At 34.1% G+C, this 57671-nt stretch carries 52 protein-coding genes and 1 pseudogene (1 of these 53 running past the window's edge); 22 read left to right on the forward strand and 31 right to left on the reverse strand.

The window, feature by feature from the left end; genetic code table 11:
• The 5 genes and pseudogenes from HM982_RS00005 to HM982_RS00025 all read left to right on the forward strand — a co-directional run.
• A pseudogene (locus HM982_RS00005) lies at positions 1-1241 on the forward strand (hypothetical protein); the annotation flags it as partial.
• Between the two features lie 236 nt (positions 1242-1477).
• A complete protein-coding gene (locus tag HM982_RS00010; protein WP_179351079.1) occupies positions 1478-3943 on the forward strand; it encodes a DUF7507 domain-containing protein in 2466 nt (821 codons plus the stop codon).
• Complete coding sequence (locus tag HM982_RS00015; protein WP_246296545.1) at positions 3943-5190, forward strand: gliding motility-associated C-terminal domain-containing protein; 1248 nt, start codon at positions 3943-3945, stop codon at positions 5188-5190. The genes HM982_RS00010 and HM982_RS00015 overlap by 1 nt, the downstream gene beginning before the upstream one ends.
• A gap of 1 nt (position 5191) precedes the next feature.
• Complete coding sequence (locus HM982_RS00020; RefSeq protein ID WP_179351080.1) at positions 5192-6136, forward strand: PorP/SprF family type IX secretion system membrane protein; 945 nt, start codon at positions 5192-5194, stop codon at positions 6134-6136.
• A gap of 17 nt (positions 6137-6153) precedes the next feature.
• Entirely contained in the window at positions 6154-8097 is a 1944-nt protein-coding gene (locus HM982_RS00025; protein ID WP_179351081.1) for an OmpA family protein, read from the forward strand.
• A 572-nt stretch (positions 8098-8669) separates the two neighbouring features.
• Here the strand turns inward: HM982_RS00025 and HM982_RS00030 are convergent.
• Positions 8670-9875, reverse strand: a complete 1206-nt coding sequence (locus HM982_RS00030) for a helix-turn-helix domain-containing protein (RefSeq protein ID WP_179351082.1) — start codon at positions 9873-9875, stop codon at positions 8670-8672.
• Positions 9876-10638: 763 nt separating this feature from the next.
• On the opposite strand from HM982_RS00030, the gene HM982_RS00035 reads away from it, so the two are divergent.
• From HM982_RS00035 to HM982_RS00055, 5 genes are all read left to right on the forward strand, one after another.
• Entirely contained in the window at positions 10639-11613 is a 975-nt protein-coding gene (locus tag HM982_RS00035; protein ID WP_179351083.1) for a FecR family protein, read from the forward strand.
• The gene (locus HM982_RS00040; protein WP_179351084.1) at positions 11603-12184 is read left to right on the forward strand and encodes an RNA polymerase sigma factor; all 582 of its coding nucleotides are present in this window, start codon (positions 11603-11605) and stop codon (positions 12182-12184) included. Before HM982_RS00035 ends, HM982_RS00040 begins: the two co-directional genes overlap by 11 nt.
• 90 nt (positions 12185-12274) lie before the next feature.
• Positions 12275-15436, forward strand: a complete 3162-nt coding sequence (locus HM982_RS00045; RefSeq protein WP_179351085.1) for a SusC/RagA family TonB-linked outer membrane protein — start codon at positions 12275-12277, stop codon at positions 15434-15436.
• An 11-nt stretch (positions 15437-15447) separates the two neighbouring features.
• Positions 15448-16857: a RagB/SusD family nutrient uptake outer membrane protein gene (locus HM982_RS00050; protein WP_179351086.1), complete on the forward strand. Its 1410-nt coding sequence runs from the start codon at positions 15448-15450 to the stop codon at positions 16855-16857.
• An 11-nt stretch (positions 16858-16868) separates the two neighbouring features.
• The gene (locus HM982_RS00055; RefSeq protein ID WP_179351087.1) at positions 16869-18209 is read left to right on the forward strand and encodes an alkaline phosphatase family protein; all 1341 of its coding nucleotides are present in this window, start codon (positions 16869-16871) and stop codon (positions 18207-18209) included.
• An 83-nt stretch (positions 18210-18292) separates the two neighbouring features.
• Here the strand turns inward: HM982_RS00055 and HM982_RS00060 are convergent, their stop codons facing one another.
• A complete protein-coding gene (locus tag HM982_RS00060) occupies positions 18293-19246 on the reverse strand; it encodes an NAD-dependent epimerase/dehydratase family protein (protein ID WP_179351088.1) in 954 nt (317 codons plus the stop codon).
• Between the two features lie 130 nt (positions 19247-19376).
• Here HM982_RS00060 and HM982_RS00065 point away from each other — a divergent pair, with 130 nt between their 5' ends.
• Positions 19377-19901 (forward strand): hypothetical protein, encoded by a 525-nt coding sequence (locus HM982_RS00065; protein ID WP_179351089.1) that lies wholly within the window; start codon positions 19377-19379, stop codon positions 19899-19901.
• Between the two features lie 95 nt (positions 19902-19996).
• On the opposite strand, the gene HM982_RS00070 is transcribed toward HM982_RS00065, so the two are convergent.
• Together HM982_RS00070 and HM982_RS00075 are read right to left on the reverse strand one after the other, a co-directional pair.
• On the reverse strand, positions 19997-20722 hold the full coding sequence (locus tag HM982_RS00070; protein ID WP_179351090.1) for a hypothetical protein: 726 nt from the start codon (positions 20720-20722) through the stop codon (positions 19997-19999).
• Positions 20723-20925: 203 nt separating this feature from the next.
• Entirely contained in the window at positions 20926-21738 is an 813-nt protein-coding gene (locus HM982_RS00075) for a Rossmann-fold NAD(P)-binding domain-containing protein (RefSeq protein WP_218849740.1), read from the reverse strand.
• Between the two features lie 113 nt (positions 21739-21851).
• Between HM982_RS00075 and HM982_RS00080 the strand changes: the two genes are divergently transcribed.
• Entirely contained in the window at positions 21852-22340 is a 489-nt protein-coding gene (locus HM982_RS00080) for a CBS domain-containing protein (RefSeq protein ID WP_179351091.1), read from the forward strand.
• 61 nt (positions 22341-22401) lie between these two features.
• Here HM982_RS00080 and HM982_RS00085 read toward each other — a convergent pair whose 3' ends face one another.
• The 7 genes from HM982_RS00085 to HM982_RS00115 all read right to left on the reverse strand — a co-directional run bounded on the left by HM982_RS00085 (position 22402) and on the right by HM982_RS00115 (position 26864).
• A complete protein-coding gene (locus HM982_RS00085) occupies positions 22402-22752 on the reverse strand; it encodes a hypothetical protein (protein ID WP_179351092.1) in 351 nt (116 codons plus the stop codon).
• A 38-nt stretch (positions 22753-22790) separates the two neighbouring features.
• Positions 22791-23435, reverse strand: a complete 645-nt coding sequence (locus HM982_RS00090) for a spermidine synthase (RefSeq protein WP_179351093.1) — start codon at positions 23433-23435, stop codon at positions 22791-22793.
• Positions 23436-23976: 541 nt separating this feature from the next.
• Positions 23977-24360, reverse strand: coding sequence for a cupredoxin domain-containing protein (locus HM982_RS00095; RefSeq protein ID WP_179351094.1), 384 nt, complete (start codon positions 24358-24360; stop codon positions 23977-23979).
• A gap of 31 nt (positions 24361-24391) precedes the next feature.
• Entirely contained in the window at positions 24392-24940 is a 549-nt protein-coding gene (locus HM982_RS00100; RefSeq protein WP_179351095.1) for a carboxymuconolactone decarboxylase family protein, read from the reverse strand.
• Between the two features lie 125 nt (positions 24941-25065).
• Positions 25066-25224 carry a hypothetical protein gene (locus HM982_RS00105; protein WP_179351096.1) on the reverse strand — a complete coding sequence of 53 codons (159 nt, stop codon included), beginning with the start codon at positions 25222-25224 and terminating at the stop codon, positions 25066-25068.
• Positions 25225-25314: 90 nt separating this feature from the next.
• On the reverse strand, positions 25315-26157 hold the full coding sequence (locus tag HM982_RS00110; protein ID WP_179351097.1) for a helix-turn-helix domain-containing protein: 843 nt from the start codon (positions 26155-26157) through the stop codon (positions 25315-25317).
• A gap of 305 nt (positions 26158-26462) precedes the next feature.
• A complete protein-coding gene (locus tag HM982_RS00115; protein ID WP_179351098.1) occupies positions 26463-26864 on the reverse strand; it encodes a hypothetical protein in 402 nt (133 codons plus the stop codon).
• A 281-nt stretch (positions 26865-27145) separates the two neighbouring features.
• Between HM982_RS00115 and HM982_RS00120 the strand changes: the two genes are divergently transcribed.
• Positions 27146-27481, forward strand: coding sequence for a single-stranded DNA-binding protein (locus HM982_RS00120; RefSeq protein ID WP_179351099.1), 336 nt, complete (start codon positions 27146-27148; stop codon positions 27479-27481).
• A gap of 97 nt (positions 27482-27578) precedes the next feature.
• Here HM982_RS00120 and HM982_RS00125 read toward each other — a convergent pair whose 3' ends face one another.
• From HM982_RS00125 to metG, 9 genes are all read right to left on the reverse strand, one after another.
• A complete protein-coding gene (locus HM982_RS00125; RefSeq protein ID WP_246296546.1) occupies positions 27579-28133 on the reverse strand; it encodes a hypothetical protein in 555 nt (184 codons plus the stop codon).
• A gap of 208 nt (positions 28134-28341) precedes the next feature.
• Positions 28342-28518 carry a hypothetical protein gene (locus tag HM982_RS00130; RefSeq protein ID WP_179351101.1) on the reverse strand — a complete coding sequence of 59 codons (177 nt, stop codon included), beginning with the start codon at positions 28516-28518 and terminating at the stop codon, positions 28342-28344.
• Between the two features lie 85 nt (positions 28519-28603).
• A complete protein-coding gene (locus HM982_RS00135; RefSeq protein WP_179351102.1) occupies positions 28604-29119 on the reverse strand; it encodes a ferritin in 516 nt (171 codons plus the stop codon).
• 72 nt (positions 29120-29191) lie between these two features.
• On the reverse strand, positions 29192-30094 hold the full coding sequence (locus HM982_RS00140; RefSeq protein WP_179351103.1) for a histone deacetylase family protein: 903 nt from the start codon (positions 30092-30094) through the stop codon (positions 29192-29194).
• A 53-nt stretch (positions 30095-30147) separates the two neighbouring features.
• A complete protein-coding gene (locus HM982_RS00145; protein ID WP_179352335.1) occupies positions 30148-32265 on the reverse strand; it encodes a Tex family protein in 2118 nt (705 codons plus the stop codon).
• Positions 32266-32352: 87 nt separating this feature from the next.
• Entirely contained in the window at positions 32353-33063 is a 711-nt protein-coding gene (locus HM982_RS00150; protein WP_179351104.1) for an OmpA family protein, read from the reverse strand.
• 4 nt (positions 33064-33067) lie between these two features.
• Positions 33068-33538, reverse strand: coding sequence for a lipocalin family protein (locus HM982_RS00155; protein ID WP_179351105.1), 471 nt, complete (start codon positions 33536-33538; stop codon positions 33068-33070).
• Between the two features lie 98 nt (positions 33539-33636).
• The gene (locus HM982_RS00160) at positions 33637-35070 is read right to left on the reverse strand and encodes a hypothetical protein (RefSeq protein WP_179351106.1); all 1434 of its coding nucleotides are present in this window, start codon (positions 35068-35070) and stop codon (positions 33637-33639) included.
• Position 35071: 1 nt separating this feature from the next.
• On the reverse strand, positions 35072-37156 hold the full coding sequence (gene metG, locus HM982_RS00165; RefSeq protein ID WP_179351107.1) for a methionine--tRNA ligase: 2085 nt from the start codon (positions 37154-37156) through the stop codon (positions 35072-35074).
• Between the two features lie 148 nt (positions 37157-37304).
• Here metG and HM982_RS00170 point away from each other — a divergent pair, with 148 nt between their 5' ends.
• Positions 37305-37910 carry a hypothetical protein gene (locus HM982_RS00170; RefSeq protein ID WP_179351108.1) on the forward strand — a complete coding sequence of 202 codons (606 nt, stop codon included), beginning with the start codon at positions 37305-37307 and terminating at the stop codon, positions 37908-37910.
• Between the two features lie 166 nt (positions 37911-38076).
• Positions 38077-39090, forward strand: a complete 1014-nt coding sequence (locus tag HM982_RS00175) for a S66 peptidase family protein (RefSeq protein WP_179351109.1) — start codon at positions 38077-38079, stop codon at positions 39088-39090.
• Here HM982_RS00175 and HM982_RS00180 read toward each other — a convergent pair.
• Both HM982_RS00180 and HM982_RS00185 read right to left on the reverse strand, forming a co-directional pair.
• A complete protein-coding gene (locus tag HM982_RS00180) occupies positions 39082-39435 on the reverse strand; it encodes a hypothetical protein (protein WP_179351110.1) in 354 nt (117 codons plus the stop codon). The genes HM982_RS00175 and HM982_RS00180 overlap by 9 nt on opposite strands.
• Positions 39432-39734, reverse strand: coding sequence for a hypothetical protein (locus tag HM982_RS00185; RefSeq protein WP_179351111.1), 303 nt, complete (start codon positions 39732-39734; stop codon positions 39432-39434). Before HM982_RS00185 ends, HM982_RS00180 begins: the two co-directional genes overlap by 4 nt.
• Positions 39735-39933: 199 nt before the next feature.
• Between HM982_RS00185 and HM982_RS00190 the strand changes: the two genes are divergently transcribed.
• Positions 39934-40293 carry a YraN family protein gene (locus HM982_RS00190; protein WP_179351112.1) on the forward strand — a complete coding sequence of 120 codons (360 nt, stop codon included), beginning with the start codon at positions 39934-39936 and terminating at the stop codon, positions 40291-40293.
• A 143-nt stretch (positions 40294-40436) separates the two neighbouring features.
• On the opposite strand, the gene nadD is transcribed toward HM982_RS00190, so the two are convergent.
• From nadD to HM982_RS00210, 4 genes are all read right to left on the reverse strand, one after another.
• Positions 40437-41015 carry a nicotinate (nicotinamide) nucleotide adenylyltransferase gene (gene nadD / locus HM982_RS00195; protein WP_179351113.1) on the reverse strand — a complete coding sequence of 193 codons (579 nt, stop codon included), beginning with the start codon at positions 41013-41015 and terminating at the stop codon, positions 40437-40439.
• 71 nt (positions 41016-41086) lie between these two features.
• Positions 41087-42049: a D-2-hydroxyacid dehydrogenase gene (locus HM982_RS00200; RefSeq protein ID WP_179351114.1), complete on the reverse strand. Its 963-nt coding sequence runs from the start codon at positions 42047-42049 to the stop codon at positions 41087-41089.
• 160 nt (positions 42050-42209) lie between these two features.
• Entirely contained in the window at positions 42210-42800 is a 591-nt protein-coding gene (gene gmk, locus HM982_RS00205) for a guanylate kinase (protein ID WP_179351115.1), read from the reverse strand.
• A gap of 51 nt (positions 42801-42851) precedes the next feature.
• Positions 42852-43709 carry a YicC/YloC family endoribonuclease gene (locus tag HM982_RS00210; protein WP_179351116.1) on the reverse strand — a complete coding sequence of 286 codons (858 nt, stop codon included), beginning with the start codon at positions 43707-43709 and terminating at the stop codon, positions 42852-42854.
• A 134-nt stretch (positions 43710-43843) separates the two neighbouring features.
• Between HM982_RS00210 and HM982_RS00215 the strand changes: the two genes are divergently transcribed.
• Positions 43844-44323 (forward strand): acyl-CoA thioesterase, encoded by a 480-nt coding sequence (locus tag HM982_RS00215; protein WP_179351117.1) that lies wholly within the window; start codon positions 43844-43846, stop codon positions 44321-44323.
• An 83-nt stretch (positions 44324-44406) separates the two neighbouring features.
• Here the strand turns inward: HM982_RS00215 and HM982_RS00220 are convergent, their stop codons facing one another.
• The 3 genes from HM982_RS00220 to HM982_RS00230 form a co-directional block, all read right to left on the reverse strand.
• Positions 44407-45540, reverse strand: a complete 1134-nt coding sequence (locus tag HM982_RS00220; protein ID WP_179351118.1) for a peptidogalycan biosysnthesis protein — start codon at positions 45538-45540, stop codon at positions 44407-44409.
• 39 nt (positions 45541-45579) lie between these two features.
• Positions 45580-45936, reverse strand: a complete 357-nt coding sequence (locus HM982_RS00225) for an arsenate reductase family protein (protein ID WP_179351119.1) — start codon at positions 45934-45936, stop codon at positions 45580-45582.
• Between the two features lie 109 nt (positions 45937-46045).
• On the reverse strand, positions 46046-46765 hold the full coding sequence (locus HM982_RS00230; protein WP_179351120.1) for a DUF3298 and DUF4163 domain-containing protein: 720 nt from the start codon (positions 46763-46765) through the stop codon (positions 46046-46048).
• Positions 46766-46917: 152 nt separating this feature from the next.
• Here HM982_RS00230 and HM982_RS00235 point away from each other — a divergent pair, with 152 nt between their 5' ends.
• Positions 46918-48057 (forward strand): cystathionine gamma-synthase, encoded by a 1140-nt coding sequence (locus HM982_RS00235; RefSeq protein WP_179351121.1) that lies wholly within the window; start codon positions 46918-46920, stop codon positions 48055-48057.
• Between the two features lie 86 nt (positions 48058-48143).
• Here HM982_RS00235 and HM982_RS00240 read toward each other — a convergent pair whose 3' ends face one another.
• Positions 48144-48926: a THC0290_0291 family protein gene (locus tag HM982_RS00240; RefSeq protein ID WP_179351122.1), complete on the reverse strand. Its 783-nt coding sequence runs from the start codon at positions 48924-48926 to the stop codon at positions 48144-48146.
• A gap of 292 nt (positions 48927-49218) precedes the next feature.
• On the opposite strand from HM982_RS00240, the gene gdhA reads away from it, so the two are divergent.
• From gdhA to HM982_RS00260, 4 genes are all read left to right on the forward strand, one after another.
• Positions 49219-50562 carry an NADP-specific glutamate dehydrogenase gene (gdhA, locus tag HM982_RS00245; RefSeq protein ID WP_179351123.1) on the forward strand — a complete coding sequence of 448 codons (1344 nt, stop codon included), beginning with the start codon at positions 49219-49221 and terminating at the stop codon, positions 50560-50562.
• A gap of 123 nt (positions 50563-50685) precedes the next feature.
• Entirely contained in the window at positions 50686-53073 is a 2388-nt protein-coding gene (gene porZ / locus HM982_RS00250; protein WP_179351124.1) for a type IX secretion system anionic LPS delivery protein PorZ, read from the forward strand.
• Between the two features lie 3 nt (positions 53074-53076).
• On the forward strand, positions 53077-53796 hold the full coding sequence (gene recO, locus HM982_RS00255; RefSeq protein WP_179351125.1) for a DNA repair protein RecO: 720 nt from the start codon (positions 53077-53079) through the stop codon (positions 53794-53796).
• 15 nt (positions 53797-53811) lie between these two features.
• Positions 53812-56247: a TonB-dependent receptor gene (locus HM982_RS00260; RefSeq protein WP_179351126.1), complete on the forward strand. Its 2436-nt coding sequence runs from the start codon at positions 53812-53814 to the stop codon at positions 56245-56247.
• 450 nt (positions 56248-56697) lie between these two features.
• Here HM982_RS00260 and HM982_RS00265 read toward each other — a convergent pair whose 3' ends face one another.
• Positions 56698-57671, reverse strand: the 3' portion of a protein-coding gene (locus tag HM982_RS00265) for a choice-of-anchor D domain-containing protein (RefSeq protein ID WP_179351127.1). 4621 nt of this gene lie beyond the right edge of the window; only the last 974 of its 5595 coding nucleotides appear in the window; its start codon lies off the right edge, out of view — the gene reads right to left on this strand; the stop codon is at positions 56698-56700.

A 57671-nucleotide genomic window follows, 5' to 3' on the forward strand; every position in this document is an offset into this window, starting at 1 on the left:
ATGGTGTTGATGGAGATGACGGAACAGACGGTTTAACCCCAGAAATCGGAGCCAATGGCAACTGGTTTATTGGAACATCAGATACAGGAGTTGCAGCTGAAGGACAGAATGGAGATTCAGCATATGACGAATGGCTTGCAGCTGGAAACACAGGCTCAGCGCAAGACTTTTTAGATTCGTTAATAGGTGCTTCTGGTTCAGATGGTGTTGATGGAGATGACGGAACAGACGGTTTAACCCCAGAAATCGGAGCCAATGGCAACTGGTTTATTGGAACAACAGATACAGGAGTTGCAGCTGAAGGTCAGAATGGAGATTCAGCATATGACGAATGGCTTACAGCTGGAAACACAGGCTCAGCGCAAGACTTTCTAGATTCATTAGTAGGTGCTTCCGGTTTAGATGGTGTTGATGGAGATGACGGAACAGATGGTGCTTCTGTTTATGAAACTTGGTTAGCAGCAGGAAACACAGGAACTGAGCTAGAGTTCTTAAATTCATTAATAGGGGAAGATGGACAAGATGGTGTTGTAGATCCTAAAGACTTAACAGCTGGAGACATTTCTATTACTGTAACAGATGGAACAGGAGCGACAATAGTAGATACTAACATTATAGTTGCAGAAGGTGGAATTACAACAGATAAGTTAGCTGATGATGCTGTTACGGGATTAAAAATAGATGACGCTGTTGCAGGCACAGGTTTGGTGAAAAATGCAACAACAAATGCTTTTGATGTTCAGGCTAATAATGGATTGAATGTAGATACTACTGCAGATGTTGTTCAATTAGGTGGTGCTTTAATAAAACCAACAACGATTACAACAGATGCTACTCAAACTTTAGCTATTGAAGGTTTACAGACAGGTACTGTTGATAATGCTTTAGTAGCAGTAGAGGCTGATGGTACTTTAAGGCAAATTAAAGCAGCAATGCCAAAGTTTTTCTATATGCCAGCTGTAATTTTTGATACTTCAGTAAACGGAACTTTTACAAGAAACTTACATATTGAATATCAGGCACAGTTTACAGGAACAGCCAATCCAACATTGGTAAGTAGTGCGGGTGCGGTTAATGCTATTCCAACATTGCCAGCAAATGAATTAGAATATCATATTACATATTATGACACAACGGTATTTTCAAATTTATCTATTAATGCTAATGGTGTTTTAACATACGATATTATAGGTAATGCAACAGAAGCATCTTATATGACTATTGTATTTGTTGTAAAGTAAAAAGCAAATTCTCTTACTTGCAATTTGCGTAAGTTTTAACATGTAAGAATTTTTGTTTCATAAAGAAAAGATTTAAAAGTTTGTCCTTATAAGATAAGGAATACTAATAATCACAGAAAAACAGATTGAGAAATCAATATCGTCAAAGATTAACATTTGTCATTCTGGGTGTGTCTTACTTGTATTAAAACATAAGTGATGACTAATGGTTATTAAAAAGATAAGACTATAATTATATGAATAAGTTATTACACTTTATTTGTAATGCCTGTAAGCTACTTACAGAAAGAAAAAGTAAAAATCAAAATTTTGGCGTTGTTAAAATTTTATTGATCTCTACATTTACATTCTATGGTATTAAAGTAAATGCGCAATGTGTTACACCACCAACTTCAGGAAATTACACCTTTGTTTCCAATACAAGAACCTGCTTCGATACGAATGCTACATTGAGTGATATTACTATTCAAGATGATGCTGAAATTTATATAGAGCCAGGCGTTACGGTAATAATTCAGAATAATGTGAATTCTTCAGGGGATATAACGATAGATTTAGAAGGTACTTTACAGTTTAATCAATCACCTCAAATTTCAGCAAATATTAATGTAACTATCGCTTCAACAGGAGAACTAAAAGCAGGTTCAAATGGTACAAATGATTTTACGTTTCAAGGGAATGGTATTAATACACTAGTGAATTATGGGGTCGTTTCTGCAGGTGTTTTAAATTTTAATGGTTCAAGCGGAGATTATACTGTAGATAACTATGGTGAAATGGAAATTGCTGCTAATGTTAATATATCAGGAACATGTTCTTTTAGAAATAATGGAATATTAACTTTAGGTAATAGTTATAATTGTAATAGTACTACTGTTTTTATTAACTGTGGGGTTATGACTTCAGGGAATGGTTTTAATTTAAATGGGGGTAAAGTTTATAATTCTTCTCAATTTATTGTTTCAGGAGGGAATATTAGCTTTGGAAATAATACAGCATATTTTGAAAACACAGGACATGTAGATATCCAAAGTGGTCAACTACTTTTGGCTGGAAATGGAAGTGAATTTTATAATGAAGGATTTACTGAGATTTCTAATAATATTCAAAACGATGGTACTATAAGTGGGCCCGATGATACTTCAGGTAAATTAGGTTATATGACTTGGTCAGGTAAAGCAGCTATGAATAGTGGTACAATTGGTCCAAATTTAAACTTAACAAATACAAGTGGAGCATCTACTCAAGCAGGAATGTTTAATAATCAGAGTCTTACTTTTTTATCATCCTTGTCTTATGATTGTGAGTCTTCTGGTGATTGTGTAGCACCAAAGGTGGAAGAAGGTGAAATGTGTTGGAATCCAGATGGAAGTATTAGCTTAGTAATCGTTGCCACAGACGATGATTATAGTGCAATACCTTTTGCTCCTGGAGACTCTATTACAACGTCTGTAACATCCAATGATACTTTAGATGATGAGACTGTTGTATTAGGAGCGGATTCTGGTGAAGTGGCAATTACAAATATAACAGGCGATACAGATCAACTGACTTTGGATCCCCTTACAGGATTGGTTTCAATTAGTACTGTTGCAACTCCTGGAACTTATACATTGACTTATGCACTATGTGAAAATGAAATTTCGCCTGAAAATTGCGATGCTGCAGTAGTGACCGTGCTCGTAGAAAACGAAACTCCAACTCTAATCTGTACAGAGACTGTAACAGGCGAAGCCTTTGAATGGAATTATAGCGGTTCTAGTGAAAGCCAAATTTCACAAACGATGACCCAACCTGGTGTTAATGGTGGCTTTGAGTTTGATATCTATAGATTAGATAATTCCTTTAGTATGGAAATTAATGGTGTAAAACTTGCCGACTATGAAATAGAATTTCAATCTAGTGGTACATCAGGAATAAATATAGAATTTGAAGATGGTGACAATTATGAAACAGACACGCAACGTATATGGGAAATGATTGGTACTACCGAAAACCCTTTAATTAGAGTTCAAATTAGTGTTACTGGAGAGGTGAGCATGTACGGTAGTAAAACTTCTGGAGGCCAACTATTCCCTTTACAATTTAAGCAAGATGTTAGTCCTATTAACTCGTTTAACCTAATTGCATGGAATACAACATCGAGCAATACTGTTATCGTAACACAGAATGTCCAAGGGCCTACATTGATGGATGGTTTTGGAAGTGGACTAAATATAGTACCATGTGAGTCTTATACTTTAGAAAAAGAAGGCGAATTTAATGACGAGAATAATGATAGTATCGCTCAACCTGGAGAGACTATTACTTACACAATTACCGTAAAAAATAAAGAAGATATTGATATTTATGACCTTGTTGTAGAAGACCCATTATTGGGCGGTGCATTAACAGTGCCACAGGCTGGAGACACTAATAATGATGGTGTTTTAAATATCTATGAAACGTGGACCTATACGGTTTCCTACACCATTACTCAGACTGATATAAACAATAAAGGCGTGTATAATTTAGCTTCAGTTGCTGGGACAAATGAATTGGATGAAGACTTAGATCAGGTATACTCAATAGATCCAAATCCATTAGATCCTAGTGATCCTAATTACGATCCTACAAGACCCAATCACACATTTGTACCGCTTAAGAAACGGAGTCTTTTGATTACGAATCCTAATATTTATCAAAGAGTTAAAAGCAACTAATGATGAAAAATTTATATATATATATTAATGTATGTGTGCTTCTTGCTTTTAGTGCTTTAAAAGCTCAAACGGTTAATGAAGGTGTGCTATATGTTAGTGAAGATACCCAGTTTTCAACCGTAGAGCGTTTTGATAATTTTACTACAGGATCATTTTATAATGATGGTGATGTTTTTATTTACAGCCATTTTAATAATGATGGGACTTTAGATTTCTATCAAAACACAGGACTTACCCGATTTATAGGCGCTTCAAACCAAACAATTAGTGGATTAGAAACAAGCTACTTCAATGACGTGTATTTTAATAACACGAGTACTATAGCTCCTTTTCAATTATCAGGACATATTCATATTAATGGTGAATCCGATTTTTATGAAGGAATTGTAGATAACGACAATTTTGGTGGAGAAATTACTTTTTACAACAATGCGACACATATTAATACATCTGATTACAGTCATGTGGATGGTCCTGTAAATAAATTGGGTAATCAAGAATTTACCTATCCTATTGGAGATGGTGGTTATTATCGTTTTGCAGGTATTTCAGCATCAGGAAATGTATCTGCACTCTTTGAAGGCAAATTTTATTTTGAGAATTCGGACGACTTATATTCACACGACTTAAGAGCAGGTGTTATTGAAGAAATTGATGATCAAGAATATTGGACGATTGAAAAACGTAGTGATAATACCGATAACGGATTAATTATACTGTCTTGGCGCGATGTTACTACACCATTAGCTATGATAGAAGCTGCGCAACAAGATGCCTTAACCATTGTGCGTTGGGATGAACCTACAAATATGTGGGTCGATGAAGGCGGAACTATTGACCTCGATAACCAAACCGTTACCACAGCTGTAAATAGTTATGGTGTTTTTACTTTTGGACGAGTCAACTCAGATCTTATTTTACCATGCGACATTGTAGTTTACAACTCTGTAACACCAAATGCCGATGGAAAAAATGATTACTTCCGCATTGATCAATCCAATAATGAATGTGCAAGAAATTTAAAAGTTTTGGTATTTAATCGTTGGGGTGTTAAGGTATTTGAAACCCATAATTATGGTGTAAATGGAAACGTTTTTGACGGCTACTCCTCAGGCCGATTAACATTAAATAGTTCTGAAAGATTGCCTTTTGGTACCTATTACTACATTCTTGAATATGAATATGGTATTGAAACAGATAGTAACCACTATAAAAAAGCAGGCTTTTTATACTTAAGTGCTAACTAATATGAAACGAACTCTAATGACTTTTATAAAATCAAATTTATGTGCACTTATACTGCTGATGAGCCTATTTTTTATGCTGCCATCTGCACAGGCACAGCAAGATTCGCAGTACACGCAATATATGTATAATACAATTTCTGTAAATCCTGCGTATGCCGGATCTCGAGAATCTTTAAGTGTACTTGGAGTTTATAGAAACCAATGGGTAGGTTTAGATGGTGCACCAGAAACACTTAACTTTTCGGCACATTCGCCAATAGGGGTAAAGGGTATTGGTTTAGGTCTTGGTTTAACAAGTGATAAATTAGGCCCTTCTGAAGAAAGTGTTATTACAGCAGACTTTTCATATACAATTCAATTTTCAGAAGAGATAAAGCTAGCTTTTGGTGTTAAAGGAGGAATGTCGCTTTGGAACTTAGACCCCAACAAATTAACTATATACGATCCTAATGACTATAATCTAAGGTTGCAAAACCAAAGTTCACCAGTCATCGGTGCTGGGCTGTATTTATATAATGAAAAATGGTATGCAGGTATTTCTTCACCTAATTTTTTAGAAACGGAATATTATGACGAAGTTCAGGTGTCTACAGCCATGGAAAAAATGCACATGTACTTTATAGGTGGTTATGTGTTTACGATTAACCCTAGTTTAAAATTAAAACCTGCAGTACTAGCAAAAGCTGTAAAAGGAGCTCCTTTGGCTATAGATCTATCTGCCAATGCCTTGTTATATGACAAAGCAACATTTGGTTTGGCCTATCGTCTTGATGCGGCTGTAAGCGCTATGGCTGGCTTTCAAGTTTCAGATAATATCATGGTTGGTTATGCATACGATTACGATACTACAGAATTAGGAAGTTATAACAATGGATCTCACGAAATATTTTTACGATTTGAATTAGGTACAAGATTTAGAGGAAAAGTAAATCCAAGATTCTTTTAATTCTTAAAAAACAAGAAATGAAAAATAGTTTACACATATATACTTTCTTTATAATATTGGGTTTATCTCAAATGACATCAGTATATGCACAAGAAAGAAAAGTAGAGGAGGCTGGCGAAAATTACGAGCAGTTCGATTATGTTAATGCACAAAAAATATATTTAGCGGTTGCAGAAAAAGGGTATGAGTCTGAAGAGCTATTTACAAAATTAGCGAACAGTTATTATTTTAATGCACAATATAACGACGCTGTAAAATGGTATGAAAGCTTATTTAACTTCATAGCAGAACCAGAAAATCTTAATGTGTATCTTCGGTATTCGCAATCCTTAAAAGCAACAGGTAACACAGCTAAAGCAGCAGAATATTATGATGTGTTTTTGTTGAAAAGTGATTTAGGGAATCAACAAATAAAAGCACAAGATTATCTTGAAATCATTCAACAAAATTCTGGGAGATATGAATTAGAAGTCCTTGAAAACATTTATGATGAAAAGCAAATTTCTTTTGGTCATCTAAAAATAGGGGATACCTTATATTATGCCTCTACCAATAGCAGCAAAACATTTTTAAATAGTAGAAGTGCTTGGGATGGCTTGAGTTTTTTATCACTTTACACCGTTGAAGTAGATTCTTTAAACCAAACGACAAGTAAACCCAAAAAACTTACAGGCAAGCTAAAAAGCAAATTCCATGAGTCGTCGCCTGTATTTTCAGCGGATCATAATACCATGTACTTTACGAGAAGTAATATCACCTATGATGACAAAAATGAGAATCAGCGCTTAAAAATTTATAAAGCTGAACGAAAAAATAACAAATGGCAGAAAGCCGAAGAATTATCAATTAATAGCGATTATTTTTCTAGTGCGCACCCGACTTTAAATTCAGATAATACCAAGCTTTATTTTTCATCAGATCGACCAGGAGGTTATGGAGAATCCGATATTTATGTTTCTGATATTGATAGTTACGGTAATTTAAGTGTGCCTACTAATTTGGGACCAACAATTAATACTAGTGGAAAAGAAACCTTTCCTTTTATAACAACCGATAATGCCTTATATTTTTCTTCAGACGGTCATTTAGGAATGGGCGGATTGGATGTGTTTTACATAGAAATTCTTGAAAACGGCTATAGTAATCTATTAAATATCGGAGCCCCTGTTAATTCGTATGCAGATGATTTTGCTTTTGGTATAGATTCAAAATCACATCGTGGATTTATTAGTTCTAATCGTTCTGGTGATAAGGAAGGTGAGTTTATTTACGATAATATCTATTCTTTTAAAGAAATATCTCCCATTGTAGACGTCTATTTTGCAGAAATACAAGGCTTTGTTACTGATATGCAAACAGGAGAACCTCTTGAAGGTGCTCAAGTCGTTTTATCTGATGTTGATGGTAATATTTACAAAGAAGTCTTAACGGATGAAAAAGGTTTTTATACTGTAGAAACTAATAAGTTTGATTTTTATTTGGTAAAGGTGAGCAAACCAGAATATGACACTGATGAAAGGCTGTCTAAATCTGGTTTAGAATTACAAGCTATTAATTTTCAATTACAACAAAATGAGAAGCCCCTTGCACCAGGAACTGATTTGGCAAAGGTGCTGAATATTCCGATTATTTATTTCGACTTTGATAAATCTAATATCCGTAAAGATGCCCAAGTAGAACTCGAAAAGGTTTTTGCGGTACTCAATTTATATCCAGATTTAAAAATAGACATAAGATCTCACACCGATAGTCGTGGGAATGATGCTTACAATGAAGCGCTTTCTCAACGTAGAGCAACTTCTACTTTAAATTATTTGGTTGCCAAAGGTATTGATGCTTCAAGATTGTCTGCTCAAGGTATGGGAGAAACCCAACATGTTAATAACTGTAGTAATGGTGTACCTTGTTCTAAAGGTGAACACCAAAAAAACAGACGCTCAGAATTTATAGTTAAAGATTAAAAACGAGTGTCACCCTAGATTAATAGCTGAAAAACCAGAGATTTTACTCTGGTTTTTTTTGTTTTTTAATAAATGAAAATTAACACTCATCATTTTAATATTGGGGCATAAAATGGGGTTATTGTAAATACATCAAAACCGCAATAGGAATAGCTCCAAGTTACCGTGTATAAGACCGTATTGTACTTTCCTTTGTCTTGTTAAGTTTACCGTCCCAAGTGTATACTGCTTTGTTATAATCGCCTTAGCTTTCTTTAATATACGATGGTGCGTCTATAAGTATTGCAGAGCGTAAAAATGTAATGGCAAAGACGAGTTTCATGATTTTATTTAAAAGAAATTTAAACATGTGTCTTTTAAAGATAAGTGATATTATTTTGTCTTAACAACAGTGTTATTGCCCCGACATTGACACGAGCTTACTACGAGCTTACTACGGGGTTGACATGGGGTTGACACGGGGTTACTACGGGTGAACCCCTAATTTGTGGTGGTTTAAATCTAATCTAAAACAACTATTTTTATAAGTTTGGCGTATGCAAAAACGATTAAGCGTTAAGCATGTTGGAAACTTAAAGATCGGTACGCTTTCCTATTTTTAAGGTCTCATAAATAATTTTAAGGTGATACTTTACGGTGTTTTCTGAAATAAATAGAACGGCGCCAATTTCTTTGTTGGTTTTGCCTTGTTTTACCAAGGCTATAATCTCGTTTTGCCGATCGGTTAAGTCGTAGTTGCTGAGATTTATTTTGTTTTGTCCAGATTCATTTAACTCTTGGGTTACTTTTTCTAAATCGTTTCGAATGTTGTTAATTTCTAATTCAGCAAGTTTTCGTTTGCGTTTTGCGACTCTAAAAAAATACAATAGTAAGGACAAAATAATAACAAGTGTTGAGATAAGTAACCCATAAATTTTTCGAATTTTATTTTGATTTTCAATTTCGCGATTACTACGTTGTTCAAGTAATTTTTTTTCTAATAATTGAAGCCTCCCGCTTTTATTGTTGCCGTTAAATTTAGTTGCTAATTTTCCCACTTTACGTGTGGCTTCTAATGCTTTTTCATAATTACCTATTTCGGAATAATAAAATGAAATGTCATCGTACATCGCAATGATATAAATATCTACTTTATACTTTTCGGCGTAATACAAACCTTTATCAAAGCTTTCTAGAACCTTATCGTGGAGACCTTGTTTTTTGTATAGGCTTATTTTTTTTCTATATACTAAAGGGAGGTGTTTTGGAGCGCTTTTTTCTAAGAGTGTTAATGCTTTGTTTAAATACTGGTCACCTGCTTTGTAATTTTCTTGGCGAATATCCATGTAAGCTAAAGCCGCGTAGTAGAAGCCTTGTGATTCTGCATCTAGCAAGTTTAGGTCGTCTTCAGAAATTGTAGGCATCATTTCAATAACCTTATCAAATTCAAGTAAATCGAAATGTATAAACAAGCGTTCTACCTTATATTGAACCTCGACCTTTTCTTTTTCGTTGGTTAATAAACCAACATTTCGAGCTAGTTCTAAATTTTCTAAGGCTTGGGTATAGTTAAATAGACCTTTGTAGATATTATATTTTTCTAAATAAGCTTCGTAGATGTCTTTGTTTGAAGACGATGGACTATAGATAATATGCTCACATTTAAGAATTCTTTGGTCTTCTATCGATAATTCTTCTTTAACGGAATGAGATTGATTTTTCTGAAATTGATTTTGACAGTTTCCGCTATGTATAGGGAATAAAATAAACGAAAATATTAATATAATATAACGTATCAATTGGGTTTATTATTGGGGGATGAGCTACAAAGATATAACCTAAAAATAAAATCTCGTCATCTTAAACCTACAAAATAGATAAGATACTTGCGTCCTTATTAGGTCAATTAAGTCATTTGAATATTAAAATTTTGAGTCAACAATTTTTACAACTAAAAATCATTCTCTTTATAAAATATAGAAGCTTATAAATAAGTGTCATCTAAACAGCGTTTTAGGTTTGTACTACCTAGTGGGTAGTGACTGGTTTTTGTCTAAACTACCCTTTTACTACCTCTATAATTTTAGGAAACTTTACGAATGTTATTGACTTTTGATCCCGCCAAAAAAAATAGTATTACGGCTACCAAATTTAAGGATTGAGGTAATTTAAGCCGCTTTTTTGTTAACCCATTTATTAATTAGCAAATCGCTGAGATTTTGTAGGGGATGAATAAAGGCTATGGATATTAGATTTTATAATTATTGAGATTCGTACAAAACGTTTTAATAGAATAAATTGATGGATACTTTTTAGGGGGATTAATTAAGGGAGTGTTTGTCTAGCAATCATTATTTAGTGTGTAAACACCAAAATAGTGATTGCTTTTTTTATGGCTAAATGTTGCAATAACTATATGTCCTATACATAGCAATACCACATGATTTAATAATGTTTAGTATACAATTAACATTGACTTAATGATTACTTGTCGATCTCTTGATATTAATTACTGAGGGTATTTTCTAATTTTCTACTCCTAGTAGTAAAAGGGAGTACTCCATGATTAATATTACCAAAAATGAGAGAAAATGCGTTCGTTATTTAACGCAAGAATTATCTACAGCTGCTAAAGCGATATTCGAAATAGAACTGACTTTAGATCATGAATTAAAAGCAACTTATGAAAACTATAAATTAATATGGGATAACTATCCAGAGAGTCTTAAAGCGTATCAGGAGCAAAAAGAAACACAATTAAAACCTAAGACAGAACAAAAACCTTTAAAGCTAAAGCGAAAGGTGATTAATCGCGTTGCAATTAGTATGGCTGCAATTGCTCTAATCGTTATAAGCTATAGTTATTTTTCACCATTAAATGAGTTAAGCTATATAAATCAGGTTACTACAAGCAAAGGCCAGAGGCAATCGGTTTATCTTCCTGATAGTAGTCTCGTTATTTTGAATGCTTCAAGCGAAATCAAATATAATTCAGACTTTAAAAACAAACGTGAGGTCTATGTTAAAGGAGAGGCTTATTTTGATGTTACTCATAATAAACAGATTCCCTTTTTAGTCCATACAGAAGACTTAAATATTACGGTTTTGGGTACCGCATTTAACGTGAATACAGCGTCCGACAACAAATCGGTTTCATTAGAACGCGGTAAAGTAAACGTCCTAATAAAAAAATCTAAAAACAGCCTTAATTTATTACCCAAAGAAGAGCTTATATATAACATTAAAACTTCGGATGTTACTAAAAGAAACTTTAATGTCACCAAGGCTTTAGCATGGAAGGATAATATGTTAATTCTCGATAATTTAATATTCAAAGACGCCTTATATAAAATAAATAATTTTTACGGTGTACGCTTCAATATTTCTGATGAAGCAATTAATCAAAAAAAGATTACAGGGGCTTTTAAAGAGCAAGACATTGATGAATTTATTAACGCCATAGAATTCATAGCTGATGTTAAAATAAAGCAGCTAAGTCTAAACGAATATCTAATAACTCGAAGTCATGAAGATTAAAAGCATTCGTCATTCGGTAGTTACAAACGAGGACCTTTTTCTATTTGAAAAAATTAAAGAAGGTGATACCAAAGCGCTTGATTTACTTTTTAAAAAGTACTATCACAAACTGTGCAGATTCGGTGTTTTATTTGAGTCTAACAGTCATATCATAGAAGAAAAAGTAGACGATGTCTTCATTAAATTATGGTCCAATAAGGATCAGCTAAAAAAAATTAAAAATCCAAAATCCTATATCTATGCCATATTAAAAAACGACCTCTTAAGCGTTAAAAACAATTACCAAATTAGACCACTACAAAATGAAGACCACTTAAATAGCAGTAGTCTTTATCCAAGTATCGAAGATGAAATTATAGCTAACGAACAAAAAGAAATTAATAAAAATGTCATAAAAAATGTTTTAGAAACTATACCAAAACGCACACGTCAAATTTTTGAAATGAGCCGAATAGACGGATTTAAATACAAAGAAATTTCAGAATTATTAGAAATAAGCCCTAAAACGGTAGAGAATCACATAGGGTTAGCCCTCAGGCATATTAGTGCAAACATAAACAAGTTTAAGTAGTACCTATTAAAAATAAAACGACGCATTAATCCCTGCTTTTAATCCCAAAAAATCACAACACTAACAACTAATTATTAAAAAAACAACTTTATGAAATATCAAAAATTCATATTAAGTACTGTCATAATCTTGACAAGTTTATGCCATGTTTACGGAAGTACACCTTCTGTAAATCACAATATTAATGGTCATTATGTTAATAATAAGACCATTAATTTACAGCTTAAAAAAGCATCTTTAATTCAAGTATTCAATCTCATTGAAAAACAAACGGATTTAAAATTTATTTATATTTCTAATGCGCTTTATCAGAACACAAAAATTGATTTAAATGTTAATAATCAACCTTTAGAGACTGTTTTAAAGACCTTAAAGCAAAAATCACCAATTGATTTTAAAGTCACTGATAATGGTATACTCGTTAAGCCCATAGCTCAAAGTGCTTCTAAAATTAATCAAGAAAATATCACGATAAAAGGTGTGGTATATGATGAAACCAATACGCCTGTACTTGGTGCTAATATTTATGCTACAGAACATAATATTGGTGCTGTAACGGATTATGATGGTCAGTTTACAATTACTGTTCCTGCCGATACTAAGACATTAAAAGTTACTTATATCGGCTATGAAGAAGTTGATTACACTTTAAATGGTGAATTAGAAATCACGGTTAGTTTAACGCCTTATTTTGCAGCACTTAATGAGGTTGTAATTACTGGGCAAGGCGCAAGTGTACAACGAAAGCGACTGTCTAACAACGTTGAAGTTCTTAAGTCCGAAGATTTAGCGGGCTTACCTTCTCAGCGTATAGATCAATTAATTGCAACCAAATTACCTAATACTCAAATTAATTTTACAGGAGGGCAATCGGGAGCAACGACCTTAATTCGGTCTAGAGGAGTTAACTCTGCTTTTCTTAGTTCAACACCAGTGTTTTATATCGATGGTGTGCGTATGGATAATCTAAATACAACTAGCGCTTTGGGTGGTGGTAGCTCTCAAGGTGCCGCTATGAGTTCTATAGCCGATATACCTATGGATAATATAGAGCGTATAGAATATATTAATGGTGGTGCTGCAACAACGCTATATGGTTCTGACGCCGCAAATGGAGTTATTCAAATTTTCACAAAAAAAGGCAGTTCAAGAGGGACGCAAATTACGGCTTCAACTCAAATGGGCATTGTAGCACCAACGACAGATTTTCTGTATTTTGAACGTTCTAAAGATTTATTATTTACAACAGGGACTTACCAAAAATATAACTTAAGTATAAGTGGTGGTAACTCTGAAGGTTTTGGTTATAGTTTTTCTGGAAATTTCTTGAGTAATTCTGGGGCTCAGATAGCTGATAATAACGCCAATAAAAAAGTGGATTTCAGTACTGGTTTTAAGGCGAAATTAGGAGAAAAAGTCACTTATAATAGTTCTTTTATTTATGTCAATAATCACTACAACAGAAACCGAAATGGTAACCAAGGCGGTTATACGGGCTTGTGGTTTGCAGAAAGTGGAGCGTCGGTTTTAAAAGGCTTTAATAATAGATTAGACGAAATGAGCGCTGCGGAGTTTAGTGATATTAATGATTTTGTAAAAAAGGCAGAAGAATTACAAGACAACGAAATCTCTATTAATAGATTTACAACGTCTCAAAGTTTCTCTTATAAGCCTGTAAACAACTTTGAAACTAAATTTGTTGGTGGTATTGATTATAGAGTTCAGAACGACCAAACCATCCAAACCAACGAATACTTATCGCATACCACTCAAACTAGCGTTACAGACGAAGGAAATATTGCGAATATAGAGCGTAAATATTTTGGTATTACTTTAGAATTAAGTGCACAGCATAAATTTGAAACAGGTCAGTTTTCGTTTATCTCGACCATAGGAGGTCAGTTATTTAGAAACTCAGATCATCAAATTCAATATGTAGGGACTAATATTAGAGATGGAGCTCAAACCATCAGTGATGCTGCTATAAAAACTAGTGAAGAATATTTGGCAGAAGTACTCAACTACGGGTTTTATTTTCAAGAAAATATTGGGTTTAAAGATAAGCTGTTCTTAGACTTAGGTATACGAGGAGACCGTAACCCGTCTTTTGGAGATAATATTGGAACCCAGTACTATCCTAAAGCAGGTGTTTCATATTTATTAAGCTCAGAGCCTTGGTTAGAAAATTCAACAGCTATAAATTCTTTAAGATTAAGAGGGAATTATGGTGTGGCAGGTAATTTACCGCCAGCTTTTGTAAACGAAAGAACGATAGATTTTGATGGCTTTTTGGGAGAACAAGCCGCATTCTTTGGCCAATCTGGAAACCCGGATTTAAAACCTGAAAAAACATCAACGTTTGAAGTCGGTGTAGATGCCACACTCTTTAATAATAGAGTTAACTTATCAGTAGGTTACTATAATGCTAATACAAAAGATGCCTTATTTTATGTGCCACCAACACCATCGAGTGGTTATGCAAGTAGTCAATTATACAATATAGGAGAAATAGAAAATAAAGGGTGGGAAATAAATGCCAGCTTTATTCCTATACAAACCGATAATGTAAGCTTATCATTTAATGTATCTGTAAACACATTAGATAACTTAGTGGTAAACTCTGGAGGTGTTGCTCCATTTAATATTAATGGATTTAGTGCTAGAACTATTCAAACCGTGGTAGAAGAAGGTTATCCTATAGGTTATATAAGAGGAAACTATGGAACCTTTGACGACAATGGCGTTTTAGAGTCTACTACAGCACAATCTTATTTAGGGACAACAATCCCTGATTTATTTGGTAATCTAGGCATGAACTTCGCTTATAAGAGTTTCAGTTTCTTTGCAAATGGGAATTACCAAAAAGGAGCTTATGCGAACAGTTTTGACCAACAATTTAGATTTCTCTATGGCGCTTCAGATGATATTGTACCAGCTGCTGAAGTGGAAGCCAATGGGACATCAAATTGGTTAAACTTCACCAATTTATTCACAGAGAAGACTGATTTTATTAAAATTAGAACAATGGGCGTAAATTATAATTTCATACCTAAAAAAACCAATACGATTAAATCTATACTAATAGGTTTTAGTGTTAATAACCCACTTAATTTTACGGCATCAACGTTTGATCCTGAAGCAACAATTAGTGGTTCCGCAACGGGTCAAGGTGGTGCCTCAACAGGAGGAATATCATACGCTACGTACTCTGCGCCTAGAGAATTTTTAACCTCATTAAAAATAAACTTCTAAAAATTAAAAACATGAAAACAATTTATATTTACATAACAGTTTTGTTTCTGACTCTGACCGCTTGTGTTGATAACCCTAATGTTACGGAGGACGATTTCCTAGAAAATAACAATTCAGCAACGAGTTGGATTACGGGTATTAAAAGGCAACTTGCGTTAACCATGAACGCTATCGTAATTAATTCTGAAATGGTTTCTGATAATTATTTTAACAATTACACCCTTTATAATAAAGTGTTCGATATCCCGCAAATTGACTTTACCGATATAGATGGTAATAGCATGCAGGTAGAAATTGGTGCGTTACGAGAAATGGCAGAATATGCCATTGAAACCGTGCTTCCTAGCGACCCAGATGCTACAGCGCAACAATGGTCTTATGCTTATTTTGCAAAAGCTTATGCCTTAATTTTATCTGGAGAAAATTTTACAGGTTTACCTATGGATAGTAACAGTGAAGCATATACTGCCAACGAGTTACTAGAATCTAGTTTAGGTTTTTTGGATCTTGCTATTGAAAATGAAGTAGATGCTGAAACCATTTTGGCTTACCAGTTATTGAAATCTAGAGTTTACCGTAATTTGGGAGATATAGCTAATGCGAAATCTTTAGCATTACCAATTATTAGTAATAATAGTTTATTGTTTGTTGTAGAATTTGATGGCACCAACGGTGTTGCTAATGAAATTCAGAATGCCACCTTTACGGCTAGCGAAAACAGATTTGCTCCACTTCCGAGGTTAGATTTTTTAGACCCTAAATTCTTTGATTTAGGAACGGCTGCAGAAGATCAAAAACCATTGCCTCTTGCAAAAGTAGAAGAAGCCTATTTAATTTTAGCTGAAGTTTATACCGCAGAAAATAATTTAGAAATGGCAAAATCTACACTAAACAACCTAATAGACCATGTGCTAATTGCTAGGCCAATAATGTATTTAGATGATAGTGAGGAATTACGAAATGGGACCAACAGAGAAGATTATCCAACCACAGCTGTTGATGTAAGTTTTGAAAGCGGACAAGAATTTAAATCAGGTTATGTCTTAGACAGACAAGCCGCCTTAATTCCTGTTTATGCAGTTTCTGGTACAAGTGTAACGAATCTAGATATTGAAGCGGCAGAAAATGCAGATGATTTATTATATCTTATTTACTTAATGCGTCAAGAAATTTTTATTAGTGAGGGGAGACGTTCTAACGATTTAGGTATTAAGTTTCCTGTTTCTCAAACAGAGCAGCTAAACAATCCTAATATTACGGACCAATTTACACAGCCTACTATACCTAGTTTTATCCCATTAAATTTAGGTTTAGATAATTTTACTGTAGAGGAAGGAACAGGAAATGTGACGATTCTTTATGATATGAATCGCGTGTTAGTAGAAAATAAAACGTCTACTCATGTATTGCCTTTTAATTAATCGAAAAAAAGATGAAACAGCTATATAAGTATATTTATTTTGTGCTGCTAACGTGTTTTGGCCTAAACCTAATTGCTGCACAAGAAGCGAAACACTTAGTTATTATTAGTATTGATGGTTTTAGACCAGATTTCTATTTACAAGACCAATGGCCGACTCCCAATATTAAAGATTTAGCGAATAATGGTATTGCTTCAGAAGGTGTCAATGGTATTTTTCCTACCGTTACCTATCCATCGCATACAACATTAATCACTGGTGTTGGTCCAGACGAACATGGTATTTATTACAATACTAAAGTTTCGGAAGAAGGCACTCCAGGAAGCTGGTACTATGATTTTAGTTCTGTAAAAGCAGAAACTTTATGGGAGGTTGCAAAAAATGCGGGATTAAAAACGGCTTCTGTTTCTTGGCCTATTACTGTAAATGCGCCATTTATAGATTATAATATACCAGAAATATGGTCGTTTGATAACCCAATGGATCGCCGTGGAGCGACTCAAAAATATGCAACACCCAAAGGGTTGTTTGAAGAGGCTATAGCAAACGCAACAGGTAACTTAGATGTGAATGATTATAACTTAAGCTCTTTAAGCATGGATCAAAATCTAGGTAGAATTGCCGGCTATATTATTAGAACTTATACGCCAAACTTATTAACGATACATTTACCAAATACCGATGGTGCACAACATAAAAATGGACGTGAAGGTATTGAAGTACAAAAGGCTATCGCAGGCGCAGACCAAGCTGTTAGCACTATAATTGATGCCTTAAAAAAAGCAGATATTTTAGAGCAAACTAATATTATCATCACAGGAGATCATGGTTTTTATACCGTTCATTCTAGTATTGCTCCCAATTTATGGCTAAAAGAATTAGGTCTGTTAGATAAAGACACATTCTTTTTAAGTACAGGAGGTTCGGCATTCTTACATATGAAGGATAAAAACGATAAAAAAACAACAGACAAAATCATAAAAAAACTAGAAAGTCTACCGTTTAGTGTTAAAAAATCGTTTAGAATTATTTCAAGAGATGAGATGACTTCTAGAGGTGCTAACCCAGATGCTGTATTGGCCTTAACTGCAAACGATGGTTTTAGTTTTAATAACGCTAGGGAAGGGGATTTAATTAAAACTGCACATGGAGGTAAGCATGGGCAATATCCTGACACTAAGAATATCCAAACAGGTTTTGTAGCCTGTGGTCCTGATTTTAAAAAGGGAATCGTTTTTCCGGAAATACAGATGGAAGATATTTCAACATTATCAGCTTATTTGCTTGGAACTGCGTTAGAATCTTCTAAAGGAATTGTTTATAAGAGTATGCTAAAGCATACTGCTGATTAAGAGTCCAAAATTATTAAACCATTAATAGCAAAAAAGCAAGAGAAATTTATCTCTTGCTTTTTTTTATAGATATGATGTTGCTACTATTGTTGATACTTTTTCTTCAATTGCATCAACATTTCTGCGGTCATTTTTTTAAGGTCATAGTCGTGCGACCAGTTCCAATCTTTACGAGCAACGCTATCGTCAATAGAGCTTGGCCAACTATCGGCAATGGCTTGTCTAAAGTCAGGTTTATATGTCATAACGAAATCAGGCATTTCAGCCTTAATACTATCTGAAATCTCTTTTGGTGTGAAGCTAATAGCAGCCAAATTATACGATGACCTTATAGTCAAATTTTCTGAAGGCGCTGCCATAATCTGCGTGGTGGCCTTAATAGCATCATCCATAAACATCATTGGTAAATTGGTGTCTTTAGCTAAGAATCCTTCATATTTACCTTCTTTTATAGCTTCGTGATATATTTCTACCGCATAATCTGTGGTACCACCACCAGGCATCGCCTTGTGGCTAATAATACCAGGATAGCGAATACTTCGTACATCAACACCATATTTGTCATGGTAATATTCGCACCAACGTTCGCCCACTTGTTTGGTAATACCGTAAACTGTTGTCGGTTCGCAAATGGTGTGCTGAGGTGTGTTTTTATTAGGTGTTGTTGGGCCAAAAACAGCAATACTACTTGGCCAGAATATCTTTTTGATTTGTTTGGCTTTGGCTAAGTTAAGCACATGAAACAGCGAATTCATATTTAAATCCCATGCTTCCATTGGGTATTTTTCGCCTGTACCACTTAAAAGCGCAGCCATAAGATAAACAGTATCTATTTGGTGATTGATACAACAATCTTTAATAGCGTTAAAGTTTTTGGCATCTAAAATGACAAAAGGTCCTGCATTAACTAAATTGAGATTACGCGTGTTAATATCACTAGCAATAACGTTATCTACACCATGGATCTCTCTTAGTTTAGTGGTGAGTTCTGTCCCTATTTGCCCACAGGCACCAATAATTAAAATTTTTGAAGACATTTAATTTTTTTCAAGTTTTCGCAAAAGTAGGAAGAATTAATTCGGTGGAATATTAAATTATTCAGAAAAGAAGATACTAAACAAGCAAAGTGTTTAGTTTAGTATCTTTACCATCCAAATAAAAATAGTTATGAGAATTACATTCGTTATTTTAGGTCTAAGTTGTGTGATGATGAGTTGCGGTGATGATAATGCAAATGCTACTGTCACTGAAACTACCGAGAGCACAGCGCAAGATGATCGTATTACGGCTAGTACTATTGAAGCTATTGCTTATGAAGATTATGCACTTAGCCCTGAGAGTGAACAATTAGTGGTTACTTGGGAAAAATATCAAGAATTAGCGACGCAAATTGGATATTTAAAGAAAGCTGACTTTTCATTTTTTAATGGCGACAAAGAATTGCTAAAAGAGTTTATTTTAGCTTATCATAAGCAAATGCCAAGTGAGCTACGTACCAATCCTATAGTGTCTCGAAACGCAATTGTTGAAACCGCACTTTTAAATTTGAATGAAAGATTACGTTTAGATAATATAGAGCGCGACGATAAAATCTCAGGAATTAAAGCGCTGTTTGAAGCGTTTTCGAATCTTAATTATTTAATTAATAAAAAGTTGGAGGGTGATTTTTACAATCAAATTCAACCCGAATAAAATTATAAACTAAAAATGCAGCTCATCGAGCTGCATTTTTAGTTCTAGGTCGTTTTTAGTACTTTTTATTAAGCACTTAATATAACCTAAACGAATTAATTTTTATTTTCAGCTGCCGCTTTTTGAGCTTGTTGCATTTGTTGTGCTTTTTGAGCTTCTAAAGCTTCACGACTTACTTTTGCTAAATTAAAATTAGAATCAATAGCTAAAGCATCGTTCATTAATTTTAAAGCTGCATCAATATTTTGGGTTTTGTTTTGTGTAAAGGTTAAAAGGCCTTTTAAATAAAATAAAGCCGCTTTCATAGAGGTCTCGTACGGCTGTTGTCTTTCGTAAAAAGCACGCTTCATATCGTCTGTAACGTTAGCTAGAGCATAATCGATGTTTAACTTTGCACCGACCAAATCATTCGTCTGAATTTTCATATCAGCCATTTCGTAAGCTAAATACACATTAGGATTACGTTGGTAAAGCACTTCAAAATGTTCTAAGGCCATTTTTGGTTGGTTGAGATTTTTTAATGCTAAGGCTTTTACTTCAACATTCATATCAGAATCCGTAGCGTTTTTTTCTACCCCAATAGTGTTTATGGCTTGCATATATTGTCCTTCAGAAAGGTAAATGTATGCTATAGTATCTTTTCGTGCTACTGAAGGCTCTAATACATCTAGATGTGTCATAGCATTAATAATACCCTGCACATCACCTTGAGTTTTCATCTGTTGGTAATAGGCTTCGTAATGTTTTTTTAACTCGGTATTAGTCTGTGCAAATAGGCTTACTGAAAAAAGCACTAATATGGCAGTAGTAATCGTCTTCATTTCTTATTAAATTTATGGTTTATTTATAATTATTGTATGCAGTATTAATTTTGATTCTTTAGGTATATTTAAGTTTAAAATTACAAGTTTTAGGTGTCAGATAATTAAAACATTATTCATTTTTTTCCTTTAAATAGCGCTTAAAAAAGAATGCGCTAAAACTATAAAAATTAATACGAAAAGGTCTTAAAAAACTGATAATTCTAAGGGGTTTCCTTGAAATTGTAATCCAAAAGTTGTACCAAGCTGCTACTATCAATTATTTTTCCTTCACTTTCTTCGGAAAAACTATAGTGAGGCACTGCTAAATCATTCTGTTTACAGTAGTTGGTGTAATACTCTTTTTTGTTGGGGTGACTAGGATATGCGGCATTTAGAGTTTGATTCCAGAGCGAATTTTTAAGTGTGCTTAGAATAATAGCGAGACAATCTGTTTTGTGAATAAGATTTATTGGTGCTTTAGGATTTGAAATATTAGTGCGTCCGGCTAAAAATTTTGCAGGATGACGTGTTTCACCTATTAAACCACCAAAGCGTAATATGGTGGTATTAAAACTAGAACTTGCTTGAAGCATTTGTTCAATTTTAATAAGTTGTTTGGCTGAATCTGAGGTTGCGTTAGGTGGCGTTTCGGCAGTTATTATAGGAAAATCTACAGTGTCCTTAAAAACAGATGTAGAACTGATATAAAGTACATTTTTTATAGATTGTGTTTCTTCTATGGCCTGTATTAAATGTTCTACTTCTGCAACGTGATTTTTGCTAGGGTTTTTTCTTAAGCCCGGTGGAATGTTTATGATTACTGTATCACTTCCTGCTAAAAATTGAACATATGGCCCTGTAATTCCCGAAGGATTTAAAGTAATTACATACGGCTGAATGTGATACTGTTTTAAGGAGGCTAACTTCGCTTTAGAGGTTGTAGAGCCTTTTATTATAAACCCATTTTCGACTAATAATTTAGCCAAAGGTAAGCCTAACCAACCGCAACCGATAATGCTAATCTGTGTGTTCAAAATCTCTAGATTATTGTTGGGTTCAAAAATACAAACTTTAACGTTATTGGGTTTGAATTTGGTTAACTCATTAATTTTCAGTATTATTAAGAGGAACTCTAAATACATCTGTTATGGGAATAAAAAGTTTTCAAGGCGCTAGAAAGCAGCAAAACACAATTACAGAAGCCGTTGCACTAAAGGTTAAAGATTATATGTCTACCAAACTTGTTACGTTTACTCCTGATCAATCTGTACAAGAAGTTGTAGAGTGTTTAATACGCCATAAAATTTCTGGTGGTCCTGTTGTTAATAGTAACAACGAATTGGTAGGTATTATTTCTGAAGGTGATTGTCTTAAGCAGTTGAGCGAAAGCAGGTATTACAATATGCCTTTAGAGCATGATAATGTTGAAAAACGAATGGCTAGGAATGTAGAAATCATTGATGGTAACTTAGATATATTTGATGCCGCAAATAAATTTTTACAGTCTAAAAGGCGTCGTTTTCCTATAGTAGAAAATGGGAAGCTTATAGGACTTATCAGTCAAAAAGATATTCTTAAAGCGGCACTTCAGTTAAAAGGTGAGAATTGGAATAGCGCTACAAAAGGAGGCTCATAGCTGATGCGAACAAGTTGCGACTTGTTTGTAAATGCGCTCATGTGTCGCGACTTCAATCTGCTTAATCATCACGTTTTACTAAAGCATAATAATCGCCCTCTAAAGGGAGATAGCCTTGGTCGTAAACAAAATAATAAATAGTGCCAGCTTTGGTGGTATAGATGTTTGTAAAATAATTAAAATCGAAGCCTTTTTCCACAAGTTTAGCTCTAGAACATTTCATCTTCTTATTAGGATTTAAGGCTTCTAATATTCTATAATTTTTTCTTAAACGATTATTGGTGTTTCTAATGAGATTCTTAGAGTCTTTATTTAAGCGGTTATTCTGCGCATTTCGGCAACCATCACTACAGTATTTTTTATCAATTCTTCCAATGATTATATCACCACATTCTGGACATTTTTTACGCATAGTTTTTTAATTATCTTCTAACAAGATACTAAATATTTTTATAAACCTCTAGCAATGATTACGGTATTGGTGTTGTTGACTTTTTTGTAAACACTTACTTTAAAGACCTTTGTTTTGAGATAATTGATTAACGTATCAATTTTATCTTGGTTAGAGTCTTGTACTGAAGCATTAAAAATAATGGTGCCTTTTGTAGCTTTTAAGTTGAGTACATTATCCCAAAAGGTAGTGCTTAGAAACGGATCTGGAACTAGAAGGTCAATAAAGAGGTCTACAATAATTAAATCGAAAGTTGTTGTGGTTGTTTTCACAAAATCAAAAGCATCATTACAATGGATTTTTAGCTGTCGGTCCTCCATGATTCCAAATTCAGATTTGGCAATATCTATAATTACCGGGTCTAATTCTACAGCATCTATAGCACCAGTATAGTTAAAATCGGTTCTTAGGGTTTTGATAACGCTTCCGCCGCCCATGCCTAAAATTAAAATTGAATTGGTTTTATGGAGTTTAACTTTGTCTAAGCCAAATTTTAAAACACGTTGCAAAGCGCCGTAACTGTAATTTGCATTTTCTGAGTTGAGGTGTTTTTTACCGTTAAGCCAAGTAATTTCTAGCTTTCCGCTATACTTAGAATTTACGGTTTTAGTAACTGAATATATGCAATCCAATAATTGTTTCATAGAAGACTAAAGGTAGTCTTATTTTTTAGATTGTATTTTGAAGTTAATAGTTAAAGTGACTTATACCTATTCAATAGTTCTTCGGGCTCTGACGTAATTGTAAACGGCACCACTGTATAGATTAATACTATCTAAATACGTGGAGCTAATCCAAAAGAAAAGATAATGTCTTGGATTGCCTTCAAAATTTATAGGCAGTGTTTACTTAATCAGTTCGTTACAATTGATTCATTTCTTTATTTTTAAAAATAAAGAGTTAACTTTTATTAAATGATGGCTTAACATCTTATGGCTAGATATTATTTATTTTTGAACTGTAGATGATTGTAAGGCACATCTTCACATTGAGTTGGTACGGAGCAACAAGCCTTACAATCCATGAGAAACTTAGCATCCTGTCCTTGGGTGCTTTTTTCGTATATATAAATTATTAATCTAATTCGTTCTGTAGACTATAAAACTTAATGTTATAAGAAAAGAGCAACCCTATAGATTGCTCTTTATCTTTATAAACCAATTGCTTAATTTAAAAGGGGGCTATTTATTCTACTGTTAAGGTATATTGAGGAGTAGGATTTAGTGGGCAGAAATACACATATTCTCCTTTAGTAAGTGTTGTAACTTTACTAGTTTCTTTGGTGTTGTTTTCTACTGCTTTTGTAACATAAGCCGTGCTGATATGGTTTTCTGGTTGAGATGCATCTTTACCTTTAGGTACTAAGACAAAACCAACCTGATGCCCTACATTTTTGTTCGCAATCTCAAAAATATACGCGCCTTCTTTTAAGCTTAACGATTTTTGAGTAAACTCTCCTGCGGTTTGTTCTAAAGAGACTGTTGTTGCCTTAGTTTTCATTGAATCTTGAGCATTTCCGGTTAATGTAAACGTTAATGCGATGACGATAATTGTGATGATTTTTTTCATTATTAGTATTTTTTTTATTAATTATTATAGTTTAAATCGTTTCTAATTCTAATGGTTGTGCCACTGGAAAATCTACAGGAACCTGAGTTGTGCTGTGTACATAATTAGAGATGGTTTTATCTCCTACTAGCGCAATAGTGTCAATTAAGTTTCCTTTAGTATAACCAGCATTAAAAAAGTTTTCTAAGACTGCTTCATCTGTTTTACCTCTGTTCTCAGTAATGTTTTTAGCCAATTTTGCCAAAGCATTAAGTTTGTCGTTAATGGTAGAATAGCCCGCTCTTAACTCTAAGATTTGCGCATCTGTAAAGCCATTCATTTTTCCTATTGCGGTGTGTGCCGATAGGCAATAGATGCAATCGTTAACCTGACTTACGGCAAGATTTACAACTTCTTTTTCTTTAGCTGATAAAGATGTTTTTGCATTAGCAAAGTTTAGGTAGTTTTCTAAAGCGGTATCGCTATGGGCGTAAGTAGCATACAAATTAGGTACAAAACCTAAAGCTTTATTAAGGTTTTCAAAAATAGCCTGATTATTAGCACTTACGTCTTCTTTTGTGGGTACATTAAATGTGTTCATGTTTTAATTTTTTATTCTGAAATGAGTTCAGAGTTATTATTATTTTGTTGGTACAAAGTTCTTTGTTTAAGCAAGCTTAAAACATAGTCGTTGTTCCTTTTAGGTTGTCAATTTTTCCCTTGATTCTAGTTGTAGCCTATAAAAGGTTTTTCAGCATCACAATAATAATCGTGAATGTGCTTTTGTTCACAATGTGTTTCTGTACTAATTGTGTTTGTAACTTTTATAGGTCTACTTGTAAATATCTCTATGAGATTGAATATGGATTTGTTTTTAAATGTCATCTTTAATTGTTTTAATATTACAATGCAAAGATGCGTTGGAAGCAGCTGTTATAAAATGAGTAATTTGCCCTTTGGCGTGTCAATTTTTCCCTAGTTGGGTGTGTTTAGGCGTTTTTTGTAATCTGAAGGTGATAAAGTCGTGTGTTTTTTAAACAAACGACTGAGGTGAGATGCATCTTCAAATCCAATATCGTAGGCAATTTCTTTTGCTGTTTTATCGGTATAACTTAATAAGCGTTGTGCTTCTAAAACAATACGTTGATGGATAATTTGTAATGGACTTCTATTAAGCTTAGCAAAGTTATTAGATAAGGTTTTTGGTGATTTAAATAATTTTTCGGCATAGAAAGCGACACTGTGTTCGGTTTTAAAATGTTGTTCTACTAAAAAATTAAATTCACGAAGTAAGTCGACTTTAGAACTTTTAGGGGTTTCAACAATACCTTCTTTTGCTTTTAGTAATCGTGTGCTTTTTATAATGAATCTAGCCATCAACATTCTAAGCATTTCAGCCTGAATATTGTCTTTGGTTTCTAATTCATCTATAAAAACGTCATGTAGTGTGTTAAATTTTTTCTGTTCGCTAGCATCTAAATGAATACTAGGAATATTGGTGTTTCCAAAAAATAGCATACCAACGCAGCTGACTTCTTGGTCGTGATCTTTAATACAGTAAAACTCTTGATTAAATTGGTAAACAATAATATCGCCACCATTAATGTATTGTAGGTATTGAATAGGTGTTAGCGCTAAAATACTGTGTGGTTGAACTGTAAATGGAACACTGTCAATAATAAGATCTACAGCTTCTGATTTTGCCCAAATAAAGGTATAATACGTATTTTGTTTTGCTTCTTTAAAGGGAAGCAAATCATTTTCATTTCCAATATTGAAAATAGCATTTGTAGAAAATTCTTTAAATGTGTGTACCATAATAAGCTCTATGTCTTGTTAGTGGGTTAAAAATTACATAAAAGGATAAATAACTTAAAAATTTATAAGTAGGCTTAGTTTCTAATTTTAAAAGTTTTGGAATTTGTTCTAATACAGCTTTTAAAAACGTATGAACTATATGTTGGTATGATTTTTAATGTACGTTGACCGTTTATGTATAAGAATACTTGCGGGTTTGTCTGCGAGGATTTTCCGAAGGAAAATCAGACTTTACAAACACGCAACGACCTTTGATTAAGCACTTAGCCGCAATTATTTTTATACGGTGTTGTGCAACGTTTTTATCAGTTTGAAATTCCAACTCTTGCAAATAATTCACGCATTTCAACTAATTCAAATTCGTTTTTGAAATTTCCTAAAATTCGTTTTTTTCCGTTATCTAATTCCAATGAGAATCTTTTTCTGCCAAATACAGGTTTTTCATTCAGTCGTTTAATTTCTCCGACTTTAATTTTCTCCGCTGTGGAATTTTTAAAAAGAAAGAAATAGAGGGCAATTAGGGAAACAATTCCTATCGCAATCCAGAAATATTCTATTATTCCATATTCCGTTTTATTCTGTCCAATTAATCGAATTAGAGCGTTTGCTAAATTCAATATCATTAAAATCTTTAATATTAGATATTGATTCTTAAGTCCATCTTTAATTTCAATTGTATTTTCTGAATCGTTATATTTTATTTTCATTGTATTTCGTTTTTCTTAAATGTTGCACAACATGGTTTATCATTACTATTAAAGGTCTAATTTAGTTAAAAATCAGTTTATAGTGTTTTGTTATTACAGAATATAAAATCGAATTATTTAGTAAAATAAGCATATTAAACGGTTTTAAATACTTACAAACAATTACAAACGTATGTAAGTATGTAAATACCGATTATGATTTGCGAACTGTCACATCTTTGCAATGTCGAAACATAAGAACTCGATAGTATTAACTGTTTAACCATTAAAATTTAGAAATTATGAACACACTTAAAAACAAAGTACAGTTGATTGGTAACTTAGGACAAGACCCAGAAATCACCAATTTTGAATCCGGAAAAATCTTAGCAAAATTTTCTATCGCAACGAACGATAGTTATAAAAATGCACAAGGTGAGAAAATTACAGACACACAATGGCACAATGTGGTAGCCTGGGGAAAAACAGCTCAAGTGATTGAGAAGTATATTACAAAAGGTAAAGAAGTTGCTATTGAAGGTAAATTAACTTCTAGATCCTGGGAAGATAAAGATGGTATAAAACGTTACACTACCGAAGTGGTTTGTAGTGAGCTTTTAATGCTTGGAAATAAATAAAAATAAAAGCGTAGAGGCTCAATTTTTATGAATGTAAATGGCATCAGTTGCTTTTGGTTATACCCAAAATGTGCTGATGCTTTATTTTAATATGTTATTATTTATTGAGCGGAAACGTTAATCCAAAAGCGAATGCACCAACAAATTGTTTAACTGAAGGTTGAAAGTAATATGTAAAACCTAAGTCAACATTATGGTCTTTTCCTAATTCAAGACCAAATGCAAAGGGAATATGATAAATTACACCACTTTTATCGAAAGAATGATAACCTGTTAATGTTTCAAATTTACCAATAGAAGTTCCTATACCTGTTTCAATAAATGGTGCTACCCAGGGGATTGGAGCGCGTAGCCTTGCTTTTCCACCGAGCAAAAAGGCTTTTGATTCTGCTTTTTCGTAAGTAGGATTATTATTCAAATCTTTACCGTTAGAGTTTGTTATGATAAAACCTGCATAAGGTCTCAGCTCAAACCAAGAGGTGATTTTTAAAACCAACTCTCCTTGTGCATAAAAGCCATCATCCGCAATGTCGTCGAAGCTATCGTAGGGGACACTAATACCGTAACCTATTTGAGCACTTATTGATTTCTCTTTTATAAATTGAGCATCAGCAAAATTTGAAGTCAGTACTATTGTTAAAAATACCAGCATCTTTTTCATACTACTTTATATTCTGCAAATAAGGTTAGTTGCATGATTAAGCATCTAATTTAGTAAATAAAAACGTTTTATTGTTGTGGTAAGTAGCTGAGAGGTAAAATAAATTGTTAGGCTTGCACAAATAAAAAAAAACAGCAACCAATTGGCTGCTGTTTTATTTATTTAGAATAATGGTAAAAAGGTTAATGTATATGATAGATTAAGCCACTTTTTTAAGCAAATCAAAACAAGGACATTTTTTACAACGCTTGTTTTCTGTTTTCTTATACTTTTTGCAACATTTAGATTTTACTTTCCCAAGTGATTCTACACCAGAAGCTTCAAGGACCTTAATACGCTTTTTCTTTAATTTTTTATTTTTCTTCTTTTTGCCCATCTTTAGTTTTCTTAAAAAGAAAATCTTTAAGTATTGAGACAAAAATAGTTATTTAAATTTAATCTAAATAAACTTTAACATTTAGCTACTCAGGTGTTTCCGCAGCTGAGTCTACGGTTAGTTGTTGTATATCTCTATCAAATAAATACAATCCGCCTTTATCATCGCCAATCATTTTTACTTTATCTAAGATGGTTCTTGCTACAGCTTCTTCTTCTATTTGTTCGGCAACATACCATTGTAAGAAATTGTGTGTTGCATAATCTTTTTCCTGTAAAGAAATATGAACTAATTCGTTAATACTTTCAGATACAAAAATTTCATGCTCTAAAAGCTTTTCAAACATTTCTTTATACGTTTTATGTTTTAAATTTGGCGCATCTAGTTCAGAGATATGGGCTTCTCCACCACGTTCATTAATAAACTTTACTAGTTTTAACATGTGTTCGCGCTCTTCGTCAGATTGGGAGTACATAAAACTAGATATACCTTCTAGTCCCTTGACTTCTGCCCAAATGGCCATAGCCAAATATATTTGTGAAGATTCAGCTTCAATTCTAACTTGTTTATTTAGTGCGTTTTCTATAGATTTTGATAGCATATTTTTAGTGTTTTATACAAATATAGGGATAGTTAAATCAGATATAAAGTTTTTGCTTAATTGAGAATGACTCTAAAAGAAAATGTCTTGTGCTAACCGAAACGTATTAGCATGTGCTTCTATGATTGTTTTTATCTCTGGTGAATAGCCACCACCCATACTACACATTACCGGAATTTGATTGCGCTTACATTGTTCTAATACAAATTGGTCTCTAGCTTTACAGCCTTTAATAGATAAGCCTAATTTACCTAGTTTATCTGAAGCAATAACATCTACACCACATTGATAAAAAATAAAATCTGGTTGCTGTTCTTCTATTAATTTAGGAAGGGTTGCTTTTAATATTTTTAGGTAGGCCATGTCATCGGTGGTATCTTTTAGCGCAATATCTAAATTACTCGTCTCTTTCTCAAAAGGATAATTACTTTGTCCGTGCATGGAAAAGGTAAATACCGAGTCGTCATTCTTAAAAATTTCTGCTGTGCCATTACCTTGGTGTACATCTAAATCTACAATCAGAATTTTTTTAGCTAAGCCTTTACCTTGAAGATATCGCGCAGCAATCGCTTGGTCGTGTAGCATACAAAATCCTTCACCACGATTTGAAAATGCATGATGCGTACCTCCAGCAATATTCATGGCAATACCATGTTGTAAGGCAAATTCACTGGCTTTAATAGTGCCATCAGCAATCATGACTTCGCGTGCAATTAAGGTTTCACTAAGCGGAAAACCAATTTTTCGTGCGGCACGTTGGTTTAAGGTTAGATTCACCAAATCATAATAATACTCAGGGGTGTGTACCGCGAGAATATATTTATCATTGGGTTTTTCGGGTTCAAAAAAATTAGTGCTGTTACAAGTTCCTTCGTATAATAATTGCTGCGGTAACAACTCATATTTTTCCATGGGAAACCGATGTCCTTTAGGTAAATTGTGATTGTATATGGGATGTAAGGCGATTTTAAGCATTTATACGAAACGAATTTTATAATTATTTGTAGAATAAGTGCATCCTATTTTCTTTACTTATGTAACTTCAACTGAATCCGTTTTCGAGACACATCAACTTCTAAAACCTTAACAATAATCTGCTGGTGCAAATGCACGTGTTCATTTACATCTTTTACAAAACTGTCGCTAAGATTTGACACATGAATTAAACCACTTTCCTTAATACCCACATCTACAAAGCATCCAAAATTGGTGATATTGTTAACGATGCCTGGCAATAATTGCCCTTCATGTAAATCCGTTATGGATTTTATATTTTGGTTGAAGGTGAACACCTTAGCTGTTTCTCTAATATCTAAACCTGGTTTTTCGAGTTCTTTTATAATATCTTTAAGGGTTAATAGACCCACACCTTCAGACACATATTTTTTTAAATCTATGTTTTGAAGTGTAGTTTTGTTTCCGATTAAGTCCTGAAGCGAAACACCTTCATCTTTAGCCATTTTTTTTATTATAGCATAGCGTTCTGGATGTACAGCCGAATCATCTAAAGGATTTTTAGCCCCTTTTATTCTTAAGAAAGCAGCACTTTGTTCAAACGCTTTTCCGCCTAAACGCGGCACTTTCATGATGTCTTTTCTAGATTTGAAGACCCCATTTTCGGTTCTATAGTTGAAAATGTTTTCAGCTAATTTTGGACCGATTCCAGAGACATAACTCAATAGGGGTTTACTTGCCGAATTAATATTAACGCCAACCGCATTCACACAATTTTCAACAACCGTATCGAGTTGTTTTTGAAGTTTAGCCTGGTCCACATCATGTTGGTATTGGCCCACACCAATAGACTGCGCATCAATCTTTACCAATTCGGCTAAAGGGTCTTGTAAACGTCGTCCAATAGAAACTGACCCTCTAACGGTTACATCATAATTTGGGAATTCTTCTCGTGCAATTTTGGATGCTGAATAGATACTCGCGCCAGCTTCACTTACCACAAATACTTGAATCTCATTTTTAAACTGAATTTTACGAATTAAAGCTTCGGTTTCTCTTGAAGCGGTACCGTTTCCAATAGCAATGGCTTCAATTTTATAAGCTTCAGCTAAAGAGGAAATCTTTTTTATAGCACCAATACTATCATTTTTGGGGGCGTGCGGATAAATAGTTTCGTTGTGCTTTAAGTTGCCTTGCGCATCTAAACAAACAATTTTACAACCGGTTCTAAATCCTGGGTCAATGGCTAAAACACGTTTTTCGCCAATAGGGGAACCTAACAATAATTGTTTCAGGTTTTTTGCAAAAACAGTGATGGCAGATTCATCGGCTTTGTCTTTAGCCTTACTTAAAGCTTCGTTGCTTAATGATGGAAATAATAAACGCTTATAAGCATCTGAAATCGCCAATTCAACCTGGTCTGCACAAGCATTCTGACTTCGGATTATTCTATTATCCATAAGTTCTAAGGCTCTAATATCATCGATTTCAATCTTCACACGAATAAAACCTTCATTTTCGGCTCTTAAAATTGCTAATAGGCGATGTGATGGAATTCGGCTTAAACTTTCGGACCAATCAAAATAATCTCTAAACTTCTGAGCTTTTTCGTCGTCCTTTTTAGATTTTATAACTTTAGTCGAAATCTGGGCATGTCGTTCCAATTGATTTCTTAAAAGGTTTCTAATATCTGCACGTTCATTAATCCATTCGGCAATAATATGTCTGGCGCCTTCCAAAGCTTCTTCAGCAGATGTAATATCGCCTTTAACATATTTATAAGCTATAGATTCTATGTCATTTGCCTTTTGGCTCATGATGATTTTTGCCAAGGGTTCTAAACCGTTTTTGCGAGCCGTTTCTGCTTTGGTTTTTCGTTTTTTCTTGTAAGGCAGATAAAGGTCTTCAAGTGTTGTTAAATCTTGAGTGTTTTCAACTTTTTGGGTTAAGTCTTCCGTTAAAACACCTTGTTCTTCCAGTGCTTTTAAAATGGCTTTTTTCCGTTTTTCTAAAGCTTCAAATTGTTCTTTAAATTTTACAATCTCCCCAATTTGTACTTCGTCTAAATTTCCTGTAGCTTCTTTTCTGTAGCGTGAAATAAATGGTATAGTACAGTCCTCATTGAGGAGTTGAATGGTGCTTTTAATATTTTTTTCTGCTAGTTGTGTATGTTGGGTAATATATGTTATCATCATAAAAAAAGACCTTATACATTTTTTAAGTATAAGGCCTGTAAGATATTTAACTCGACATTAATTGCCGAATAATTTTAGCTAAAATTATCCATTAGTGTTAGCTTCTTCTTTAGCTTCATTAATCATGGTTTCGTTAGGTACAATAGCAATATTTACACGTCTATTTTTAGAACGCCCTTCTGCTGTAGTATTATCGTACATTGGTTGCTCTTCACCATACCAATGTGTGGTAAATCGGCCATTACTTAAACCTTTTCCCATTAGATAATTGGTAACAGCTTCAGCTCTGTTTTTAGATAAGGTCATGTTGTAAGCATCGTTACCAGAACTGTCTGTATGACCAACAACTAAAATGTTTGTATCTGGATATTCATTAAAAACATTAGCCAATCTATTTAATGTTTCTTGTGACTTAGAATTGATATTATATTTTTCTGTATCAAAATAAACACCACTTTGCTCGTCAAAGGTTAGGACGATGCCATCTTCAACACGCTCAACGGTTGCACCAGGAATTTCATTTTCAATTTCTTGGGCTTGTTTGTCCATTTTGTTACCGATTAATACACCAGCGCCACCGCCTACAACGCCGCCAATAACAGCACCTAGTTCACTGTTGTTGCCATCGCCTACGTTATTTCCGATGATAGCTCCTAATATGGCGCCACCAGTAGCACCAATAGCGCCACCTTTTTGTTTATTGTTTGCATTGTCTATAGCCTTACAACTCGTCATCAATACTAAAAGTAGAGATAAGGTAATGGCTAAATTCGATTTATAATTTAATAATTTCATAGTTTTAAAATTTTGTAAAGTTCATAGTTATGGTGATGGGTTTTCCATCTAAAGTCACTATCTGTTGCCACTGCATCGCAGTGTCAGAAAGTGAGGTGAGTTCTAATCTGAATCCAGAATTGGTTTCAGATTTACCTTTTTTGTCGGTAGGTTTTAAAAGAAAATTATATAAGCCTGTGTCTTCATCTATTTCATCTATTGTAAACGAAAAATAGCGTTGGTCTGTAGTACAATTTAAGCCTGAAAGTGTATAAACACCTGTATTGTTATTCGGAATAAATTGCCAGGTGCTGTTTTCAAAACAAGCTTTTTCGGCATCGTTGAGTAATGTGATTTTTAAGTCACCAATCGCTGATGATTCAACAGTGGTTAATGTCCAATCACCTTTTATTACTTTTTTAGATTGTCTTACTGTTTTTGAGGCTCCACAAGCTAAAAAGCAAAAGGTTAATGCTATTAATGCTAATTTTTTCATAGTCTTTTAAGTAATGATTCGGTATCAAAATTACTTAAAGGCTAGGTGGGTGATTACTTGTAAAGAAAAAAATATTGATGCAATTGGTAAAACGAGGCTTAGAATTTCAAGAGCTTATATTCGCTTTCTTTGAGATTAAAGTATCCAAAGTAGAGTTCGTCATTATAGTAGAAAACATCTTCTGCAGTAAGGTAGGGCTTGTCTTTTTTATAATCTGTTATCTTATCAAAACTATTTTTTTCGATGTCTCCTTTAACGTGTTTAAAATTTGAATCTAGTATGGTGTTGAAAAATGTAGACTTCGTAGTGGTGTAAGTCCTATAGCTATTATAGGTGTGATTGAAGGATATAAAACCATCTGAAGTCATTGTAGGTGAGCTAACAACAGGAGAAAATCCACTGGTATTAATTTCTTGGTAGCCTCCTAAAGTTATATAGAATAATTCATTGGCGTGCTGAACATTAATACCAAGATTTCCTGCTGAAATTTTTCTCAAGTATTTAGACGTTTGTTCAAATTTTCGGGTATTTACAAAGGGTATTGCTGTGGTCCCTTCTTGAATGATTTCTGAATTTTTAAAATTAATAGTCATGTCTCTATTCACATAAAAGTCGTTGATAAGGTTGCCCTCAAAGTCTTTAATTTCAAAAGCCATTTCATATTTTGAACTCGCTATCTGATAGATGTTATTTTGAAAAATATAGGAGTTGAATTTCTTAAAATCTTCCTCTATTCTTGGTTTTGGATACGGGTATGTTTTCACTTTTAAATCTAATTCGTCTAAATCTATAGTGTAAAAAATAGTAGCCTCTTTATTATTATCGAAAGTGAGATAGATGGTTTCCTTATTTTGATAGAGTTTATTGGCGTTAGATGCGCGCTCAATAGAACTCGGTATTCTAGGGTCAATCTTAGTAACATTAGGAGATTCATAGCCATTTAAAATAAAGGCTCCTATGGAAAATTTACTGCTAATCAGTGAGGTGTCTTCACTGATTTCTTCTAAAAGAAAAGTCTTAATATGATTAAATGTATTATTTGAGCTTAGTTGTCTTAAAGTTAATTTAGACTTATTGTCTCCGCTTATAACATATAATTCGTTGTTGTAGTTTACAGCATCTAAAAAGACTTCTTTTTTATTCAGGTCTAAATCTATTTCCGTGGTATGGCTTGTTTTAGAATTGAAGTCTAAATGTAGAATAGCAAATTTGTTATGATTATTGTTTGTAAAAAGCACTTTGTAGATATTGCCATTAATACTATATCCAAGAACTTTGTTATACTTTGATTTAATATTTGAAGCTTCAAATTTATGAACTTCTTCAAAATCAGAATTAAACAGATAGGCTAAGATAGTTTTGCGCTCTATAATTACAAGCGCCAAGTCGTTTGTCTTTGCGTTAGTTAAAGTATAGGAGTCTTTATTGATGCGCCTTGATAAATCTTCGTTTTTAAAGGACAATACAAGTTCTTGACTTTGTATGCTATAAGACAGCATAAAGACAAGAACAAGTATATATCTTTTTATCATTTTAGCTAATTTGAAGTCCGTTAATTACACTGTCTTTACCTGTGCTGAGCGCAGTCGAAGTATCTGGATTTACAAACACCAAATTACCACCTTCGCCTTCAGTCATTAAAATCATCCCTTGACTTTCTACACCTCTTAATTTTCGTGGTGCTAGGTTGACTAAAACAGTCACGCGTTTTCCAATCACTTCTTCAGGCTTAAAGCTTTCTGCAATACCAGAAACAATAGTTCTGGTGTCTATACCTGTATCGACTTTTAAGACTAAAAGTTTTTTGGTTTTAGGCATTTTTTCTGCTTCGAGAATGGTACCAACGCGTAAATCTAATTTGGTGAAATCTTCAAAAGCAATTTCGTCTTTTTGAGGCTCAATGGCTTTATTTGCGGCTTCATTGGCTTTCTTACTCGCGATTAATTTCTCTAACTGTGCTTCAATTTGAGCATCTTCAATTTTAGAGAATAACAATTCACCTTTACCAATTTTGTGGTTGGCAGGTAGCAGTACCGCTTTAGAGCTGATATCATCCCAAGTGGATTCCGCATCAAGTGCGGAATGACAAAGGATTGATTTTAGTTTATTAGACGTAAACGGTAAAAACGGTTCAGATAACACGGCTAAAGCTGAAGCGATTTGTAAAGCTACAAACATCACCGTTTTGGTACGTGCTTCATCAGTTTTTACAGTTTTCCATGGTTCTTCGTCCGCTAAATATTTGTTTCCTAGTCGTGCTAAGTTCATTAATTCTTGGCTGGCCTCTCTAAAACGGTAGCGTTCAATAGAACTTGAAATAACAGCAGGATAAGCTTTTAAAGCTGCTAGAGTTTCTTCGTCAATAGCACTATATTCTGAAGGTTCTGGAATAACACCATCATAATATTTATTAGTTAAAACCACCACACGATTGATAAAGTTTCCGAAAATAGCTACCAATTCGTTGTTGTTTCTGGCCTGAAAATCTTTCCAAGTAAAGTCGTTATCCTTAGTTTCTGGTGCATTTGCGGTTAAAGCATAACGCAAAACATCTTGTTGATTTGGGAAATCGATTAAATAATCTGGTAACCAAACGGCCCAGTTTTTAGAGGTCGATAATTTCTGGCCTTCTAAATTTAAAAACTCGTTTGCTGGTACATTTTCTGGTAAAATATAAGAGCCTTCAGCCTTTAGCATCGTTGGAAAAATAATACAGTGAAATACAATATTGTCTTTTCCTATAAAGTGAACCAGTTTGGTGTCGTCGTTTTTCCAGTAATCTTCCCAGTTTTTACCTTCGCGTGCGGCCCACTCTTTGGTAGAAGAAATATAACCGATTGGTGCATCAAACCAAACGTAAAGCACTTTGCCTTCGCCACCTTTTACAGGTACCGGAATTCCCCAATCTAAATCTCTGGTTACCGCCCGTGGACGTAAACCATCATCTATCCAGGATTTTACCTGACCGTAAACATTAGGCTTCCAGTCTTTTTTATGGCCTTTTAAAATCCATTCACGTAAAAATTCTTCGTGTTTGTTTAAAGGTAAAAACCAGTGTTTGGTTTCTTTTAGAGTAGGAACATTTCCTGTTATTGCCGATTTCGGATTAATTAAATCCGTGGCATTTAAACTCGATCCACAGCTTTCACATTGATCGCCATAAGCTTCTTCATTACCACATTTAGGGCAAGTTCCGGTTACAAAACGGTCTGCTAAAAACTGATTCGCTTCAGCATCGTATAATTGTTCGGTAACTTCCTCTACAAATTCGTTTTTGTCGTATAGGGTTTTAAAAAATTCTTGAGCGGTATCGTGATGAACTTTCGCAGTGGTACGCGAGTAATTGTCTAGTGAAATTCCAAATTCTTCAAAAGACTGTTTGATGTTGGCGTGGTATTTATCTACAATATCTTGTGGTGTTACGCCTTCTTTTTTAGCCTTTATTGTAATCGGTACACCATGCTCATCACTTCCACAAATAAAAGCGACATCGTTTCCTGTAAGTCTTAAATAACGTGCGTAAATATCTGCAGGGACATAAACGCCTGCTAAATGTCCGATATGAATTGGGCCATTTGTATAAGGTAAAGCTGCGGTTATGGTATATCTTTTTGGCATAGTACTACTTTTAGTAAGTTGCAAAAGTAAACATTTTGTAGTGTGAATTATAATGAAAAGTGCAAACGATTCATCGAAAAAATAATGTAAATGTTTTGTTAAAATCTTAAATAGACTACATTTAGTGCCTAACATAAAAATAATAAAAATGAAAAATTTAAAATTACTTGTATTATTAGTATCAATTAGCTTAGTTTCATTCTCTTGTGATAGTGATGATGACAGTGGTAATGGTGGGAGTTCTGCTGACAGCAAATTAATTTTTGGAGATACGGAATACCAATTAAAAGCAGGAACAATAGAAAATTACGGAGATTATTATGTTGATGGGGTTTTTAATTTTGATATCGCTTTATTAAGTTCTGAAATTTCAATAGTAGATGGATACACAGAACCAACAGATGCTGTTTATTCAGGTGTTTATTTTGAGTTGTTTACTTTAAGTGAAGATGATATTGCTGAAGGTGTATATACGTTTGGAGGTACTGGTGGTGAAGGAACCTTTAATGATGCAGAAGTATTCATCGATTATAGTTTGGATGGTGAATCTGATTATTACTCTGTAGACTCAGGAACTTTTACAGTTTTAGATGATGGTACAACCTACGAGTTAGAATTTGAAGGAACGGTTTCTGATGGTACTGCTTTTTCAGGATATTACAAAGGATCTCTAGAAGCAATGGATTATTCGTCTGAATTAGATCGTTCAGCGACACCTAGTTTAAGAAAAACGAGAACATTATTTAATAAATAATATTTTATAATTTATTCATAAAAAAAAGAGATGGTCAATTGGCCATCTCTTTTTTTTGTGAATAAATTTAGTGTTGTAAAATGTTTGAGTACTTTTTAGAAGTGTTATTCGTTAGTTTAATTGTTAAGCTTCAATTTTTACTTTTTATATTTACAAAAATTCTTATATGACCTTGAAAAAGCACGCTCTATATCTAATTCTAACGCTCATTATGATTGTAAATACAGGCATTAAGGCTCAAAACAACACGGATAATTCATCAAACTTAATACAGCCTCCATATTTAAAAGCTGGTGATACGGTTGCCATTGTAGCACCTTCAGGAATTTTAAAAAGTAGAGAAGGAGAAGTCCAGCAAGCTGTAGCACTTATAAAAGATTGGGGTTTGCATGCGATTGTAGGTAAAAATGTTTTTAACCAAGGGAATCATTTTGCAGGAACGGATGACGAGCGTTGTGAAGACTTACAAAATGCTATGGACGACCCAAGTATTAGTGCTATTTGGTGTGCAAGAGGGGGATACGGAACCGTTAGGATTTTAGATAAATTGAATTATACCAAATTTAAGAAAAAACCAAAATGGATTATTGGTTATAGTGATATTACAGCCTTACATAATCAGGTTCATAATGAAGGGTTTCAGTCCTTGCACGCCTTAATGTGTGTGAGTTTAACTAAGAATTTAGACGATATAGAAGAGACCGTTTCAACGTTTAAATCGGCTATTTTTGGGCAGCCAAAAGACTATGCGTTAAAAGGGTCTAATTATAATAGAATAGGAGAAACGTCTGGCGAATTGGTAGGTGGAAACCTCACCATATTGCATACTATGTTAGGCTCTAAGGAAAGTATTGATACTGCCGGAAAAATTCTTTTTATTGAAGAGATTGGCGAATATAAATATCATATAGACCGTATGTTACAAAGTATGAAGCGTGCCGGATATTTTGATAATTTAAATGGTCTTGTGGTTGGTGATATGTCTAGAATTCGAAAAAACACGACTCCTTGGGGAACTTCGATTGAGCAGTTAATTTTGGATGCTTTAGAGGATTACGACTTCCCTATAGCGTTTAATGTGCCAGCAGGACATGAAAAAGATAACAGAGCCTTGGTATTAGGACGAACTGTGGATTTGAAGGTTGGTAAAGGCACAGCGACTTTAAAGTTTTCAGAATAATTTTTTCTGTAGCTTAAAAAATATAGTGGCACTAATAAAGTAAAGGACGACATCCATAACATCACTAGTGTAACGTGTATTTAGTTGTGGCATTAACCATTCAAAATATAATGAAAAATAGACGGTCAGTGCTAAAACGACAATGAGAGGTACATATAATGTTTCGTCTTTTTTAATAATTCTAAGCACTGCTAAGCATAAGCTCAAAACGATGGGCATGCACAAAAAATCATTGACATAAAAATTAATCCAATCCGGAAGAGATACATCTAAACGTTGACCTAGGTAGATTGCAGCAGCCAACAATACACTACAAAGGAAAATAGGATGTTTTAAAATCGTCATGCTGCAATTGCTGAAAACACCCAAGCAATAAACATACCTATGGCAATAAATCCCATCCAAATAGAGTGAAAGACTCTAACAAAAACACGAACGATTAAATAGCGATGGTCTTTGTATTTGTTATAAAACGAAGGTGACGCTTCTTTTTGAATACGTTCGCGCTCACGACGTTCTTTTTCGGCTTTTTTATTGGCGAGTTCTCGTCTTTTCTTATAAGACAAAAGCGTATTGCAATTGGTACAATACTCTTTGTTTGTGTTATAGAGACCACAATTTGGACATTTAATATGACTAGCCATTTCGCATGATTAACTGAATAACAAAGATAGGGTTTATTGCAGGATTTTATGTGCTTAAAACCACGATGCTTTAACTCAGATTGTTCACTATTAATTAAATACCTAACAATTTTGTATCTTGATGCTAGCTGTTAAAGACCATCAAATTTAACCTTGTTACTTTTCTTGATAGTTATTAGCATTGATAGAAGCTTAGTATATGGCACAACACAACGAACTTGGAGAATTAGGAGAGCAACTCGCTGCGGATTATTTAATGCAGAAAGGTTATGAAATTCTAGAACGCAATTACGTATTTCAAAAAGCCGAAATAGATATTATAGCTAAACACAATAATCAAATGATTTGTGTCGAAGTAAAAACTCGAAATTCTGACTTTTTTGGTGACCCACAAGAATTTGTAACCCCTGGTAAAATTAAACTGCTTGTAAAGGCGATGGATGCTTTTATTCTTGAAAATGATATTGATTTAGAAACCCGTTTTGATATCGTTGCGGTTTTGAAAAATAAGACCACAGAGCAAATTACACATTATGAGGATGCTTTTTATTATTTCTAAATTCCCGTGAAAACGGGAATCCTATGAATAACTACGGAATTTTCATGGTATATACTAATGCTTTCAAAAAGTTTGGGACAGATTATGTCTAAACTTTAATGATCTAGGTTTTTCTTTATGAGATTCCTGCGTTCGCAGGAATGTTACCTATAAAACCCCATCTCATCAATGAGTTCCCAGACATGTTCTGGTATCATGGGTCTTACATTTTTTCTAGCCTTAATTTCATCGCGTATAAACGTAGAGGAAAGTTCCATAATAGGTGCTTCTACTTTAGTGATTTTAGGATGCTTCTCAAATTGTGCGTCCACTTTTCCCTTAGATAATCTTGGGTAGACATAGATGTCGTGATTTTCTAGGATAAGCGCACTGTTTTTCCATTTGTGAAAACTTTTCAAATTGTCTTCACCCATAATTAGGGAAAACTCATGTGTTGGATGTTTTTCAATAAGATAAGTTAAGGTGTCTATCGTATAGTTAGGTTGTTTTAAACCAAATTCAATATCACTTGGTCGTAACTTATCATAATCCTTTGTTGCTAAATGCACCATGTCTAGACGATGGTAATTGTCTAGCAAACTACTTTTCTTTTTAAAAGGGCTCAACGGGGTCACTACAAACCAGATTTGGTCTAAATCGCTATGTTCTGCTAAATGATTAGCAATAGTTAAATGCCCCACGTGAATGGGATTAAATGTGCCGAAATAAAGACCGATTTTCATAATTTGTTATCTAAAATAGCTTTTTTGAAGTGTTTTCGTAATGCTGTTAGGCGTTTGTATTAGAAAGGGGGCTAATTTACAACATTAATAGGGTTGCCTTCTAAATACGACTTTAAATTTTTAACGGTTGTTTGCATCATTCTATGTCTTGAAGCTTTTGGCGCCCAAGCGATATGTGGTGTAATAATGCAGTTTTTAGCACCTAACAATGGGTTGTCGGCCTCTATAGGTTCTGTTGAAACAACATCTACAGCGGCACCTGCAACTTTTTCTGAATTTAGTGCCGATTTTAAATCTTCTTCAATAATTAATCCGCCTCGTGCCGTGTTGATGAGCATAACGCCATCTTTCATTTTAGCGATGTTAGCTTTATTGATAATGCCTTTTGTGCTTTCGGTTTGCGGACAGTGTAAACTGATAATATCTGAAGATTCAAACAACGCATCTAAGTCAACATATTGGCAAGTTTCAGATTCTAAATCTGGATTTTTACTCCGGTTGTAGGCCAAAATATTTAAACCAAAAGCTTGGGCCATTTGAGCTGTGGCTTGTCCTATTTTTCCAAAACCAATAATGCCTAGGGTTTTTCCGTCTAGTTCTATAAGTGGACTGTTCCAAAAGCAAAAATCTGGTGCTGCGGTCCACTCCCCATCTTTTACGGCATCGGAATGTGCACCTACATGATGACAAAGCTCAAGCAATAAAGCCATCGTGAATTGGGCAACAGCTTGTGTACCATAGGTGGGTACATTAGCAACTGTTATTCCTATTGATTTAGCAGCTTCAAGGTCAATATTATTAAAGCCTGTTGCCAAAACGCCAACATATTTTAAATGCGGCGCTTGATTTAAAACGGATTTTGATAAAGGGGTTTTATTAGTAAAAACAATTTCTGCATCACTGATGTTCTTCAGAATTTCCTTTGAATCAAATTCCGTACGGTCATAAACTTTTAAATCGCCAAATTGACGGATGTCATCCCAACTTAGGTCACCTGGGTTTAAAGTGTACCCATCTAATACCACAATTTTCATGTCGTCATCTTTAAAGTTATAGGTAAATTTAAAAATAAAAATTAGGGGAACAATGCTCAGATTAACCAATTAATGAGGTAGTAGTTGAGCATAACGAATCTGTTACGACTTTGTCCATGTAGAACAATAATCGTAATATATTTTAAAATAGGAAAAAGCGTTATTCGTTTATGAAGTTAGATACCAGTTTATAAGCATTTTCTAAGGCTTTGTCTAAGTCAGAATTAACCACGATCTCATCAAAAAGTGGTGCTGTTGCTAATTCTGCAGGTGCTTTAGAAACACGCATACTTATTTTGTCTTCACTTTCTTCGCCGCGTTCTTTTAAGCGTCTTACCAACTCATTTAAATCGGGTGGTTTTACAAAAATAGCTAAGGTTTGTTCTGGGAATTTTCGTTTAATACGTAAACCGCCAGACACATCAATATCAAAAATAACATGTTTACCTTTAGCCCAAATGCGTTCAATTTCTGTTTTTAAAGTGCCGTAAAAATTATCTCTATAAACCTCTTCCCATTCTAAAAACTCATCGTTTTTAATTCGGTTTTTAAATTCTTGAAGCGATAAATAATAATAGTCTTTTCCGTTGATTTCATTGCCGCGTTTATCACGCGATGTAGCCGAAATTGAAAATTCTAAATTGAGTTCTTGCTGTTTTAATAAATGACGAACTATAGTTGTTTTTCCGGAACCTGATGGTGCTGAAAATACGATGAGTTTACCTTGGACTTCGTTTTTGATTTCTGACACTTTTGAATTATTTTTTTTTACTGAAAACTGTGATTGAGACGGTTGACTAATTTATAGCACATTCAACATTTGTTCTTTAATCTTTTCGAGTTCATCTTTCATCTGAACCACTAATTTTTGCATTGGTGCATAATTAGATTTCGAACCTATAGTATTGATTTCACGACCTATTTCCTGAGATATAAAACCGAGTTTTTTTCCGTTAGAGTCGCCTGATTTTAAGGTCTTAATGAAATAATCTAAGTGATTATCTAGTCTGACTTTTTCTTCAGTAATATCAAATTTTTCGATGTAATAAACCAATTCTTGCTCAAAACGGTTTTCATCTACCTTTTCTTTTAGGTCTGCAATACCTTTTTCTAAACGTGTTCTAACACCGTCAATACGCTCTGGGTCCATGGCAATGACTTCGTCTAACAATTGTTTAAGGGTTGTAATTCTATCTACAAAATCTTGATTTAAAGTTTCACCTTCATCTTTTCTGTAAATAACAATGTTTGTGATGGCTTCATTGATTCCTTCGGCTATTTGTGTCCATTCTTCCTCGTCAATATCATCACGTTCTGTAGTGACAGCATCAGGCAAACGAATGGCCATTTTTAGTAACTCTGTAGCGTCACCATCAACCACTTCTTTGAGTTGTTTAATGTATTCGTTTACAACGGTTTTGTTGATTTTTGAACTTGTATCTTCACCTGTGATTTCAACAAAAAGTGAAAAATCGACCTTACCTCTCACTAAGTGCCTTGAAATCAGTTTCCTAATATCTAATTCTTTCGCACGATACATAGAAGGCATACGAGCGTTGAGGTCAAGATTTTTACTGTTTAGTGATTTTAACTCTATAGTGATTTTTTTGGTTGGGAGCTGTAGTACAGATTTCCCATAACCTGTCATGGATTGTATCATTAAGACGCTTTAATTAAAGTTGTGCAAAGGTACAAAATTCAATGTTTATAGCGATGGATTAAAAATTTTACAAACTATTATGCATGCATAGGTTACTTTCATAACTTTGTTTGATAAAAGAAAAAGGAATAAAGATGTATAAAAAACAATTTGAAATTCGCTGGAGCGATGTTGATGCTAATGGGCATTTAGCTAATTCTGCATATACCAATTTTATGAGTCACGCTAGGATGGCTTTTTTTACTGAGAAGGGGTTTACGATGCCAGAGATAATGAAATTCAATGTTGGTCCTGTGGTGTTTTATGAACACATGTATTATTTTAAGGAATCATTTCTTGGAACACCAATTACGGTAACTATTGAGGTGTCTGGTTTAAGTGAAGATGGTATGTTGTTTATGTTTGAACACAATTTTTATAACCATAAAGGCGAGCATTTAGCCTATTGCGAAATGCAAGGGGCTTGGATAGATTTAAAAGCGCGTAAACTAACTGCTTTACCAGGGGTTTTATTAGAATTGGCGCACAAGTTTCCTAAGTCTGAAAGCTTTAAAGTGTTAACTAAAGAAGATACTCGTAAGCATGGGGTGAAACCTAAGGCGATGAAATTATAAAATCAATGCTTAAAAGACCTCAAGGGTTTTTTAAATCTTTGAGGTCTAAAATTTTATAAGATACCTGTTTTTGCAGGAATTAGTTATTTAAAAACCGAATGTTGCTTAAAGGATTTTATGTTCACATTCTGTATAAATGGCCTTAATATCTGATTAGGTAAATACCGTTTATGTTTACAGTAGCAAGTCAATTCTTTTGGCTTTGCGCCAAGGGTACTTTTAATTTCAGAGGCGGTTCTACCTAAGTTAATCTGCTTTGTTTTTAATTTAATTCCTAAGCGAACATAGTCGTTTAAAATTCTTGGATAGATAGCATATTCTTTGTTTTTGGAATAATCGATTCCAATAAAATGGGCATCAAGATGGGTTCCGTTTTGCATGGCAGATAGAAAACCTACTAATTTTTCTTCTAGAAAATAGCCTTGGACTATAAATTCATCTTTAAAAGCTTTTTTAAGATGAATATAGGTGTCAAGGTTTAATATTTGCGCATTAAAATCGGCATTCTCTATCGTGTTTTGATAAAGGTTTTGTAATTCGTTTTTGTGAATTTTAATAGTCTCTTCAGAAAATGATTTTGTGACTAAAGTTTCACTTTTCGCATCAGCCCTATTGGCTTTTACGCGATATTTAGATTTTAAGGCTTTGGTATAATCTTCAAAAGAATGCCATTCGGGTTTTAGTGTGATAATCATGTTAGGTTCCACTTGCATGGCTGTGTAGGCTTCAACTTTAAGATGATTTGTAATAGGTAGTGATTCATTTTCAAAATCCTTTACAAAAATGGCACTGAGGTTTTTAGTGCTTTTTGAAAGCTGTTTTACCGCTTTAGAAATGGCTTTAAAAGTGTCATTTTTATTTTCACCATCTTTTAAAAAGGTCCCATATTCACCACTTAAAAAGATATTGCCGCAGAATAAAATACGTAGGTGATTATTGCAAAACATATTGTTTACCGTACATCTAATATGATCCGACATACTAATGTTTTTAGTAATAGTTTCTACACCAATAGTGACTATTTGTGTATTAGCAAAAGCTACGGGTTTTTCATTTTGTAAAATAAATATATAATTGAATTCTATATTGGTATTGGCTATTTCAAAAGCATTTAAAAATTCGGGAGAATAATAAATGTTGTTAGCGCATTCTAGACTATTCCAATAAGATTTTGGAATAGCAGCTACCGTTTTAAACACTACAGAGGAATAGGGCAAATTATGTTGCTTTTTTTTAGCGGTGAGTAGGTTAGATTTTTAGGATTGATGAATAGCTAGTTTCGCAGCTTCTACTGTTTTCTTTGAATTACCTATAAATATTTGGTTATTAACTAATAAAACTGGTCGTTTTAGAAAGGTATAATGTTCTAAAATGTAGGTTTTATAATCAGATTCAGTTAGCGATTTTTCTTTTAAGCCTAATTCTTTATATAGTCTAGCACGTTTACTAAACAGGTTCTCGTAACTACCTGTAAGTTCGTGCATGTCTTCAATCTGTTGCTCAGTAATAGGCTCTGTTTTTATATCTTGACGTTGAAAGTCTTCAGGTAAATTCAGCTCATTTATAATTCGTGTGCAGGTATTACAACTGTTTAAATAGTATATTTTGTTCATGGTATTATCATTTGTGTGCAACTTGTAAAGTTAGCGTCTTTAAAATTGAAAAGTTGTCTTTAAGGAAGTCTGAAGATAACTTAAATAAGTGCAAATATTGAAAATGAATTTAATCGACTTTTAAATAAGGCTCGACCTCGCTGTAAGGAATCATAAACTCGGTGTAACCTCTATCGTAAGATGCTACTTCATAAACATTGTAAAGTAAGACCAAACCGTCTTCACTAAATCCGATGTTTTCTGGTAAATGAAAGGGCTCTCCAAAAAAGAAATCTTCCATTTTAAGGTTATTGTCTTTAGTAATTAGTGATTTTTCAAAGTGTTCTTCAGCTAATGTTTTAAAGTCGTCCTTTTGAGTTATTAAATCGTCAAAATTTAAAACCTCACCAGTTTTAGCATCTAAATTGAGAAATTTAATTTTATCATTACCATGTGCACCACCTTTAAATTCGTAAGTGCTTATCGCTAGTGTAATAACGGATTCAGATTGATAGCTTAATTCGGTTTCAATATGAAGTTCCCAAATCGGTTCAGTAACCTCTGAAAATTCATTTTTGAAGGTAAGGTACTCATTATTAAATGCTTCTAATACTGCATTTAAATCCGATTTTTTTTCTGGTGTATTTAAAGTTTCAATAATGGCTTTCTCAACATTTGTATTAATAGTTTTGCTGAGGTCTGAGTTTCCTATAGCCTTGCTGTAAACTGCTGAAATTTCAGCTTCAAAAGAGGTTTCAACAGCTGTAGTTTCAAAACTCGCTGGTTTAATTTCTGAATCACAGGCGATTAAAAACAAGGTGAGAATGAAAAAAGGGATTATTCGTTTCAAAGTCATTGAGGTTATGTTAAACATACAATAAAGGTATTGTTTAGATTTCAATAGAACGAATTATCCATTAAATTTGTTGTCATACAATAGCGATAATTCTAAAAGTTAAGACACAATTAGATAAATTACGTTTCCTTTATAATTTACATTTCATGAAATTCAATACAAAAACAATCCATGGTGGCCAAAAACCCGATGCAGCTTACGGTGCGGTAATGCCTCCAATTTATCAGACGTCTACTTATGCACAATCGACTCCTGGAGGTCATAAAGGTTTTGAATATTCACGTTCAGGAAATCCCACACGTCAGGCTTTAGAACAAGCTTTTGCAAGCTTAGAAAACGGGAATTATGGTTTGGCATTTGGTTCTGGTTTAGCAGCTATTGATGCGGTTTTAAAATTATTAAAACCAGGTGACGAAGTGGTATCAACTAGTGATATATATGGTGGTACTTATCGTTTGTTTACGAAGATATTCGAGGATTTTGGTATTGTATTTCATTTTATAGGGATGGAAAATGCAGACATTATTGAAGACTATATTAATAGCAATACAAAGCTTATTTGGGTAGAAACGCCAACTAATCCGTTACTTAATATTATTGATATTGGAGCGGTTGCTAAAATTGCTAATAAACATCATATCCTTCTTGCTGTAGATAACACTTTTGCCACGCCATATTTGCAACAGCCTTTAGATTTAGGTGCCGACATTGTAATGCATTCGGCAACTAAATATTTGGGAGGACATAGTGATTTGGTGATGGGTGCATTAGTGGTTAAGGACAAAGATTTGGCAGATCGCTTGTGTTTTATTCAGAGGGCGAGTGGTGCTATATGTGGCCCTCAAGATTCGTTTCTGGCGCTAAGAGGCATAAAAACCTTACACGTACGTATGCAACGGCATTGTGAAAATGCGAGTGTTGTGGCGACATATTTAGAGCAGCATCCTAAAATTGAACATGTCTATTGGCCGGGTTTTAAAAATCATCCCAATCATGATATCGCAAAACTACAAATGAGCGGTTTTGGCGGGATGCTTTCTTTTACGACCAAAGGCAATAACTATAAAGAAGCGATTAAAATTGTTGAGAATTTAAAAGTATTTACCCTTGCGGAGTCGTTAGGTGGTGTAGAGTCTTTAGCGGGACATCCGGCAAGTATGACACATGCAAGTATTCCAAGAGAAGAACGCGAAAAGCTAGGCGTTGTAGATTCGCTAATAAGATTAAGTGTTGGTATAGAAGATGAAGCCGATTTAATTGCCGATTTAGAACAGGCAATAGGCTAATTGAGAATGGCCATTTAATATGATAAAAAAAGACCAAATTTTACGATTTGGTCTTTTTGTGTATTGTATGTTTTGTTTATAGCTTTTTAATCTAGATAATGGATATAACCAAAATTTAACCAAACTAGCCAATCATTAGTTTTATTAGAATCTAATTGGTGGTCTAGTCCATCAGATTTGTCATTAAAAAAGCTTTGGAATTTTAAGTCAACTACCAAATCGGACATTCTAGTAAGATTGTATCTTGTGCCAATACTACTCACAATAGACCATGTTGAGCCACTTATATCACTTACAGAACCAGGTTCCCAGCTTGGGTAAAAATTATTAGCATTATCAATATTTTGGTCACCATATGTGGTACTTACACTCGGGGCATAAGAGACATATTGAGCACCTAAACTTATATAAGGCGCAAAAGAAGTTTCTCCATAGGAGTAATCTCTAATGCTTAGTGGGAAGAATTCTAATTGTGCACCTAAATTCCAGTTTTGAGCTTCTCCAGAATGTGCTTTTAATTTATCTGCACTAGAACCTTCTCGATCTACCCATGTACCATAATGATTTAGAGTGGTCTTATTCCAAGAAAGTTCAGCACGTACTTTAAAATGATCTCTAAAGTAATTGTCCCTTGAGCGGTAACTGTAATTAGAACGGTAGTCAAAGTTCATATAGTATACTAAACCAATACCGAATCCTATATTACCAGAGTTTGTTTCAAAGTCATAACGTTCACCAAAGTCAGATTGATAAGCTAATGGACCAGCAACGACTCCGACTTCATGAGAAAACCCTAATTGTGCGTAACTTAATTGCATTGTAAACAAAAATGCAAACGGAATAATTAGATTTTTTATATTTAATGTCATGTCAATTTCAAATTGAAACTCTTTAGAGAGCAAATATATAAAAACTCGACGAAATACAAAGTAAAACGGATGAAATGCGCATTTTATGATTGTTTTTAGAAATAAATTATTAATAATTTAAAAAAATTAGACCAGAAAAATAAAAAATTAACGCTTACTTTTGTAGGATAAGCAATATCGAGACAATATATTATAAATTTCTAGACTATTGCATAAATAGATCTGTTTTTATGTGAGATTTTTTTTTGAGCGAGATTTTAACCTTAAAATTCAGATCGTAAAATCATAAATAATGAAAGATAAAATAGATGCTTTTCTAAATGTTGTTAAAGACCGAAATGGTCATGAGCCAGAGTTTTTACAAGCTGTTCAAGAAGTTGCAGAAACGGTTATTCCTTATATTGAAACACACCAAATATATCAAGGAAAAAAGATTCTTCTAAGAATGGTAGAACCTGAACGATTAATTTCTTTCAGAGTCAGCTGGATTGATGATTCAGGAGAAATACAAGTTAATCGTGGTTATAGAATTCAAATGAACTCGGCCATCGGTCCTTATAAAGGCGGGTTGCGTTTTCATCCAACGGTTAATGCTAGTATTTTAAAATTTTTAGCTTTTGAGCAAGTGTTTAAAAATGCTTTAACCACTTTGCCAATGGGTGGTGGTAAGGGAGGGTCAGACTTTGATCCTAAAGGAAAGTCTGATAATGAAATCATGAATTTTTGCCAAGCATTTATGAGTGAGTTATTCAAGTATATCGGGCCTAATACAGATGTGCCAGCGGGAGATATTGGTGTAGGCGGAAGAGAAATTGGCTATATGTTTGGAATGTATAAAAAATTAAAAAATGAATTTACCGGCGTTCTTACAGGAAAGGGAGCTTCTTGGGGTGGCTCTTTAATACGACCAGAAGCAACAGGTTATGGTAACGTTTATTTTGCAGCCAATATGCTAAGCAGACAGGAGCAATCTTTTAAAGGTAAACGTGTGCTTATTTCAGGATCAGGAAATGTTGCTCAATATGCTGCAGAAAAAGCCATTGAATTAGGTGCTATTGTTTTAACACTATCAGATTCTGGAGGCTATATTTATGATGAAGAAGGCATCACTGCTGAAAAATTAAAGCATGTAATGTTTATTAAAAATGACAAACGAGGACGTATAAGTGAGTATGTAGATAAATATCCAAACGCCACGTATGTTAAAGACGCAAGACCTTGGTCTATAAAATGTGATATTGCTCTACCATGCGCCACTCAAAATGAATTAAATGGCGAGGAAGCTAAGCAACTTATTAAAAATGGATGTATCTGTGTATCAGAAGGTGCTAATATGCCTTCAACACCAGAAGCGATTCATGAGTTTCAAAAAGCGCATATTTTATTCTCTCCAGGAAAAGCTTCTAATGCAGGTGGTGTAGCTACTTCTGGTTTAGAGATGAGTCAAAATTCATTACGCTTAAGTTGGTCGAGAGCTGAAGTCGATGAGAAGTTAAAAGGTATTATGGAAGCTATTCACGATGCTTGTGTAACGTACGGGAAAAACGAAGATGGTTCTGTAGATTACATTAAAGGCGCTAATATTGCAGGTTTTGTAAAAGTAGCTGATGCCATGTTGGCTCAAGGTGTCGTTTAAACGTCTTTTAGTATAATAAAATAAGCTTCTGTGATTTTCATGGAGGCTTTTTTAATGACATAATATATGAATAGCACAATATTATCGTTACTATTAATATCTTTGAACAAATCTAACTGACTAATGCGCCATATTGTTTTTAAAATCTTTATCCTCATTTTTGGGCTAACTGCTTCATGTTATAGTCAAGATTTTTCGTCGTTATGGAAAGCACACTACTCATATAATGATATTGTTGATGTGGTTAGTGGAGAAGATAAAATTTATGCCGCAGCTCAAAATGCTGTTTTTGAATATCACACATTAACTAACGAATTAAGTACAATTACGACGATAGACGGTTTATCTGGTGAAGAAATCACGACCATTTATTATAGTGAATTATATCAATATTTACTTGTTGGCTATGAGACCGGGTTAATTGAGATTTATTCTGAATCTGAAGAAGAGGAAGTGCTAGCTGTCGTTGATATTTTAGAGAAACAAAATATCACCCCTGCCAATAAACGAATCAATCATTTTTATGAACACGAAGGCTTAATTTATATCTCAACCGATTACGGTGTTTCAGTGTATGATATCGATCGTTTAGAGTTTGGAGATACTTATTTTTTAGGAAATGGAGGTGCACAGATCAGTGTAAAACAAGTGTCTGTTTTAAATGATGAAATTTATGTCGCTTGTTTGGATGGTAATGGTGTAAAAAAAGCAGATTTAAGCAATCCTAATTTAATAGATTATCAGCAGTGGCAAACGCTCATTATGGGAGATTTCTATACTATTAATACTGTAAATAATAAGTTATATACAGTACGAAGTAATAGAGTCATTTATGAAATAAGTGGTGGATCGTTAAATGCGCTATCTACCTTACCTTTATTACCCATTGATGCTGATGTATCGGATGCTGGTCTGATTTACTCTACAACAAATACCGTATATATATATGATGAAAATATGCTATTGGTAAGTAGTTTTCAGCCTACGGTAGATTTTGAAACTAATTTTACTTCTGCAATCACATTGAACAATGCTATTTATATTGGTACGGGATCCTTAGGTGTACTTAAAAATACGATTTCTAATTCTGAAATTTATACAGAAATTAGACCTAATGGCCCTTTGTTTAATGAAACATTTAGACTTAATGCAGAAACCAATACCGTTTGGACCAGTTTTGGAGATTATACACAAGATTTTGTTCCTACTCCGCTTCGGTCTAGAGGGATAAGTTATTATAGAAATGAAGCCTGGGAAAGCATTCCTTACGATAGTATTTTTGAAGCTAAGAACCTTAATACCATTTCTGTAAATCCTTTTAATTATAATCAGGTTTTTGTAAGCTCATTTCAAAATGGACTTTTAGAAGTTAATAATTTTGAACCTACCATATTATATAACGAAAGCAATAGTGATTTAGAATCTTTAGTAGTGCCAGGTTCACCAGGAGTTTATGGTATAAGAATGTCTGCAACAGATTTTGATAGTAATGGTCTACTGTGGACTATAACTTCGCTTTTGTTTGAGCCCTTAAAATCTTATGACCCGTCCTCGGGAAATTGGCAGAGTTATGATTTTTCTGCTATTATACAAGATGCCATTAATGATGAATTAGGTTATTCTGATATCGCTATCGATAACAGCGGTACTAAATGGATTGGAGGTTATTCTAATGGTATTTATGCTTATAATGAATCTGTTGGAAATAATCCGCTGCGAAACATAAAGTCAGAAGAACAGAATTTACCAAGTAATGTTGTTACTTCATTGGCTATAGATAATAGAAATCAACTTTGGGTGGGTACAGTTTCGGGATTAAGAGTGCTTTATAATACCTCTGGATTTTATGACGATACAAACCCAAGTCTAAGTTCAATTATTATTTTAGAAGATGGCATTGCTAAGGAGTTATTAGAAGGGCAGACCATCACTGATATAGAAGTTGATGGCTCTAATAATAAATGGATTGGTACGGTAGACTCTGGGGTGTTTTATTTTTCTTCAGATGGCCAAAGTACCATATATCATTTTACAACTGATAACTCTCCATTACCGTCTAATGGGATTAATGATATCTCTATAGATCCCGATAATGGTGAGGTTTATATAGCAACTACAAAAGGATTACTCTCTTATAAGGCCGGTGGTTCTAAGACTGGAGAAACCTTAGAAGATGCTTTTGTTTATCCCAATCCTGTTAGACCAGAATACAATATATTAGGTTTTAATAACCTTACTGATATTAATAAAGGTGTAAAGGTTAGTGGACTTACAGAGCGCGTAAATATTAAGATTACTGATATTGAAGGGAATCTTGTTGCAGAAGCACAGTCTAACGTTAACCTACGATCTTCTAATACCAATTATAATTTTGCTATAGACGGAGGAACAGCCGTTTGGAACGGTAAAAACATGGGCGGTAATGTGGTAAGAACAGGGGTTTATCTAATTATGATTTCAGATTTAGATTCTTATGAAACTAAAGTGCTAAAAGTTCTTATTGTCCGATAGCGTATGCGTACAAAAAATAATAGCATTGTCCTTTCTAAACTAAAATATAGAGATAACGACCTTATTGTTAAATGTTATACCGAACAGCGTGGCGTAGTGAGCTACCTCTTGCGCGGCGTTTTAAAATCTAAAAAAGGCTTATCAAAAACGGTGTATTATCAAGCGTTGTCTCAACTTGAAATTGAAGAAAACTATAAACCCAACCAATCCCTGCATTTTATCAGTGAAGTAAAGTTTAATTACATTTACAAAAGTCTTCACACTCACATTTATAAAGGCGCTATTGTATTGTTTTTATCCGAAATTCTTTCAACGGTTTTAAAGGAAGAGGAAAAAAACCAAGATTTATTTCAGTTTATTGAAGCTGCACTTCAGTATTTGGATAATGAGGACCAATTTTCAAACTTTCATTTGTTGTTTCTTTTAAAGCTAACACGCTATTTAGGTTTTCAACCCGGAAACTTAAATTCAGATTATCCATATTTTAATTTAGAATCAGGAATTTTTGAAGCTTCAAATCGGGGGACTTATTCTGTTTCTGGTGAAAATTTAACACTGTTAAAACAGCTGTTAGGCACAAGTTTTGATGACCTATACCATATAAAAATCAAAGGAAAACAACGGCAAGAATTTTTGAATATCTTGTTGTTTTATTTTGAGTTACATCTAGGAAGTTTTAAAAGGCCTAAATCGTTACAGGTACTTAATGAGGTTTTTCATTAAGCGAAATTAGTTTTAATGCGCATGAGTTCACAACTGAAGCACTATATCGTTTGTCATATTTTGTTAGTTCTATTTTTACAGATAGCACATGGGCAGACCGTTACTGTTTTAGAAGCCGACACTAATACCCCTATACCAGGCGTCGCACTTTATAATCAGAATAAAACCAATACGATTATTACGGATTTAAGTGGTAGAGCGTCACTAAGAAGTTTTAAGGCTAAGGAAATCATTTTTTTTAATGATTTTTTATACCAAAAACAACAACTTACAAAATCTGAAATTGCCGAGAATAATAACATCGTCTATCTCACATTAAAGGTTGAAAGCTTAAACCAAATTGTTATTTCGGCATCAAAATTTGAGCAAAGCAAACGCGATATTCCACAAACTATTGTCAGTGTAAATGCTGAAGACGTGGCTTTGGCTAATCCGCAAACGAGTGCCGATTTATTAGAAAGTACTGGTAATATCTACATTCAGAAAAGTCAGATGGGTGGTGGTAGCCCCATGATTAGGGGTTTTTCTACTAACCGTCTTTTAATTACCGTTGATGGTGTACGTATGAATAATGCCATTTTTAGAGGCGGCAATATTCAAAATGTCATCTCTATAGATCCATTTGCGGTACAGCAAACAGAAGTTACTCTAGGTGCGGGTGCTGTAGTTTATGGCAGTGATGCCATTGGCGGTGTGATGAGTTTTTATACTAAGAAAGCCCAATTGTCTTATAAGAATGAACCGTATATAAGTGGAAATGCCATTACTAGATATGCTACAGCCAATCATGAGAAAACAGGTCATCTAGATTTGAATCTTGGCTATAAAAAATGGGCGTTTTTAACCAGTGTAAGTTATACTGATTTTGATGACCTTAGAATGGGAAGCCATGGGCCTAGTGATTATTTACGTCCCGAATATGTGACCCAACAAAACGGTGAAGATGTTGTTGTGGCTAATGCCAATCCACAAATACAAACGCCTACAGGCTATGATCAAATTAACTTAATGCAAAAGGTGCGTTTTGAACCTTCTGAAGATTTTGATTTTAATTTAGGGCTCTACTATTCAACCACATCAGATTATTCTAGGTATGATCGTTTGTTGCGTTATAATGGCGACAATTTGCGATCTGCTGAATGGAACTATGGGCCCCAACAATGGTTTATGGGGAATTTTCAACTTACCAAATTAAGTAGCCGTTCTAATCTTTATGATAAAATACAAACAACACTAGCGTACCAGAATTTTCAGGAGAGTCGAATGGACCGTGACTTTGGGTCGCGTTTACGTAACGTTACCGAAGAACACGTTGATGCCCTATCGTTTAACTTAGATTTAGAAAAAGATTTTGGTGCTAAAACCTCCCTTTTTTACGGTGTTGAATATTTATATAATAATGTTGGCTCTGAAGCCGAAACACAAGATTTAGATACGCAGACCTCTAGTGCCGCAGTAACCCGTTATCCTGATGGTGCTACTTGGCAATCTTTTGCTGCGTATAGTAGTTTAAAGTATAAGCCCAACAGTAAATTTGTATTCCAGACGGGTTTACGTTATAACCAAGTGATTTCAAGAGCTGATTTTACGGCGAATAATGTGTTTTTAGATTTGCCATTTACAGAAGCTAAATTGAATACGGGCGCGCTAACAGGTACTGCTGGTATCACATGGTCACCAAGCGATTTAATACAATGGAAACTTAATGCGTCTACCGCATTTAGAGCGCCCAATATAGATGATATCGGTAAGGTGTTTGATTCGGAGCCTGGGGCTGTGGTGGTGCCTAATAAAGACCTTAAAGCCGAATATGCTTATGGTGGTGAATTGGGTTTAAAGTTGAATTTTGATAAGAAGTTCATTATAGATTTAGCGACTTATTACACCTTTTTAGATAATGCTTTAATCCGGAGGGATTATGAATTAAATGGCGATTCTGAAATTTATTACAACGGCGAACTAAGTACGGTACAAGCCATGCAAAATGCCTCTAAAGCTTGGATCTATGGTTTTGAAGTCGGTGTAGAGGCTAATTTTACCAAACAGCTTAAGTTGCGTTCTCAATATAATGTTATTGGAGGTACCGAAGATAATAATGGGGTGGAAGAGCCAATACGGCATGTTGCTCCGAGTTTTGGACGTACCCATTTTGTTTGGAAAGCTGATAAGTTGCTATGTGATGCTTTTGTAGTTTACAATAATGAATTAGCGTTTAATCAACTGTCGCCATCCGAAACCTCAAAAGATTATCTGTACGCTTTAGATGCTGACGGCAATCCGTATGCGCCTGCTTGGCATACGCTAAATTTTAGAACGCAATACCAATACAACGACCACTTGAGTCTTACGGCTAGTTTAGAAAATATTACGGATCAGCGTTACCGCCCTTATTCTTCGGGGATATCTGCTGCAGGGCGTAATTTAATTTTGGCTTTGAAATATACGTTGTAATAGCGCTTGCACGTGATAGGGGACTATTGCTTGTGTTTCTTACTTTGAAATACCCCTTTTGTTAGTTTATATTGGTATGGTGTTTACATAGATGTGACACGGCATATACACGGGTTAGACACGGGTATGATACGCTATACGTACGGGTGAACCCTGGTTTTGTTATTGTTGTGGCCTTGCTAGAAGTAATTAGAAAATAGTGTTGACCTGCAAGGTTTTGAACACCTTGTAGGTCTTTGTATTCGGCAAGCTATACCTACAAGGTTGAAAAAAACCTTGCAGGATATCTTAAGAATAAGGATGTTTATATTATGAGATTCCCCTTCGTGCCTTATTCGGAATGACAGATGATGATATAAATACTTTTTTGGGTTGGTTTGGAAAAGGGCATAAAAAAAGAGGCGGTCTTGTTTAGGCCGCCTCTACTGTTTTTATTTTATAATGAAATGTCTAACGTTGTTTAATTGCTTTTTTGCTGATGACTTGACCGTTAGATAGTGTGATTTTTGCAACATAAGCCGCTTGACTCAATCTCGATAAATCATATACCTCTGTAGCGTTGTTGCCGCTTAGGTTGTAAATAAGTCGACCGGTAACATCTATAATAGCCACGTGTTTTATAGTGTAGGCGCTTCCTACTTTAAACTCTACATGACCATTTTGTAATTCTGTAATTGTAAGGTCGTTTGCGTTTAGTAAGTTCTCATCTATTGAAAGGGCATTCGTTTCAAATACAATCTCGAAACGCTCGTTAAATTCGCCTGGTTCTGAGGTGAAGGTATAATCTGAGCTTTTAAGATTATGTGTGGTGTTTAAGAGGTTGTCTTTGATGTAAATTGCGTTTTCAGACATAAAAGCACCTTCGAATTGTGCCAAGGATAAACTATAAATAGTAGCGACATTTATTGAGGTGTCAAAGCCTAATGGAATTGTTTCTTCTAGATTTAAGCTATTTGTATTTTTACCTTGGATAGCAAATACTTTTTCTACATCAGGGATTAAAGTATAAATAACAGCATTTATATCCGTTGAGGCATTTCTAGGGGCATCAAAATACATACCATCGTATGCGTCAGTAGCATGATTTAAATAGCCAATCAAAGCCTGATTGAAAACACCATTATCTGAAGATAAGTTAATCCATAGTTTGTTGTCTGAATTGTTTTGGGATGCGTTTCTGAAAAACTGATTATTGTTACTTGTCACACGCATGGCATTATTGAAAATTAAATCTACCGTTTGTATGTCTTCATCAGAAATAGGTGATGGAGTTACTTGTGTTGAAGTTGCAGCATCACTCATAGAAATAAAGAAACCTTGTCCAGAAGGGATAAATCTACTAGGCACGGTAGAATCCCCACCGCTACTTTGAGCAGCAGTTTCTCCAGTTCCATTAATTATAGCATAATCTGATTGTGAAAAAT

This window comes from Winogradskyella vidalii (genome assembly GCF_013403955.1).
Classification (GTDB): Bacteria; Bacteroidota; Bacteroidia; order Flavobacteriales; family Flavobacteriaceae; genus Winogradskyella; species Winogradskyella vidalii.

Bases quoted from the DNA above. Each gene is read 5' to 3' on its own strand.
- HM982_RS00080 (WP_179351091.1), top strand. From the start codon at position 21,852: ATGGGAATAAAAAGTTTTCAAGGCGCTAGAAAGCAGCAAAACACAATT.
- HM982_RS00020 (WP_179351080.1), top strand. From the start codon at position 5,192: ATGAAACGAACTCTAATGACTTTTATAAAATCAAATTTATGTGCACTT.
- HM982_RS00150 (WP_179351104.1), bottom strand. From the start codon at position 33,063: ATGAAATTATTAAATTATAAATCGAATTTAGCCATTACCTTATCTCTA.
- HM982_RS00100 (WP_179351095.1), bottom strand. From the start codon at position 24,940: ATGAACACATTTAATGTACCCACAAAAGAAGACGTAAGTGCTAATAAT.
- HM982_RS00120 (WP_179351099.1), top strand. From the start codon at position 27,146: ATGAACACACTTAAAAACAAAGTACAGTTGATTGGTAACTTAGGACAA.
- HM982_RS00035 (WP_179351083.1), top strand. From the start codon at position 10,639: ATGATTAATATTACCAAAAATGAGAGAAAATGCGTTCGTTATTTAACG.
- HM982_RS00110 (WP_179351097.1), bottom strand. From the start codon at position 26,157: ATGGTACACACATTTAAAGAATTTTCTACAAATGCTATTTTCAATATT.
- HM982_RS00010 (WP_179351079.1), top strand. From the start codon at position 1,478: ATGAATAAGTTATTACACTTTATTTGTAATGCCTGTAAGCTACTTACA.
- HM982_RS00235 (WP_179351121.1), top strand. From the start codon at position 46,918: ATGAAATTCAATACAAAAACAATCCATGGTGGCCAAAAACCCGATGCA.
- HM982_RS00045 (WP_179351085.1), top strand. From the start codon at position 12,275: ATGAAATATCAAAAATTCATATTAAGTACTGTCATAATCTTGACAAGT.
- HM982_RS00200 (WP_179351114.1), bottom strand. From the start codon at position 42,049: ATGAAAATTGTGGTATTAGATGGGTACACTTTAAACCCAGGTGACCTA.
- HM982_RS00130 (WP_179351101.1), bottom strand. From the start codon at position 28,518: ATGGGCAAAAAGAAGAAAAATAAAAAATTAAAGAAAAAGCGTATTAAG.
- HM982_RS00055 (WP_179351087.1), top strand. From the start codon at position 16,869: ATGAAACAGCTATATAAGTATATTTATTTTGTGCTGCTAACGTGTTTT.
- HM982_RS00240 (WP_179351122.1), bottom strand. From the start codon at position 48,926: ATGACATTAAATATAAAAAATCTAATTATTCCGTTTGCATTTTTGTTT.
- gdhA (WP_179351123.1), top strand. From the start codon at position 49,219: ATGAAAGATAAAATAGATGCTTTTCTAAATGTTGTTAAAGACCGAAAT.
- HM982_RS00170 (WP_179351108.1), top strand. From the start codon at position 37,305: ATGAAAAATTTAAAATTACTTGTATTATTAGTATCAATTAGCTTAGTT.
- HM982_RS00115 (WP_179351098.1), bottom strand. From the start codon at position 26,864: ATGAAAATAAAATATAACGATTCAGAAAATACAATTGAAATTAAAGAT.
- HM982_RS00015 (WP_246296545.1), top strand. From the start codon at position 3,943: ATGATGAAAAATTTATATATATATATTAATGTATGTGTGCTTCTTGCT.
- HM982_RS00040 (WP_179351084.1), top strand. From the start codon at position 11,603: ATGAAGATTAAAAGCATTCGTCATTCGGTAGTTACAAACGAGGACCTT.
- HM982_RS00175 (WP_179351109.1), top strand. From the start codon at position 38,077: ATGACCTTGAAAAAGCACGCTCTATATCTAATTCTAACGCTCATTATG.
- HM982_RS00145 (WP_179352335.1), bottom strand. From the start codon at position 32,265: ATGATAACATATATTACCCAACATACACAACTAGCAGAAAAAAATATT.
- metG (WP_179351107.1), bottom strand. From the start codon at position 37,156: ATGCCAAAAAGATATACCATAACCGCAGCTTTACCTTATACAAATGGC.
- HM982_RS00135 (WP_179351102.1), bottom strand. From the start codon at position 29,119: ATGCTATCAAAATCTATAGAAAACGCACTAAATAAACAAGTTAGAATT.
- HM982_RS00070 (WP_179351090.1), bottom strand. From the start codon at position 20,722: ATGAAGACGATTACTACTGCCATATTAGTGCTTTTTTCAGTAAGCCTA.
- HM982_RS00125 (WP_246296546.1), bottom strand. From the start codon at position 28,133: ATGCTGGTATTTTTAACAATAGTACTGACTTCAAATTTTGCTGATGCT.
- HM982_RS00185 (WP_179351111.1), bottom strand. From the start codon at position 39,734: ATGGCTAGTCATATTAAATGTCCAAATTGTGGTCTCTATAACACAAAC.
- HM982_RS00095 (WP_179351094.1), bottom strand. From the start codon at position 24,360: ATGAAAAAAATCATCACAATTATCGTCATCGCATTAACGTTTACATTA.
- nadD (WP_179351113.1), bottom strand. From the start codon at position 41,015: ATGAAAATCGGTCTTTATTTCGGCACATTTAATCCCATTCACGTGGGG.
- HM982_RS00090 (WP_179351093.1), bottom strand. From the start codon at position 23,435: ATGAAACAATTATTGGATTGCATATATTCAGTTACTAAAACCGTAAAT.
- HM982_RS00225 (WP_179351119.1), bottom strand. From the start codon at position 45,936: ATGAACAAAATATACTATTTAAACAGTTGTAATACCTGCACACGAATT.
- HM982_RS00155 (WP_179351105.1), bottom strand. From the start codon at position 33,538: ATGAAAAAATTAGCATTAATAGCATTAACCTTTTGCTTTTTAGCTTGT.
- HM982_RS00065 (WP_179351089.1), top strand. From the start codon at position 19,377: ATGAGAATTACATTCGTTATTTTAGGTCTAAGTTGTGTGATGATGAGT.
- HM982_RS00180 (WP_179351110.1), bottom strand. From the start codon at position 39,435: ATGACGATTTTAAAACATCCTATTTTCCTTTGTAGTGTATTGTTGGCT.
- HM982_RS00060 (WP_179351088.1), bottom strand. From the start codon at position 19,246: ATGTCTTCAAAAATTTTAATTATTGGTGCCTGTGGGCAAATAGGGACA.
- HM982_RS00190 (WP_179351112.1), top strand. From the start codon at position 39,934: ATGGCACAACACAACGAACTTGGAGAATTAGGAGAGCAACTCGCTGCG.
- HM982_RS00215 (WP_179351117.1), top strand. From the start codon at position 43,844: ATGTATAAAAAACAATTTGAAATTCGCTGGAGCGATGTTGATGCTAAT.
- HM982_RS00025 (WP_179351081.1), top strand. From the start codon at position 6,154: ATGAAAAATAGTTTACACATATATACTTTCTTTATAATATTGGGTTTA.
- HM982_RS00260 (WP_179351126.1), top strand. From the start codon at position 53,812: ATGCGCATGAGTTCACAACTGAAGCACTATATCGTTTGTCATATTTTG.
- HM982_RS00050 (WP_179351086.1), top strand. From the start codon at position 15,448: ATGAAAACAATTTATATTTACATAACAGTTTTGTTTCTGACTCTGACC.
- recO (WP_179351125.1), top strand. From the start codon at position 53,077: ATGCGTACAAAAAATAATAGCATTGTCCTTTCTAAACTAAAATATAGA.
- porZ (WP_179351124.1), top strand. From the start codon at position 50,686: ATGCGCCATATTGTTTTTAAAATCTTTATCCTCATTTTTGGGCTAACT.
- HM982_RS00105 (WP_179351096.1), bottom strand. From the start codon at position 25,224: ATGACATTTAAAAACAAATCCATATTCAATCTCATAGAGATATTTACA.
- HM982_RS00140 (WP_179351103.1), bottom strand. From the start codon at position 30,094: ATGCTTAAAATCGCCTTACATCCCATATACAATCACAATTTACCTAAA.
- HM982_RS00160 (WP_179351106.1), bottom strand. From the start codon at position 35,070: ATGATAAAAAGATATATACTTGTTCTTGTCTTTATGCTGTCTTATAGC.
- HM982_RS00085 (WP_179351092.1), bottom strand. From the start codon at position 22,752: ATGCGTAAAAAATGTCCAGAATGTGGTGATATAATCATTGGAAGAATT.
- HM982_RS00210 (WP_179351116.1), bottom strand. From the start codon at position 43,709: ATGATACAATCCATGACAGGTTATGGGAAATCTGTACTACAGCTCCCA.